Origin of the sequence: uncultured Sphingomonas sp. (assembly GCF_913774285.1) — a bacterium.
Taxonomy (GTDB): domain Bacteria; phylum Pseudomonadota; class Alphaproteobacteria; order Sphingomonadales; family Sphingomonadaceae; genus Sphingomonas.
Genome location: NZ_CAJYHX010000028.1, coordinates 55,230 through 111,237, shown reverse-complemented (window position 1 = coordinate 111,237; position 56,008 = coordinate 55,230). Strand labels below are relative to the sequence as shown.

At 65.6% G+C, this 56,008-nt stretch carries 54 protein-coding genes, 1 tRNA gene and 1 pseudogene (2 of these 56 only partly in view); 35 read left to right on the top strand and 21 right to left on the bottom strand.

Features of this window, described 5'->3' with window-relative positions:
* On the bottom strand, positions 1 to 136 hold the 5' portion of the coding sequence (locus QZ670_RS14710; protein ID WP_294256680.1) for a histidine kinase famiy protein. The gene continues 1,577 nt to the left of window position 1, outside the view; 136 of the gene's 1,713 nt are visible here — the first part of the coding sequence; it begins with the start codon at positions 134 to 136; the stop codon falls past the left edge of the window.
* 92 nt (positions 137 to 228) lie between these two features.
* On the bottom strand, positions 229 to 906 hold the full coding sequence (locus QZ670_RS14705; RefSeq protein ID WP_294256679.1) for an HAD-IB family hydrolase: 678 nt from the start codon (positions 904 to 906) through the stop codon (positions 229 to 231).
* Positions 907 to 967: 61 nt separating this feature from the next.
* Between QZ670_RS14705 and QZ670_RS14700 the strand changes: the two genes are divergently transcribed.
* From QZ670_RS14700 to QZ670_RS14685, 4 genes are read left to right on the top strand one after another with little or no spacing between them, the layout of a single operon-like run.
* Positions 968 to 2,077 (top strand): ABC transporter permease, encoded by a 1,110-nt coding sequence (locus QZ670_RS14700; protein WP_294256678.1) that lies wholly within the window; start codon positions 968 to 970, stop codon positions 2,075 to 2,077.
* Entirely contained in the window at positions 2,074 to 2,895 is an 822-nt protein-coding gene (locus QZ670_RS14695) for an ABC transporter ATP-binding protein (RefSeq protein ID WP_294256677.1), read from the top strand. The genes QZ670_RS14700 and QZ670_RS14695 overlap by 4 nt, the downstream gene beginning before the upstream one ends.
* Entirely contained in the window at positions 2,895 to 3,860 is a 966-nt protein-coding gene (locus QZ670_RS14690) for an MlaD family protein (RefSeq protein WP_294256676.1), read from the top strand. The genes QZ670_RS14695 and QZ670_RS14690 overlap by 1 nt, the downstream gene beginning before the upstream one ends.
* An 8-nt stretch (positions 3,861 to 3,868) precedes the next feature.
* Positions 3,869 to 4,462, top strand: a complete 594-nt coding sequence (locus QZ670_RS14685; RefSeq protein ID WP_294256675.1) for an ABC-type transport auxiliary lipoprotein family protein — start codon at positions 3,869 to 3,871, stop codon at positions 4,460 to 4,462.
* A 4-nt stretch (positions 4,463 to 4,466) separates the two neighbouring features.
* Here the strand turns inward: QZ670_RS14685 and QZ670_RS14680 are convergent, their stop codons facing one another.
* Positions 4,467 to 5,354 (bottom strand): peptidylprolyl isomerase, encoded by an 888-nt coding sequence (locus QZ670_RS14680; RefSeq protein WP_294256674.1) that lies wholly within the window; start codon positions 5,352 to 5,354, stop codon positions 4,467 to 4,469.
* Positions 5,355 to 5,432: 78 nt separating this feature from the next.
* Between QZ670_RS14680 and QZ670_RS14675 the strand changes: the two genes are divergently transcribed.
* The 3 genes from QZ670_RS14675 to QZ670_RS14665 all read left to right on the top strand — a co-directional run bounded on the left by QZ670_RS14675 (position 5,433) and on the right by QZ670_RS14665 (position 8,062).
* Positions 5,433 to 5,523: transfer RNA gene (locus QZ670_RS14675), tRNA-Ser, on the top strand.
* Positions 5,524 to 5,677: 154 nt separating this feature from the next.
* Positions 5,678 to 6,847, top strand: coding sequence for a site-specific integrase (locus QZ670_RS14670; RefSeq protein WP_294256673.1), 1,170 nt, complete (start codon positions 5,678 to 5,680; stop codon positions 6,845 to 6,847).
* Positions 6,848 to 6,997: 150 nt separating this feature from the next.
* Complete coding sequence (locus QZ670_RS14665; RefSeq protein ID WP_294256672.1) at positions 6,998 to 8,062, top strand: M23 family metallopeptidase; 1,065 nt, start codon at positions 6,998 to 7,000, stop codon at positions 8,060 to 8,062.
* Between the two features lie 51 nt (positions 8,063 to 8,113).
* Here QZ670_RS14665 and QZ670_RS14660 read toward each other — a convergent pair whose 3' ends face one another.
* The 7 genes from QZ670_RS14660 to QZ670_RS14630 form a co-directional block, all read right to left on the bottom strand.
* Positions 8,114 to 8,494, bottom strand: coding sequence for a glyoxalase superfamily protein (locus tag QZ670_RS14660; RefSeq protein ID WP_294256671.1), 381 nt, complete (start codon positions 8,492 to 8,494; stop codon positions 8,114 to 8,116).
* 186 nt (positions 8,495 to 8,680) lie between these two features.
* Positions 8,681 to 9,394, bottom strand: a complete 714-nt coding sequence (locus QZ670_RS14655) for a hypothetical protein (RefSeq protein WP_294256670.1) — start codon at positions 9,392 to 9,394, stop codon at positions 8,681 to 8,683.
* A gap of 347 nt (positions 9,395 to 9,741) precedes the next feature.
* The gene (locus QZ670_RS14650) at positions 9,742 to 10,101 is read right to left on the bottom strand and encodes a UrcA family protein (protein WP_294256669.1); all 360 of its coding nucleotides are present in this window, start codon (positions 10,099 to 10,101) and stop codon (positions 9,742 to 9,744) included.
* 95 nt (positions 10,102 to 10,196) lie between these two features.
* A complete protein-coding gene (locus QZ670_RS14645) occupies positions 10,197 to 10,712 on the bottom strand; it encodes a hypothetical protein (protein ID WP_294256668.1) in 516 nt (171 codons plus the stop codon).
* Positions 10,713 to 10,857: 145 nt separating this feature from the next.
* Complete coding sequence (locus tag QZ670_RS14640; protein WP_294256667.1) at positions 10,858 to 11,502, bottom strand: hypothetical protein; 645 nt, start codon at positions 11,500 to 11,502, stop codon at positions 10,858 to 10,860.
* Entirely contained in the window at positions 11,499 to 11,771 is a 273-nt protein-coding gene (locus QZ670_RS14635; protein ID WP_294256666.1) for a PadR family transcriptional regulator, read from the bottom strand. Before QZ670_RS14635 ends, QZ670_RS14640 begins: the two co-directional genes overlap by 4 nt.
* Before the next feature lie 85 nt (positions 11,772 to 11,856).
* Positions 11,857 to 13,269, bottom strand: coding sequence for a serine hydrolase domain-containing protein (locus QZ670_RS14630; protein WP_294256665.1), 1,413 nt, complete (start codon positions 13,267 to 13,269; stop codon positions 11,857 to 11,859).
* Positions 13,270 to 13,910: 641 nt separating this feature from the next.
* On the opposite strand from QZ670_RS14630, the gene QZ670_RS14625 reads away from it, so the two are divergent.
* Positions 13,911 to 15,341: a PAS domain-containing protein gene (locus QZ670_RS14625; protein ID WP_294257074.1), complete on the top strand. Its 1,431-nt coding sequence runs from the start codon at positions 13,911 to 13,913 to the stop codon at positions 15,339 to 15,341.
* On the opposite strand, the gene QZ670_RS14620 is transcribed toward QZ670_RS14625, so the two are convergent.
* Positions 15,331 to 15,717 (bottom strand): response regulator, encoded by a 387-nt coding sequence (locus QZ670_RS14620; protein WP_294257073.1) that lies wholly within the window; start codon positions 15,715 to 15,717, stop codon positions 15,331 to 15,333. The genes QZ670_RS14625 and QZ670_RS14620 overlap by 11 nt on opposite strands.
* A 275-nt stretch (positions 15,718 to 15,992) precedes the next feature.
* Between QZ670_RS14620 and QZ670_RS14615 the strand changes: the two genes are divergently transcribed.
* The gene (locus QZ670_RS14615; RefSeq protein ID WP_294256664.1) at positions 15,993 to 16,448 is read left to right on the top strand and encodes an excisionase family DNA-binding protein; all 456 of its coding nucleotides are present in this window, start codon (positions 15,993 to 15,995) and stop codon (positions 16,446 to 16,448) included.
* Between the two features lie 2 nt (positions 16,449 to 16,450).
* Entirely contained in the window at positions 16,451 to 17,041 is a 591-nt protein-coding gene (locus QZ670_RS14610; protein ID WP_294256663.1) for a PIN domain-containing protein, read from the top strand.
* A gap of 121 nt (positions 17,042 to 17,162) precedes the next feature.
* On the opposite strand, the gene QZ670_RS14605 is transcribed toward QZ670_RS14610, so the two are convergent.
* Positions 17,163 to 17,378, bottom strand: coding sequence for an AlpA family phage regulatory protein (locus tag QZ670_RS14605; RefSeq protein WP_294256662.1), 216 nt, complete (start codon positions 17,376 to 17,378; stop codon positions 17,163 to 17,165).
* Between the two features lie 766 nt (positions 17,379 to 18,144).
* Here QZ670_RS14605 and QZ670_RS14600 point away from each other — a divergent pair.
* From QZ670_RS14600 to QZ670_RS14580, 5 genes are all read left to right on the top strand, one after another.
* On the top strand, positions 18,145 to 19,053 hold the full coding sequence (locus QZ670_RS14600) for a zincin-like metallopeptidase domain-containing protein (protein ID WP_294256661.1): 909 nt from the start codon (positions 18,145 to 18,147) through the stop codon (positions 19,051 to 19,053).
* On the top strand, positions 19,050 to 19,259 hold the full coding sequence (locus tag QZ670_RS14595; protein ID WP_294256660.1) for a sigma factor-like helix-turn-helix DNA-binding protein: 210 nt from the start codon (positions 19,050 to 19,052) through the stop codon (positions 19,257 to 19,259). The genes QZ670_RS14600 and QZ670_RS14595 overlap by 4 nt, the downstream gene beginning before the upstream one ends.
* Before the next feature lie 71 nt (positions 19,260 to 19,330).
* Positions 19,331 to 20,254, top strand: a complete 924-nt coding sequence (locus tag QZ670_RS14590; protein WP_294256659.1) for a HEPN domain-containing protein — start codon at positions 19,331 to 19,333, stop codon at positions 20,252 to 20,254.
* 73 nt (positions 20,255 to 20,327) lie between these two features.
* Entirely contained in the window at positions 20,328 to 20,603 is a 276-nt protein-coding gene (locus tag QZ670_RS14585; protein WP_294256658.1) for an HU family DNA-binding protein, read from the top strand.
* Positions 20,603 to 21,070 (top strand): YbaK/EbsC family protein, encoded by a 468-nt coding sequence (locus QZ670_RS14580; protein ID WP_294256657.1) that lies wholly within the window; start codon positions 20,603 to 20,605, stop codon positions 21,068 to 21,070. The genes QZ670_RS14585 and QZ670_RS14580 overlap by 1 nt, the downstream gene beginning before the upstream one ends.
* Here the strand turns inward: QZ670_RS14580 and QZ670_RS14575 are convergent.
* Positions 21,065 to 21,283, bottom strand: a complete 219-nt coding sequence (locus QZ670_RS14575) for a conjugal transfer protein TraD (protein WP_365894663.1) — start codon at positions 21,281 to 21,283, stop codon at positions 21,065 to 21,067. The genes QZ670_RS14580 and QZ670_RS14575 overlap by 6 nt on opposite strands.
* A gap of 16 nt (positions 21,284 to 21,299) precedes the next feature.
* Positions 21,300 to 21,620: a conjugal transfer protein TraD gene (locus QZ670_RS14570; protein ID WP_294256655.1), complete on the bottom strand. Its 321-nt coding sequence runs from the start codon at positions 21,618 to 21,620 to the stop codon at positions 21,300 to 21,302.
* Between the two features lie 171 nt (positions 21,621 to 21,791).
* Between QZ670_RS14570 and traA the strand changes: the two genes are divergently transcribed.
* The 3 genes from traA (at position 21,792) to QZ670_RS14555 (ending at position 28,108) form a co-directional block, all read left to right on the top strand.
* Complete coding sequence (gene traA, locus QZ670_RS14565; protein WP_294256654.1) at positions 21,792 to 24,815, top strand: Ti-type conjugative transfer relaxase TraA; 3,024 nt, start codon at positions 21,792 to 21,794, stop codon at positions 24,813 to 24,815.
* A 2-nt stretch (positions 24,816 to 24,817) separates the two neighbouring features.
* The gene (locus tag QZ670_RS14560) at positions 24,818 to 25,267 is read left to right on the top strand and encodes a hypothetical protein (protein ID WP_294256653.1); all 450 of its coding nucleotides are present in this window, start codon (positions 24,818 to 24,820) and stop codon (positions 25,265 to 25,267) included.
* 609 nt (positions 25,268 to 25,876) lie between these two features.
* The gene (locus tag QZ670_RS14555; protein WP_294256652.1) at positions 25,877 to 28,108 is read left to right on the top strand and encodes an EAL domain-containing protein; all 2,232 of its coding nucleotides are present in this window, start codon (positions 25,877 to 25,879) and stop codon (positions 28,106 to 28,108) included.
* 352 nt (positions 28,109 to 28,460) lie between these two features.
* Here QZ670_RS14555 and QZ670_RS14550 read toward each other — a convergent pair whose 3' ends face one another.
* Positions 28,461 to 28,661 (bottom strand): hypothetical protein, encoded by a 201-nt coding sequence (locus QZ670_RS14550; protein WP_294256651.1) that lies wholly within the window; start codon positions 28,659 to 28,661, stop codon positions 28,461 to 28,463.
* Positions 28,662 to 29,155: 494 nt separating this feature from the next.
* Positions 29,156 to 29,782: an FxDxF family PEP-CTERM protein gene (locus QZ670_RS14545; RefSeq protein ID WP_294256650.1), complete on the bottom strand. Its 627-nt coding sequence runs from the start codon at positions 29,780 to 29,782 to the stop codon at positions 29,156 to 29,158.
* Positions 29,783 to 30,147: 365 nt separating this feature from the next.
* Here QZ670_RS14545 and QZ670_RS14540 point away from each other — a divergent pair, with 365 nt between their 5' ends.
* Entirely contained in the window at positions 30,148 to 30,825 is a 678-nt protein-coding gene (locus QZ670_RS14540) for an acetyltransferase (RefSeq protein WP_294256649.1), read from the top strand.
* A gap of 604 nt (positions 30,826 to 31,429) precedes the next feature.
* Here the strand turns inward: QZ670_RS14540 and QZ670_RS14535 are convergent.
* Entirely contained in the window at positions 31,430 to 32,395 is a 966-nt protein-coding gene (locus QZ670_RS14535) for a family 43 glycosylhydrolase (protein WP_294256648.1), read from the bottom strand.
* A 63-nt stretch (positions 32,396 to 32,458) separates the two neighbouring features.
* Positions 32,459 to 35,239, bottom strand: coding sequence for a TonB-dependent receptor (locus QZ670_RS14530; RefSeq protein WP_294256647.1), 2,781 nt, complete (start codon positions 35,237 to 35,239; stop codon positions 32,459 to 32,461).
* A gap of 157 nt (positions 35,240 to 35,396) precedes the next feature.
* On the opposite strand from QZ670_RS14530, the gene QZ670_RS14525 reads away from it, so the two are divergent.
* Together QZ670_RS14525 and QZ670_RS14520 are read left to right on the top strand one after the other, a co-directional pair.
* Complete coding sequence (locus tag QZ670_RS14525; protein ID WP_294256646.1) at positions 35,397 to 36,557, top strand: aldose epimerase family protein; 1,161 nt, start codon at positions 35,397 to 35,399, stop codon at positions 36,555 to 36,557.
* A gap of 26 nt (positions 36,558 to 36,583) precedes the next feature.
* A complete protein-coding gene (locus QZ670_RS14520; protein ID WP_294257072.1) occupies positions 36,584 to 37,726 on the top strand; it encodes a cellulase family glycosylhydrolase in 1,143 nt (380 codons plus the stop codon).
* A gap of 22 nt (positions 37,727 to 37,748) precedes the next feature.
* On the opposite strand, the gene QZ670_RS14515 is transcribed toward QZ670_RS14520, so the two are convergent.
* Positions 37,749 to 38,747, bottom strand: coding sequence for an arabinan endo-1,5-alpha-L-arabinosidase (locus tag QZ670_RS14515; RefSeq protein ID WP_294256645.1), 999 nt, complete (start codon positions 38,745 to 38,747; stop codon positions 37,749 to 37,751).
* A pseudogene (locus tag QZ670_RS14510) lies at positions 38,747 to 39,841 on the bottom strand (glycoside hydrolase family 43 protein); the annotation flags it as partial. The pseudogene QZ670_RS14510 and the gene QZ670_RS14515, both read right to left, overlap by 1 nt.
* Positions 39,842 to 40,098: 257 nt before the next feature.
* Here QZ670_RS14510 and QZ670_RS14505 point away from each other — a divergent pair.
* Positions 40,099 to 41,178 carry a DUF2235 domain-containing protein gene (locus QZ670_RS14505; protein WP_294256644.1) on the top strand — a complete coding sequence of 360 codons (1,080 nt, stop codon included), beginning with the start codon at positions 40,099 to 40,101 and terminating at the stop codon, positions 41,176 to 41,178.
* On the opposite strand, the gene QZ670_RS14500 is transcribed toward QZ670_RS14505, so the two are convergent.
* Positions 41,175 to 41,351, bottom strand: a complete 177-nt coding sequence (locus QZ670_RS14500; RefSeq protein ID WP_294256643.1) for a hypothetical protein — start codon at positions 41,349 to 41,351, stop codon at positions 41,175 to 41,177. The genes QZ670_RS14505 and QZ670_RS14500 overlap by 4 nt on opposite strands.
* 123 nt (positions 41,352 to 41,474) lie before the next feature.
* On the opposite strand from QZ670_RS14500, the gene rfbF reads away from it, so the two are divergent.
* The 13 genes from rfbF to QZ670_RS14435 form a co-directional block, all read left to right on the top strand.
* Positions 41,475 to 42,248, top strand: coding sequence for a glucose-1-phosphate cytidylyltransferase (gene rfbF, locus QZ670_RS14495; protein WP_294256641.1), 774 nt, complete (start codon positions 41,475 to 41,477; stop codon positions 42,246 to 42,248).
* Entirely contained in the window at positions 42,242 to 43,315 is a 1,074-nt protein-coding gene (gene rfbG / locus QZ670_RS14490; protein ID WP_294256639.1) for a CDP-glucose 4,6-dehydratase, read from the top strand. Before rfbF ends, rfbG begins: the two co-directional genes overlap by 7 nt.
* 4 nt (positions 43,316 to 43,319) lie before the next feature.
* Positions 43,320 to 44,681, top strand: coding sequence for a lipopolysaccharide biosynthesis protein RfbH (rfbH, locus tag QZ670_RS14485; protein ID WP_294256637.1), 1,362 nt, complete (start codon positions 43,320 to 43,322; stop codon positions 44,679 to 44,681).
* Between the two features lie 179 nt (positions 44,682 to 44,860).
* Positions 44,861 to 46,705 carry a thiamine pyrophosphate-binding protein gene (locus tag QZ670_RS14480; protein WP_294256633.1) on the top strand — a complete coding sequence of 615 codons (1,845 nt, stop codon included), beginning with the start codon at positions 44,861 to 44,863 and terminating at the stop codon, positions 46,703 to 46,705.
* Positions 46,702 to 47,364 carry an HAD-IA family hydrolase gene (locus QZ670_RS14475; RefSeq protein WP_294256632.1) on the top strand — a complete coding sequence of 221 codons (663 nt, stop codon included), beginning with the start codon at positions 46,702 to 46,704 and terminating at the stop codon, positions 47,362 to 47,364. Before QZ670_RS14480 ends, QZ670_RS14475 begins: the two co-directional genes overlap by 4 nt.
* Positions 47,357 to 48,301 carry an NAD(P)-dependent oxidoreductase gene (locus tag QZ670_RS14470; RefSeq protein ID WP_294256630.1) on the top strand — a complete coding sequence of 315 codons (945 nt, stop codon included), beginning with the start codon at positions 47,357 to 47,359 and terminating at the stop codon, positions 48,299 to 48,301. Before QZ670_RS14475 ends, QZ670_RS14470 begins: the two co-directional genes overlap by 8 nt.
* An 84-nt stretch (positions 48,302 to 48,385) precedes the next feature.
* Positions 48,386 to 50,353 (top strand): SLBB domain-containing protein, encoded by a 1,968-nt coding sequence (locus tag QZ670_RS14465; RefSeq protein WP_294256628.1) that lies wholly within the window; start codon positions 48,386 to 48,388, stop codon positions 50,351 to 50,353.
* Complete coding sequence (locus QZ670_RS14460) at positions 50,353 to 51,441, top strand: hypothetical protein (protein ID WP_294256627.1); 1,089 nt, start codon at positions 50,353 to 50,355, stop codon at positions 51,439 to 51,441. The genes QZ670_RS14465 and QZ670_RS14460 overlap by 1 nt, the downstream gene beginning before the upstream one ends.
* Positions 51,438 to 52,394, top strand: coding sequence for a glycosyltransferase family 2 protein (locus QZ670_RS14455; protein ID WP_294256625.1), 957 nt, complete (start codon positions 51,438 to 51,440; stop codon positions 52,392 to 52,394). The genes QZ670_RS14460 and QZ670_RS14455 overlap by 4 nt, the downstream gene beginning before the upstream one ends.
* 2 nt (positions 52,395 to 52,396) lie before the next feature.
* Complete coding sequence (locus QZ670_RS14450) at positions 52,397 to 52,780, top strand: GtrA family protein (protein ID WP_294256623.1); 384 nt, start codon at positions 52,397 to 52,399, stop codon at positions 52,778 to 52,780.
* Positions 52,777 to 54,159, top strand: coding sequence for a hypothetical protein (locus QZ670_RS14445; protein WP_294256621.1), 1,383 nt, complete (start codon positions 52,777 to 52,779; stop codon positions 54,157 to 54,159). The genes QZ670_RS14450 and QZ670_RS14445 overlap by 4 nt, the downstream gene beginning before the upstream one ends.
* Before the next feature lie 47 nt (positions 54,160 to 54,206).
* Positions 54,207 to 55,814, top strand: coding sequence for a hypothetical protein (locus QZ670_RS14440; RefSeq protein WP_294256619.1), 1,608 nt, complete (start codon positions 54,207 to 54,209; stop codon positions 55,812 to 55,814).
* Positions 55,811 to 56,008, top strand: the beginning of a protein-coding gene (locus QZ670_RS14435) for a glycosyltransferase family 39 protein (protein ID WP_294256617.1). The gene runs 1,440 nt beyond the window's last position; the window shows 198 of its 1,638 coding nt (coding positions 1–198); its start codon is at positions 55,811 to 55,813; its stop codon lies beyond the right edge, outside the window. Before QZ670_RS14440 ends, QZ670_RS14435 begins: the two co-directional genes overlap by 4 nt.

The following is a 56,008-nucleotide window of genomic DNA, read 5'->3' as shown; positions in this document are numbered from 1 at the left end:
GTCCCGGCGCGCCGATGATCGCGCGCTTCCAATGATGCGTCGGATGGTTGCCCGTCGGGCTGTAGGAGGTCGAATCCCTCAGATCGCCGGCGGGCTCTCCGGTCGCGCTCGGCTTGTGCTCGTCGTCGTTCTGCACGCGTCTAGCTTCCTCGTGATCACAGCAACCCGCCAGACAAATGCGCGAAACGCCGTTTCGGTTGCGAACCTTTTGGAAGCACTAGGAAAATCTCAAGCGCGACGCCAGTCCAATCGTGCCCAACCGCGTGCTGCCGCAAGCTTCGCCAAGGGGCCGTGGGCGTTGACCGCGAACGCCTCGTCCGCCCAGCCGAGCAGCGGCGCGTCGGAGACATGGTCCGAATAGGCGCGGACGTAACAGTTAGCGCGCAGCAGACCCTCTGCCGCCAACCAATTTTCGATCATGTGGAGCTTTACGGGCCCGTAACAGTTCTCGCCCTCGAGTTCGGAGAGAATATGCCCTTGCCCGTCCCGCTTCGCATTGGTGGCGATCACGTCGTCGAAGCCCAGCCTTTTGCCGATCGCCTCGGCGTAGTAGCGGTGCGAGGCGGTCGCCATCACCAGCCGGTAGCCGGCGGCGCGATCGGCTTCGATCTGCGCGCGGGCGCCCTGCAGCACGCCCTTTTGCAGCTCGAGGTCGGCGAAGGCCTCGGCCACCGCGGTCATCTCGGCGGGGGGCAGCGCGCGGCCGAGCAGCAGCCGCTGCGACAGGCGCTTCAGCCCCGCGCGATCGATCCGGCGCGCCAGATAGGCGAGGCCGCCCAGCCCCACCACCGGGAACAGCCCCAGCCGCCACGGCGCACGGGTGCGCGCGACGTGCAGCAGGAACCGCGTCCAGGTGGGTTTCGCGGTGATGGTCTTGTCCATGTCGTAGATGGCGAGGCGTTGCATTGCGCTCTCTAGCCACGGAGGAACTTGCCGTTCCAGCCAGAATCGCGGAAAGGGGGTTTCGATGAGGGCACCCGCCGACTTTGAACGGTCCGACGACAACGGCGAGGCGGTGCTCCGCTTCTCCGGCAATCTTTCGCTTGCCTGCCTGGGCGACCTGCCCGCGCGGCTGGAAACGGTGGAGGGCGACGTCGCCCGGCTCGACCTCCGCGAGGTCGGCCGGATGGACACGGTCGGCGCCTGGGTGGTCCACCGCTTCGCCCGCGATCGCGGCGCGACGATCGAGGGCCTCGGCGCGGACGAGCAGCATCTGCTGGAGCAGGTGATCGCCGCCGAGCATCCGATCCAGCTGCCGCCGCCGCCGCCCGGCTCCATCACCCGCGCGCTCGACGAGATCGGCGGCGCCGTGATCAATTCGGGCAAGACGCTCTACGGCCTGCTCGGCTTCATGGGGGCGACGGTGCTCGCGCTGTGGCACGTCATCACCCATCCGCGCCGTTTCCGTTTCAACGCGACGGTGCAGCGCTTCGAGGTTGTCGGCGTCGGCGCACTCGGCATCATCGCGCTGATGAGCTTCCTGATCGGCATCGTCATCGCCCAGCAGGGATCGGTGCAGCTCCGCCAGTTCGGCGCGGAGATCTACACGATCAACCTGCTCGGGCGGCTGACGCTGCGCGAGCTCGGCATCCTGATGACCGCGATCATGATCGCGGGCCGTTCGGGATCGGCCTTTGCCGCGCAGCTCGGCACGATGAAGCTGACCGAAGAGATCGACGCGATGCGCACCATCGGCGTCTCGCCGATGGAGGCGCTGGTGCTGCCGCGCGTCTTCGCGGTGGTGTTCATGCTGCCGCTGCTCGGTTTCTATTCCTCGATCATCTCGATTCTCGGCGGCGGCCTGCTCTGCTGGGTGGATCTCGGCATCACGCCGGTCACCTTCATCCAGCGCATCCGCGAAGTGGTGCCGCTCACCGATCTATGGGTCGGGCTGGTCAAGGCGCCCGTGTTCGGCGCGATCATCGCCATGGCCGGTTGCTTCCACGGCATGCAGGTGGAAGGCGATGCCGAGCAGGTCGGCCAGCGCACCACCACGGCGGTGGTGCAGGCGATATTCCTGGTGATCGTGCTCGACGCCTTTTTCGCGGTGTTCTTCACCAATGTGGGCTGGACATGACCGACGCTGCACGCGGCGACGACCGCGAAATCCTCATCCGCGTCCGCGGCCTGCGCAACGGCTTCGGCGAGCAGATCGTCCATGACAATCTCGACCTCGACGTGCGTCGGGGCGAAATCCTGGGCGTGGTCGGCGGCTCGGGCACCGGTAAGTCGGTGCTGATGCGTTCGATCATCGGGCTGCAGACCCCGCTCGACGGATCGGTGGAGGTGTTCGGCGAGAACACGATCGGCCGCGAGGAAACCGAAGCGGTCAACATCCGCAAGCGCTGGGGCATTCTGTTCCAGGGCGGTGCGCTGTTCTCGACGCTCACCGTGTCCGAAAACGTCCAGGTGCCGCTCAAGGAATTCTATCCGGGCATCGACCAGGCGCTGCTCGAGGAAATCGCCGCCTACAAGGTGGTGATGACCGGCCTGCCGCCCGAGGCCGGCCCCAAATATCCGGCCGAGTTGTCCGGCGGCATGAAGAAGCGCGCCGGCCTGGCGCGCGCGCTGGCGCTCGATCCCGAACTGCTGTTCCTCGACGAGCCGACCGCCGGGCTCGACCCGATCGGCGCGGCGGCGTTCGACGAGCTGACCGCATCGCTGTCGAAGACGCTGGGGCTCACCGTGTTCCTGATCACCCATGATCTGGATACGCTCTACGCGATCTGCGACCGTGTCGCGGTGCTGGCGGACAAGCGGGTGATCGCGGTGGGGACCATCCCCGAGCTGCTGGCGTTGGACCATCCGTGGATCCAGGAATATTTCAACGGACCGCGCGGGCGCGCCGCGGTCGCGGGCCCGAACCGGCCGGTGCATGAGGATAAGAGGGGCTGATGGAAACGCGTTCCAATCATGTGCTGGTCGGCGCGGTGGTGCTGATCCTGCTGGCAGTGCTTGCGCTGTTCATCGTCTGGCTGTCGCGGCTGGGTGGTGGCGACGAGCGCCAGTACGACATCTTCTTCAAGCAGTCGGTCGACGGTCTCAGCCGCGGCTCCTCGGTCAGCTTCTCGGGCGTCCCCGCCGGCACGGTGAAGGACATCCAGTTCTGGCGTCCGGACCCCAGCCTGGTGCGCGTGCGCATCAGCGTGCAGCCCGACGTGCCGATCCTCGAAGGCACCAACGCGACGATCCAGGGCAGCTTCACCGGCCCCAGCACCGTGCAGCTGGACGGTGCGGTGAAGGGCCAGCCGCCGATCGAATGCCCCAAGGACAATCCCCGCGCCGCCTGCCCCCTGGGCGTGCCGGTGATCCCGACCAAGGCCGGCGGACTCGGCGCGCTGCTCAGCTCGGCGCCGAAGCTGCTCGAGCGGCTGACCACGCTCACCGAGCGCGTGTCCGACCTGCTCGACGAGAAGAACCAGGCCTCGATCTCTGGCATCCTCGCCAACACCAACCGGCTGACCAAGTCGCTGGCCGATCGCGGGCCCGAAATCGCCGCGACGCTGGCCGAAACCCGCATCGCGATCCAGCAGGCCGGCGCCGCCGCGCAGCAGATCGGCGAACTGGCCGGCACGACCAACGGCCTGGTCAACAGCGACATCAAGCCGACCATCGCCAACCTGAACGCGACGATCACCTCGGCGCGCAAGAGCGTCGAGACGCTGGACGCGACGATCGGCGATGCCCGGCCGGGGATCCAGGCCTTCTCGAACAAGACCATGCCCGAGGTCGGCCAGCTCGTGCAGGATCTGCGCGAAATGTCGATCGCGCTCACCAATGTCGCGCACAAGCTCGATCAGGGCGGAGCCTCCAGCCTGATCGGCGCGCCTGCGCTGCCCACCTACAAGCCGAAGAAGTGAGGTTCCGGATGAACAAGTCCGCCATCGCCGCGCTGCTCGCCGCCGCGTCGCTTTCCGGCTGCATCTCGTTCGCGGCCAAGCCGCCCGCCTCGCTGCTGACGCTGCAGCCGGCGGCGGTGCTGCCGGCGGGCGAGGTCCAGCAGTCGGGCACGGTCAAGGCCGTGACGATCGGCCCGGTCAACGCGCCGCAGGAACTGGCGACCACCCGCGTGCCGGTCCATTCGGGCCCGGGCGGCACGACGATCGCCTATGTGAAGGATGCGCAATGGGTCGAAGGGCCCGCCAGCCTGTTCGGCCGGCTGCTCGCAGACACCATCGCCGCGCGCACCGGCCGCATCGTGCTGAGCCGCCGCCAGTCGCTGAGCACCCCCAGCGCCAGCCTGGGCGGCGACGTGCGCAGCTTCGGCGTCGATGCGACCAAGATGGAAGCCGTGGTGGTGTTCGACGCCTCGCTCGGCCGCGAGGGCACCCAGAGCTTCGAGCGCCGCCGCTTCGAGGCGCACGTGCCGATCACCGCGGTGACCACGGCCGCGATCGGCCCGGCACTCAACCAGGCCGCCAACCAGGTCGCCGCCGAAGTCGCCGACTGGGTCGGCAAGTAAGCGATCAGGGCCGGCGGCGGATTGCTGCCGGCAGGTCGCAGACGTTGAGCCCCGTCGCCACGGTCGGCGGGGCGGGGTTCTCGCGCAGCGCCAGCATCGCGCCATAGCGCGGATTGTCGGTCGCGCGGACCTGGAAGTGCGGCCGCTCGTCGGGCGGCAGCTGGCTGGCGAGCCGCACCCAGGCGATGCCGGTCCGCTCGGCTGCGGTCGCATAGACGCCCATCGCCGCGTCGCTGCGCGGCAGCGCCGAGAGATACTGCATCCCCTCGATGATCCGCCCGACCACCGTATAGTTGCGATCGAGCCGCCGCGCGGACTGGCCGATCGGGGTGAACAGCTCCGATCCGCTGCCGGTATCGGGCAGCGCATCGCGCGCCACGCCCACCATCCCGTAGCAATGGGTGAGCCATGCCGCCTTGCCGTCGCTGGCGATCGGCCAGCCATCGGCGGTGACGCCGGTGGCGGTCGCGTAGGAGTCAGGCTTGGAGAGGCGCTGGGCAGGGGTGAAGGCGGGAATCTCGAACTCGGCCGGCGGCCGGGTGAGAAGCTCGGGGGGCAGCGGCTTCTTCTCGGTCGGGTCGCCCCATTGCGCGACCCAGTTTTCCTGGACCCGGTAGACGCTTTCCCCATCCCACCAGCGCGCCGCGGCGAGCTTGCGGATGTTGGCGATGTGCGCGGGCGCGAACCGCGCGGCGAGGCGGATCGCGACCTGCTTGCCGCTCTGGAGCTGGATCAGCAGGATCTCGTCATCGGGAATGTCGCGCCAGTCCTCGGGCGCCGGCTCGGCCGCCGAGGGGGCAGGGCGCGGCGGCGCGGCGGTCTGCGGGGCAGTCTGGGCGGCGAGCGGCGCGGCGGCGAGGGCCGCGGCGAGGACGAGCAGGGTTTTTGCCATGGGGTGAGCTTGGCACGCCAACGGACGCTTGCCTAGCCGCCCAAGGAACGGTAGGGCCGCGCCTTCCAGGTATCCTGCGGAGCGGTGGCCGAGTGGTCGAAGGCGCTCGCCTGGAAAGTGAGTATACGGCAAAACCGTATCGAGGGTTCGAATCCCTCCCGCTCCGCCACCTGCGCCCTTTTTGGGGCTCCCCAAACCTCCTAAAAACTGCTAAAAAGCCGCAGAAATCAGCGGTTTTTTCGTTCCGCTGCGTTTCACTCAATCCGACACGATCTCACGCGAAGTGTGGGGAAAAGTGTGGGGAAGAATGAGGTGGAGGTGGCATGGGAAAGCTCACTGCGCTCAAGATCCGGTCGCTTACCGAACCCGGTCGCTATTCCGATGGGGATGGCCTGTTCCTCGAAATCAACGGCAAGGGAGCGGCCAGCTGGATCCTCCGGGTCCAGAATAATGGGAAGCGCCAGGATATCGGGCTGGGCTCCTCAAAAGCCGTTTCTCTCAAAGAGGCTCGGGAAGCTGCCTTTGCTACCCGCCAGAAGATCGCGCAGGGCATCGACCCTGTCGCTGAACGCAAGCAGGAACGGCAGGTCATCCCAACGTTCCGCAAGGCCGCCGAAATGGTCCACGAGGAACACGAAAAGGCTTGGAAGAACGGCAAGCATCAGAACCAATGGATCACGACGCTGAAGACCTACGCCTTCCCGAAGATGGGCGACCGCTTGGTCAGCGAGATCGAGGGGCCGCTAATCCGCGATGTGCTGGCACCGATCTGGCTGTCGAAGCCGGAGACTGCGCGCCGCGTCCGGCAACGCATCGGCACGGTCCTCGACTGGTCGTATGCGCGTGGGTTCCGCGCAACGGAAGCGCCTATGCGCTCGTTGTCCAAGGGGCTGCCTCGCCAGCCCAAGAAGGACAACCATTTCGCGGCTCTGCCTTATGCTTCGGTCCCGGATTTCATGGAGAAGCTGGCCGCGCGTGAATCGGTGGGGCGCGTAGCGTTGGAAGCGCTGATCCTGACAGCCGCGCGATCAGGCGAAATTCGGGGTGCGACCTGGTCAGAACTCGACCTGGAAGCAGCGTTGTGGACTATCCCGGCCGAACGGATGAAAATGGGGAGAGTGCACGTCGTGCCTCTCGCACCACAAGCGGTGGCCGTGTTCGAGCGCGCCAAGAAGTTCAAGGCTGGCGCTAGCGACTTGGTGTTCCCTGGTCAGAACGTGAAGAAGCCGCTCTCGGACATGACCCTCCTCAAGATCCTACGGGATATGGAGCTCGCGGTGACCGTGCACGGGTTCCGTTCGGCATTTCGCGACTGGGTTGCGGAGCAAACCGACTATTCCGGCGAGATTGCAGAGGCGGCGCTCGCCCACACGGTCTCGAACAAGGTCGAGGCAGCGTACCGTCGAACCGACTTCCTCGATAAGCGACGGCTCCTCATGCGCGATTGGAGTGCCTTCTGTACCAAGGCGCCCGTTCGAACGATCAGCGATTAGTTGGAAGTGGGCGAATCTGGAAGAAGTTGACTTCGAACCTCCCCCGTGTGTTATGTGGATAACACACGGGGGAGGTCTTGCTTGCACTCTTCAATCGGGTTTTGGCTCGCTTGCCTAACCGCCACCACGACGATTGGCGGCCCATCGGCAATGTCGCAGCGATCCGTTTCGGAAGGCGCTGCTCCATGGCCCATCCAAGTCAGCGCGATGGTACCATACGCTCCCAGCGCTTTTCCGTCCGAGGGCGCGCAGCACCTATTTTACGAGGTGCACCTGACGAATTTCTCGGGATCGCCGATCCAATTGCAAGGTCTCGACGTGATCGATGGCGACGCCCCGGCGGCAGCGCCGCTTGCCAGCTTTTCGTCGGAGGCTCTGGCGGCTCTTGTGCGCACGGTTGGTCAGGAAGACCGCGCGGCAATGGTGCCGATTCCCGCAGGGGGAACGCAGATCGTCTTCGTCGAGCTCAAGATCCCAGCAGGGCATGCGATTCCCCGGCATCTCGTTCACCGCGTCTCGATCGGCGACGGCACCATCGTCATGGCGGCGATACCTGTGCGTCGTGCCGTGAAGATGCTCGGGCGGCCGGTCACGGGGAGCGATTGGATCGCAGCGGACGGACCGGGCAGCGATCCTGACAACCATCATCGTCGCGGCCTTTTCATCAGCAACGGATCGCTGACCGACTCGCGACGCCTCGCGATCGACTGGAAGGTGATTAGGAACGGCCGATCCTACAGCGGCGATGCGCACGCCGCGACCTCCTACTATGCCTATGGTCGGCCGCTGCTTGCGGTGGGCGACGCCAAGGTGGTGCGCGTCGAGGACGGTCATCCCGATAACCCCGCCGGGCACGGCGCCGACTTCCACCCTGCCGAGCCGATTACGATCGACAATGTGGGCGGCAATCTGATCGTGCTCGACCTGGGAGATGGACAATATGTCCACTATTTTCATCTCAAGACCGGTAGCGTCCGGGTCCGGGTGGGCGATCATGTGCGAAAGGGACAAGTGATCGGCGCGATAGGTGCATCAGGGGATGCTCGCGAGCCACATGTCCATCTGGAAGTCACCGACGCGAGCGAGACCTTGGAGGGCGAAGGCCTGCCCTATGTCATCGATCACTACAGCGTGATGGACCCGAAGACCGGCGTGCGTAGCCCTCGCACCGGCCAGTTGCCGCTGAACGGCATGATCATCGACTTCGGCATGTAGCAGCGGACGTCTTAGCTAATTCCCGCCACGCGGCAGTCTCGCCTGGCGGGATCAGGCAAGGCGCTCCCCAACATCGATCCGGTTTCCATCAGGGTCGGCGAAGACGAAGGCGCGCTGGCCATACTCCTTGTCTGCCAACCGCTTGATGATCCGGACCCCAGCCTCTTCGCACAGCGCGTACAGAGCCGCAGCATCGCTGACGAACATATGCATCACGTTGACCGTCGAGGGTTTGTGGTCGGGCTTCCGGCTGAGATGGATCTCGGCATCATCCTTCTTCAGCACCATGAAGCCGACCGGATCTCCGTTCTCGAACACCTTCTCGAAGCCAAGTACGCGCACGTAGAAATCATGTGCGGCCGTGAGGTCCCGTACACGAATTCCGGGCGCGGTACGGCCGAAGGTGATGTGCGTTGCAGCGGACGGCGACATGCTTTTCTTCCAGGTCAGGCAGCGGCGGCGGTGCGCTTGCCGGTTCAGGAGCGGTGTCCGAACGATGCGCCTGCGGGCAATCGAAGGATCTGTCAATCGTGGCACGGCGGCCGCACGTCAGTGAGCAGCTCGGTCTGCTATCGCGCGCTTCCACATGCGGCGGCTACCGACGCCTCTGCATCCCGTTCAACTGCTCGCGAATCCGCGGACCTTCACCTCGCTGAAATGCGCTTCCGTCCCCGGACCGACCCAGAGTGCCACGGCGCCCTTCGCGCTGGCACCGTGCTTGAGGTCGTCGACGATCAGGGTCGGCTGTAGGGCGCCATCGACATAGAGCCGGGCATGGGTTCCTGCCACGACGATACGCACCTGCGTCCACCGACCCGGCTCGAGATCGACATAGGTCTCGTACTTGCCAGGGGTTTCGGCGCGCAGTCGCTCCCATGGATAGTCGGGATGCGAGACGTACTGGACGGCGTGGTTGCGGCGCAGCTGGTCGTCGGCCCTGCCGTTGGTCGGGCGCAGATAGATGGCTTCCAGCCTATCTCCGTCCTGCACACGGAAGGCCAGCCCGACGAACCCTCGCGCCGTGGCACTTGCCGTGGCCATGGAGGCGCCGCTGATCCAGGCTTCGAGGACGCCGTCGCCGAAAGCCGGCGTGTCCAGCATCACCAATCTGTCGGGACCCGAGACATCCTCCAAGGCGATGGCGCGCAGAGCGGCACGGCCTTTATAGGCCGTTTGCACCGCCTCGACGCCCATCGCGCGGATCGTGCCATGCTCCAGCCCTGTCCGCCCGGAGGCCCGTCGCGTGGCAAACGCAGGCACGGGCGCAGCGGAGGCCACCGTCATAGCGGCGGCCCCGAGCACGGCCCGACGGCTCAGCGGATCGTCGTACATCGCGGCCCTTTCCTCGTGACATCATGCAGCCTGCACCCCTAGCGCGTGGTGGCGAGAACCCCAACTTCCTTGAAGCGTATCCAGCTCTCGCTGCCAGCGTGATCGGGTCTTTGTGAGTCCCAGCCTTAAATTTTCCGGGGCGGGCGAGAACGGAAATCGGAGTGGGTCCTCGGGGGCTGCTCCCCAATCGAGTGGAGCGCACCTGTGCGGGCAATCGATTTCGTTTGATGCAGCAGGTTCTTCAGCGCGTCTCGTGCGGCAGATCTGGCACGATCAGCCTCCGCCAGCGGAGAGGCGGCATCGGCGTGGCAGCTTCCGGTTCCAACCAGCGTCAGCCCTGGGATTGCCTAATTCGCGTTGCGCATCGCGGGCGTTCGGCTTCCACCTTGTTCTCGACGCCCTGCACGATATGCCCGTCGGACGTTCGCAGGCATATGCTGCGCCAGCAGGATAGCGGCAGCACCGGGACAGTGCCGTGGGCTTGCCAGCCGCGCATCGAACCGCGTTTCCGGATCCATCGGGTCGTACGCCTTGCAGAAGGCGACAGCCGCACGGTCGACCCGGCGTACCAGCTTGGCGCGATCGGCCGCCGTATCAAGCCGCAGACCGCGATATGCGACTGTCATGCGAGGTGGAAATGCCAGCGCCGACGTGCCGCTGGCGCAAGCCGGCAGCAGCGCGGCGCCGAGGAGCACCAACAACTTCATGATCTTCTCCTGTCAGGTTGGGTCGATCTCTCCGCAGAGAAGCGGCCACGGTTCCGCCGGGCAGCTTTATCGCCCTCGTTGGCGACGCGGCCGGCTCACCTCAGGCGGCGGAAATGGAAGTTTCTGACGAAGGGCGCTCCACCGGCGTCCGCCGCCGCCGCAGATTCCGTCATTTCCTTGCCGTCCGATGAGATTGCATAGACCCGTACCGAGCCGAGCATCTTGTGCTTCGCAAGGCTCATGACCAGCACGTTGTATGCGGGCTGGTTGATCGCGGCGCTGTCCGCTTCCGATAGGTCGCCATCGCCTGCCGACGCCGATCCGTCGCGCGCATAACGCACCGCCATGTGCCGGACGCTGCCGTCCGGCGCGGTGATGTCGACGGTCGTCCGCCACTGACCAGCGCCGACATCCTCGAAGGTGTAGAGTACCCGGCGGGGCGGCGGACCATAGTTGCCGGGCATGCGGCTGAGGTCCAGTTCCCAGGTTCCCAGGAAAGGGGACCGGCTCACGGGGGAGCCCTCCGGTCCCGCAACGGCCGCCCCGACGGGCATCAGGAACAAGGCTGTCGCCGAACAGCACAGGATGGAACGCAGGGCTGCGGTTCGCATGCATCATCTCCTTGCCCCGAGGATGCGGCGGGGGCTCCGCAGCGACGAACGCGTCGCTTCATGGCACCGCTTGCGGCCATGCGGCCTCGTGCTCCGGGGCGGTGCACCCGAAGATCGTCTTGCATTCCGTCGCGGTGCGACGCGCTTAGCGGACCGGCGTGGGTGCCGGACCGGGCGAGAAATGCGCGTGCCAGCGCGCCACGCTGGCGATGATCGCCAGCTCGATCGCGAGCACCGCACCCTGGAGCAGCGCCTGCCGGCCATCGATGAACAACACGCTGAGGAACGTCACCAGTGTCGCCGATGCAGCCAAGCTCAGGCTGCCCCAGCGGAGCGCTGCCGCCCAATCGCGCTCCAGCACCACCCAGGCGATCCGCAGATGCCCCAGCCCGATCAACAGCTGCAGCAGCGCCAAGGACGGGATCGCGGCTTGGTAGACACCGCGCAGCAGGCTCTCCTGAAGGCCGCCGTCGATCAGCGCGCCGCCCAGCCCGTGCCGGCCGGGATAGAGATAGGGCAGCCCGAACAGCGCGCAGCCGATCTGCAGCGCCGCCATCGGCAGCAGCACCCCGATCGCCACAGCATAGCTGGTGAGGACAAACTGTCCTTCCTCAGCGGCGAACAGTCCACGCCCTGCTGCCAGAAGGCACCCGAACGCGAACTGCACCGGCGCACCTTCGGCGATTGCCGTGTCCAGCTCCGCTTCCATCGCCATGGCCCAGTCGCGCTTGCGCTCGCCCAAACAAGCGGCGGCCAGGCGGAGCAGCGCGCGTGCGAACGATGCCTTCATGCCAGCGCTCCCTTGAACGATTGGCCCGGCGCACTGCCCGCGAGGTCGCGCGCGAGCGCGGCACCTGCCGAGGTCAGGCGGTAGGCGTGGCGGGCGGGTCGTCCGGGCTGGGCGGGCTCGCGCCACTCGGCCTCGACGAGCCCCTGCTCTGTCATCCGCATCAGCAGCGGATACAGCGTGCCGGACAACAGGCCGGTGGCCTTCATCAGGTCGTACCCGTGCCGCCATTCGCCCTGCGTCTCCGAGAGCGCGTCCAGGAGGCGACACATCTGCTTCGAGGGCTTTCGATTCCGAACCATGCATCATACCAACATATGTAGATTTAAGAGTCAAGCTCACGCCATATTGCTCGGGTCAGCGGTCCTTGCCCGTTGCGGCCGGCGCCGCGGTCGTCCGGACAAGGCGCATCGGCGGCCCGCCTTCGACGATCGTGAAACTTGCATAGTCCGCATCGAAGGCAATCACCACGCCGAGCGCGTTGGAGAAGAACCGCGTCGGCGACAGCGCCGCAAGCCGCTCCGGACTGGGCGCGCCCGCGTCGGCGAACAATCCTTCAGGACGGGCTTCCAGGCGCACCGAAAGGCCGCCGCCCTCGAACCGCCCCGCCGCCTTCGCCAACACGGCAAGCGGGAGCTGCTGTTCCTGCACCGCGGGCGGCGCGATGTCCGTCCAGCCATAGTCGGTCGCCACCGCGCGGACGACTTCGTCGATCAGCCGACGTCCCTGACCGCCATTGGTGAGCGCGACAATGCCCTCGCCCTTGCCGGCATAGGCGATCATGTACGACTGGAAGCCTTCATTGACCCCGTCATGCCCGAAGCGTTCGGGCGCGGTGGTGTAGAGCTCGACGCCCAGCCCCCAATGGTCTTTGACCGGCCGCAGCATCGCCCGCGCCATTGCCGGGGACAGCCGATGGCCCCGGCGACCGGCGGCCGACGCCTGCAGGTCGATCAGCAGGCGCGCGAGATCGCCGGCGCTCGTCCACAGCCCGGCCGGCGCCAACTCGGGATAGACGTGATAGTTGCCGGGGACCGGCTGACCCGAGACATGGCCGAAGGCGATGTTTGCAAGGATGTCGGCGGACGGCGGCTGCGCGAACGCGCTCCGCGTCATGTGCAAGGGACCGAGGAGTTCGCGCTGCGCGAGCTCGGCAAAGGGCAGGCCGGTAACATCCTGCAGGGCGAGTTGCGTGACGACATAGCCACCGCCGGAATATTGGAATTGCGCGCCCACCGGCAGCACGCTGCGCACCGCCATGTTGTTGGCCGGCGCCGCGCCCTCCAGGATCTGCACCGTCGTCGGCAACGGCGCTCCGGGGAGATAGCCGTCGAAGCCATGCACGCCCAGCCCGGCCGTGTGGCTCAGCAGTTGTCGCAGTGTGACACCCCGCGGCGCGAGATGGGTGTCGCCGGGGAGGTGCCAACCGCGCAGGGACCGGTTGATGTCGCTGTCGAGCGCCAGTTTGTGCTGCTCCACCAAGCGGAGTGCGATAACGGCGGTGGCAACCTTGCTGATCGACGCGGCCTGGAACGCCGTATCCGGCGTGACGGGCGCGCAGCTGGCAGTATCCCGCACCCCCCAGCCGCGGGCCCAGTCGATCCGGCCCCGGTGGATGACCGCGATGCTGATCCCCGGTACGCCATAGAGGCGCATGCGTGCCGCCAGGCTGGACGGTGCTTCCCCCGGTGCACGCACCGGCGGCGTCAGGTTGGTCTCGACGACGCGGGTATGGATGTTGCTGCGGCCACCTGCGGCACGGTCCGGCATCGGGCAAGGCAATGGCGAGGCTTGTGCTATGGCTGGCTCCGCGGCGGCCGTGCCGGCCAGGAGGGCGAGCATCGCGGTCAGTGCGAAGGTCATTGTTGCATCTCCAGCGACGTCGATCGGCGGTACGGAGTGCCCGCCCAGAAACTCACGCCGAACACATCATATCAACATATGTAGACTTAGTGGTCAACGGCAGGGGCTTGAAAAATGGGACGCAGGGTCGACGGGGCCAAGGTACCCAGCCGCGCGATAGCTAGCGCCTCGGCCTTCTTCAGCCCCGACATCTGCAGAACCGCGGGCACGGGATCGAGAGGAACCTGATCTAGGTAAGTCCGTTAACGAATACGGTCTTCGAAACGGCCGAGGGAAGGATGATGAGAGGCGCAGGCACCTTATGGTGTCGTCTGCCGCCAGGGAGACGGTAGGTTGCTTCAACGCCGCTCGGACCACTTGCAATTCCCCGCGAACGGCGCCGTGGAGCCATTTCCGTCTGCTCGGGGCGCCCCCCTGTGCCACTTTCAACCCGGCGACCCTATTAGGAAGAGAATGCTCCGCGCATGACTGACGAAATCGACGGAGCGCTCTGCTTGGAAGAGGCTGAGCGGCACGAAGCACTGCAGGGCTTTGGGCTGGCAGACTTGATGGGTAGCGCCGAATTGACGCGCATCACCGATTTCGCATCGGCATTGTGTGCTTCTCCGATTGCGCTGGTGAGCGTCGTCGAAGGCGAGCGGCAGTGGTTTCCCGCGCGCACGGGGTTGGATGTGGGCGAGACACCGCGCGAGACCTCGTTCTGCGCGCACGCGATGTTGGGTGCGGACATCATGGTCGTGCCCGACGCGACGAAGGACCCGAGGTTCGTCGACAATCCGCTGGTGACCGGCGATCCGCATATCCGGTTCTACGCAGGGACGCCGCTTGTCTCGGAAGACCAGGTCCAGCTCGGCGCGCTGTGCGTCATTGATCGCGCGCCCCGCGCCGGGTTGACCGAGCTGCAGCGCGACGGCCTGACCGTGCTGGCCGCGAACATCATGGCGTTGCTGCATGCCCGGCGCGCGTCGCGCCGCACGGGCCGAGAGTTGGACGAGCAGGAAGCCAAGTTCCGGATTCTGGCGGATGCGATGCCGCAGATGGTCTGGTCGACCCGCCCGGATGGCTTTCACGACTATTACAATGCGCGCTGGTACGAATTCACCGGCGTGCCGGCAGGATCGACCGACGGGGAAGGATGGAACGGCATGTTCCACCCGGAGGATCAGCCAAGAGCCTGGGCTGCCTGGCGCCACTCGCTTGCAACCGGCGATCCCTATGAAATCGAATATCGCCTGAGAAACGCGGATGGCGCATATCGCTGGACGCTGGGCAGAGCGTTGCCGATCCGCGACCGGGATGGCGCGATCACGCGTTGGTTCGGCACCTGCACCGACATCCACGATCAGAAGATGATCCAGGCGCAGCGGGAGGTCGTCGCGCACGAACTCAGTCACCGCATCAAGAACATCTTCGCGGTGATCAGCGGTCTGATTAGCTTCTCCACGCGCCACCATCCCCAGATCAAGCAGGCTGCCGACGAGTTGCGCGAGCGCATTCTGGCGCTGGGCCGGGCACATGACTTCGTGCGTCCGCACAGCGAAGCATCGCGGCCCAGCGCCGTGCAGGACAGCCTTTCCGGAATGCTGGGCGAACTGCTGGACGCCTATGCGGGTCGTGTTGTCCTTGTCGGCGACGATGCGACGATCGACGATCGCTCTGCGACGCCGCTCGCGCTTCTGTTTCACGAGCTCGCGACCAACGCGGCGAAATATGGGTCGCTGTCGTCTCCCGAAGGCGATGTGCGGATAGCGATCGTCTCCGCCGACACGCATGTCCGGATCGAGTGGCGGGAGCGCGGCGGGCCGCTGGTCAGCGCGCCGATCACCGATGGGTTTGGCACCAAGCTGATCGAGCTCAGCGCGATCAAGCAGTTGGGCGGCCGGATTGAACGCGAATGGGCTGCGGACGGCTTGCGGTTGAATCTCGAGCTGCCCGCCGCGGCGCTGCACCGGCAGCAAGGACCATCCCCTAGAGGCTGATCACATCCTGGTGTGTGGCGTCCGGCGTCTCCAGCTGCGCTGCGATCGCAGCTGCCGCTACGATTGCCTCTTCGGAGAACGGCTTGCGGATATAGCCGACAGCGGTCGGTGCTGGTCGGTCGATCTGGTTCGGATTGGCCGTGACATAGACGATCCGCACCCCGAACTTTTCCGCCAATTCGAGCGCAAGGCCGGGGCCGGTCGGCCCGTCGCGCAGGTTAAGATCGACAAAGGCAACCTTCGCTGCTGCTGCAGCGGATAGCGCTTCGCTCTGATCCGCGGCGATCGCGACGACGGTGTAGCCGGCATCCTGAAGAATCCGCTCGATCTCCATGGCAATGAAGATTTCGTCTTCGACGATGAGTACGGATTTCATGACATGGCCTTCATCTGCAGCAAAATGCTGCAACACCGTGGCCGTTCCCTGACAATCGCAGGTCACGCATGCACCGATCCGCGCCCAGGCTGATCTACACGGCGAGCATGGCAGCATGTGCTGGCCCAATGTTGCTGCAGGACACTGCACCGCCACTTCCGCTTCGGCCACGGATGCGGGTCGCGTCCAAGGTCGGAACCTATCCCGGTTACGAATATTTCGTTCATTGCGTTTAATGCGAATATCGGATAGTGGATCGGCCCACGGAGAGCCCCATGACCATGCCAGCCTTTGCCGAGGAACTCGGCAGCCGTCTGCCTTCCGCGAGCGAGAAGGCAGCGGCCAATCAGCTCCGTCAGATCCTGGCGTCGCACGCCTCCGGCGATGCGACCCTCAGAGTTCTGGACGATGACAAGACGTCGACCGAGATTACGCTAACACCAGGCCTGTCGCGGCTGCTGATGGAGTTGCTGCGGCACGTCGGACGGGGCGATGCGGTAACGCTGGTGCCGGTCAGCCAGATGCTGACCACGCAGCAGGCGGCGGACATCCTGAACGTCTCCCGTCCCTTCTTCATTTCGTTGCTGGAGAAGGGCGAGATCGCGTTCGACACCGTGGGTCGGCATCGTCGAATCAAGGCCGAGGACCTGTTCGCCTACAAGCGCGCGCGCGACGGCAAGCGCGGCAGCGCGCTATCAGCACTCGCCGAGTTGGACGCGGAGCACCTGTAGAATTGTTCGCCAATCGGTACACCGCGTTCATTGACGCCTGTACATTGGCGGGCACGCTCAAGCGCAATCTGTTGCTGACGCTTGCCGAGGCCGAGTTTTTCCGCGTCCGCTGGTCCGAACGGGTGATGGACGAAACCGAGGCTGCGATCGCCAGGATCCTCGGCGGCAAGGGTGTGGCGGATGCCGAGGATCGTGCCGCGCGCGCTTGCTCGAGCATGGAAGCCGCGTTCGAAGATGCGGCTGTGGAGGAGTATGACGTCTTCCTGGGCGCGTGTGTCGGGTTGCCCGATCCGAACGATGCGCATGTCGTCGCTGCAGCGCTGAAGACGCAGGCGGCAACGATCGTCACCGAGAATCTGAAGGACTTCCCCGGGGCAATTCTTGCCGGCCTGAATATGGAGGCCCGGTCGGCGGATCAGTTCATCGCCGACACCATTGCACTTGACCCAGGCAGGGCCGTGGCGGCCATTCGACGGATGCGCGAGCGGTTCAAGCGTCCGGAGAAGACGGCCGAAGTGCTGCTGCTCGATATGGAAGCCGATGGGCTGACCGAGACCGTCGACGTGCTGCGGGCGCACGTGCTGTCGCTGTAATGGCGAGCATGTCCGGCGGATCGCGGCGGTGAGGTGAAACGGTGGGCTCGGAGATCTTTCGATGGGCCGAGGCCGTTTCACCGCATAGGATTGGTGCAGTCGGACGTGTGGGAGGGGATCGTCAGGCGCGCGGGCGGACGGCAGCCTCCTGTGCCTTGAGGTTGTCCAGCCATTGGGAGACCGCGGACTCGCGCCAGCCCATGCAGCGGGTGCTGATCCGGGTGTTCTTGGGGAAAGTGCCGGCTTCCATCTTGCGATAGAGAGTGGAGCGGGTGAGACCGGTCAGTGCCAGGACAGCCTTGATCCGGAGGATGCGGTCTTGGGGTGGGGGTTGCATTGCGATCACCTTGCATCGTGTGAGGGTTGGTGGAGCGCTCCGGGGCAAGGTTGCGCCGAGTGGTGGGTCGGGAAAAAGAGCCTGGTTGGGCTCAGATGGGGCAACCTGGGGACTCCCGACCCCCTTATCGTCGAGCAAGAAACATCTGAGGTTCAAGGCAGGCGTGCCAGGGCGTCTCACGCCTTCGGCGTGACTGCGCTCGCACGCCGCTGGCGCGGCACCGAGTCGGCGTGGCCGTCTCGGCCCTTCGGGCTTTGATCGCTGACGCTCGCCGATCCGGTGGATCGGCGGCCGGCAGGTGCCGGCAGCGGAACGCGGGTGCGGTGCACGCGCTGGCGCACGCCTGCGGCGACACCTGGGCGCGCATGTTGTTGGTGCCCGCGTGACACACTTGCCCGGACGGGGGCACGGGCGGCGGCTGGCGCACGTGCTGGCGCGCGCACGCCGCCCGCGCAGGCCCGCCCGGTTGCAAGGGTGCGGTTCTTGTCCGGCGCCGGTGGCGCCCGGCAGCGCGGTTGCGCTGACAGGATGGTCGCCGCGCGAAAGCGCGGCGGCGTTGGTGCGCCGGCACGCGGACGGGCGGGGGGAGCGTCGCTCGCCTCTAGTCCTGCCGCGGCATGCCGCAAGCCGGGCGGTGCCCGGCTCCTTCACTCCGTTGCGGCCCTGCGGGTGCAGCCTGCCTCTGACGGCAGGACTGTCGGTTCGCTCCTGCCGCTCCCCCCGCCCTTCCGGCGCCGGTTGCGGTGTTTTGGAAGGAGCAAGGACCATGGGTGTTGGACACGAGAACCGGGCGAGCCTCTATGCCGAGGTGACGGGACGGGTGATTGCCGAACTGGAGCAGGGACGGCTGCCCTGGGTGCAGCCTTGGGATGCTGCGGCATGTGGCTGCGCGATGCCGGCCAATGCCGTGACCGGGCGGCGCTATTCGGGGATCAATGTGCTGATCCTGTGGGCGGCAGTGATCGAGGGGCGGTACGCCTCGCAGCGCTGGCTGACCTTTAGGCAGGCGCAGGCAGCCGGCGGCAGCGTGCGGCGTGGCGAGCGGGGGACGACGATCTGCTATGCGGATCGCTTTACGCCGAAGGACGAGGCTGAGCGAGCGCGGGACGAGGAGCGCGAGGCGCGGCAGCTGGCGTTTCTGAAGCGGTTCACCGTGTTCAACGTCGAACAGTGCGAGGGGCTGCCCGAGCGGCTGGGGGCGGTGGAGCACGCCGAACCGGTGGCCGAGGCGGATCGCATTCCTGCTGCGCATGCGCTGATGGAAGCGTGTGGCGCTGATATCCGGATTGGTGGTGGCGAGGCCTATTACAGCCCGGGCGGCGACTATGTCGCGGTGCCGCCACAGCTGGCCTTTTACGACCGCATCAACTGGTATCGCACCGTGCTGCACGAGCTTGCGCACTGGACTGGGCATGACTGCCGGCTCGGCCGCGACCAATCCGGCGCATTTGGCAGCGCCGCCTATAGTAGGGAGGAGCTGGTTGCCGAGATGGCGAGCGCGTTCACCTGTGCGTCGCTGGCAATCCGGCCGACCGTGCGACACGCCGATTATATTGGCAGCTGGTTGGCCGTGCTGCGGCAGGACGAAAAGGCGATCTTTCGGGCGGCGAGTGCGGCCAGCAAGGCGGCCGATTACCTGCTTGGGTTCGTCTCGGATGAGGAGGCGGCACAATGATGCGCTGGCTTCGCCTGCGGCGGATGCGTCGCGCCTTCCGTGCACTGCCCGAACGCGATCGGGCAGTCTTCGGATCGGTGCGGTTCGATGATTGCGACTACATCGAAACGGCCGAGCGCCATGGCTGCACGGTGGAAGAGGTGGAGCAAACCGTCGCCCGCGTGCTGATCGCGCTGGGTCGAGCAGAGCGGGGCGAGCAGCCATGAGCGATGCGACACCTCGCCCCGGGGAACCGGGCGAGGTGTACGCCGCCGCATCAGCGCGTTAGGATCGATCCATGAGGACCAGCCTCGACCATCTGCCGCCAGCCAAGCAGCGCGAGCTGGAGCGTGTCGTCCAGATCCTGTTCGAGGAGTTTGGTGACGCGATCGCCATTGCCACGGCGGATTGGAAGAAGCAGGCGCGCATCCTCAAGGTGATCCTGTACGGGAGCTATGCGCGCGGCGGCTGGGTCGACGAACCACACACCGCCAAGGGATATCAGTCCGACTTTGACCTGTTGGTCATCGTCAACAGCGACAAGCTAACCGACCGCGTCGAGTTCTGGGCAACCGCCGAGGACCGGCTGAACCGCGAACTGGCGATCACCAAGACGCTGCGCACGCCCGTCAATTTCATCGTGCACACCCTTCAGGAGGTGAACGACGGGCTGGCACATGGTCGCTATTTCTTCATGGACGTCGCCCGCGACGGCATCGCGCTATACGAGAGCGATCCTACCGAACTGCACCAACCGAAGCCCAAGACGCCTCCCCAGGCGCTGGCGATGGCGCGGGAGTACTTCGAAGAGTGGTTCTCAGCAGCCATGCGCAGACATGACTTCGTGCGCTTCGGCTTAGAGAAGGGGCACTCTCGCGAGACCGCATTCGAACTGCACCAGACTGTCGAGAGCCTCTACCACTGCGTGCTGTTGGTCTGCACCTTCTATACGCCGCATATCCACAATCTTGGGTTTCTGCGTACGCAGGCCGAGAGGATCGATCCACGCCTTGTGGACGCGTGGCCGCGCGACCAGCGTGGCGACCGTTCGCGGTTCGAGAAGCTCAAAGAAGCCTATGTGAAGGCGCGCTATTCGAAGCATTATCGGATCAACGCCGAGGAACTGGCGTGGCTGGGCGAGCGCGTCGAAGTGTTAGGGCAGGCGGTGCAGGTTATCTGCGAAGAACGCATCGCCGCGCTGGAGCGTGCAGCCGCCGCATGATCGCGTCGGCTGCTGGACAGCATCGGGCACCGCACCTAGAGGGCACGCCCCTTTTCACACGGAGAAAACGTCCATGAACAATGCCGATCTCGCCGACCGCGTTTCCGAAGCGCACGGCCTCACCAAGGCCGACGCGCGCAAGCTGGTTGACGGCATTTTCACTGCCATCACCGAGGCAGCGGCGGCCGGCGAGGAAGTGTCGCTGAACGGCTTCGGCAAGTTCAAGGTCAAGGAAAGCGCCGCGCGCGAAGGCCGTAATCCTTCCACCGGCGCGGCGATCCAGATTGCGGCGTCGAAGAAGCTTGCCTTCACGCCCGCCAAGGCCGTGAAGGACAAGCTCAACGGCTGATGGGGATCGAGGCCGTCCGCGCCTTCCTGGAGGCGCGGGCACCCGACATTCCGATTATCGAACGGGCTTCGAGCACCGCAACGGTGCTCGAAGCTGCCGCCACGCTTGATGTGCTGCCGGGGCAGATCGCCAAAACGCTGTCACTGCGCGTCGGCGATGCGGTGGTGCTGGTTTTGGCGGCCGGCGATTACCGGCTCGACAATCGCAAGGTGAAGGACGCGCTCGGCAGTCGCCCACGCATGCTCGCGGCCGAAGACGTCGAGCAGCTGACAGGCCATCCGGTTGGCGGCGTGTGCCCATTCGGATTGCCGACGCCGCTGCCCATCTATTGCGACATTTCGCTGCGCCAATTCGCCACCGTCTATCCCGCCGCTGGATCGCGCACCGCGTCGGTGCGGATCACAACCGAACGGCTCGCAGAACTGGTGGGCGGGACCTGGGCCGATCTCTGTTCGCTGCCGTCATAGTTCTGCGGCGCTTTCGGCAAATGCACGCCGCCCGCGCCGTCGCCAGAGTGTCAGCGCCTGGTCGCGATGTTCGCCCTGCAAGGTAGCCGCGGCTTCGACCATCAGCCCTAACAATACGGCGCGATCGTCGTCGGTAAGGTCGACGAGCCCGGCCTTTGTGACCAGCCCGCCCAGCTCGATCAGCTGGCGCGTTCGTTCGCGGCGCTTCACCATCCATTCCCGCGTGTCATTACGCGCCCGCTTCGCTTCCAATCGGTGCCGTGCTGCTGTCAGCTGCCGCAGCCGATGCCGCACGCGAACGAGCGCCGCCGCGAGCTTTTCCCTGCAGCAGAAAGAAGGCCGCGCCACGCTGGCGCCAGTCCTCCCGTACGATCATGTCGGACGCGCTGACAGCGGTGAGCAGCGCACCCGCCAGTTGCTCGACCGGCAGCGCATCGGCACCGGTCGCGACTACCAGCTCGCCAAGCTGGTGGAGCTTGGCCTGTTTGAGCTGCCTCGCCTTGCTGTCGAGCGCCTTCAGTTCCGAATCGAAGTCCCTCGGTTTGCGCATCGAACTCTCCGAAGTTGATGACTGATGTTCGGTGATTTAGGAACTGCGTCGATCAGCGAAAATATCGTGAAACATCTTGGGATGATCAAGTCGAGAAAAAGATGAAATCTTTTGAGGGCGCGCTTATACGTCGTGCCGACGTCGCTTGTTTGGTGTAAATGGATTGCCGCTATGGCGATCTACCATTTCTCGGCCAAGATCATCAGCCGCGCCAGCGGATCGTCGGCACTTGCCGCTGCCTCTTATCGCTCCGCCTCGCGGCTGCACGATCAGCGACTCGATCGGCATCACGACTTCTCGAACAAGGCCGCCGTCGTGCATTCCGAAGTGCTGCTGCCGGACGGTGCGCCCGAGCATCTCGGCGATCGGGAGAAGCTGTGGAATGCGGTCGAAGCCGTCGAGCTGCGCAAGGACGCGCAGCTTGCACGCGAGATCGAATTCGCGATCCCACGCGAGCTGGACCAGGTCGAGGGCATTCGGCTGGCGAGCGAGTTCGTCCAGGCCGAATTTGTGGACCGCGGCATGGTCGCCGATCTCAATGTCCATTGGGATGTCGGCGCCGATGGCGAAGCGAAGCCGCACGCGCATGTCATGATAGCGTTGCGTGAGGTCGATGCTGATGGGTTCGGCAAGAAGAACCGCGACTGGAACCGCACCGACCTTCTGGAGAAATGGCGTGAGCGCTGGGCGGGGCACGTCAATGCGCGGCTGGCCGACTTGGACATCGATGCGCGCGTGGATCATCGCTCCTTGGAAGCGCAGGGCATCGAGCTAGAGCCGCAGCACAAGATCGGTTCAGCGGCGGCGCGAATGGCCGAGCAGGGGCTGTCGTCCGAACGGCTCGAAGAGCATCACGATATCGCGCGCGCCAATGGCGAAAAGCTGCTGGCCAATCCGGCGATTGCGCTCGACGCGATCACCCGCACCCAGGCGACCTTCACCACCCGAGATCTGGCGATGTTCGTGCATCGTCATAGCGAAGGCAAAGAGCAGTTCGACCAGGTGATGGCAGCGGTGCGCGCGTCGCCCGAGCTCGTGAAGCTGGGTAAGGACGGGTGCGGCGAAGATCGCTTCACCAGCCGCGATATGGTCGAGGCTGAAGCGCGGCTGGAGCGCGCGACGGTGAAGCTCGATGCCAGTCGCGGGCATGGCATGGACGAGCAGCATCGCAAGCTCGCCCTGGCCCGTGCCGAAATGCGCGGGCTGGTCCTGTCGAGCGAACAGCGCAGCGCCTTTGATCATGTCACCAGCGGCAAGGATCTGGGCGTTGTCGTCGGCTATGCCGGTACCGGCAAATCGGCGATGCTCGGCGTTGCACGAGAAGCGTGGGAGAGCGCCGGCTATCAGGTGCGGGGACTGGCGCTGTCCGGCATCGCCGCGGAGAATCTGGAAAGCGGATCGGGCATCACGTCGCGCACGATCGCCAGCATCGAACATCAATGGGGACAGGGTCGTGAACTACTGACCGACAGGTCGATCCTGGTGATCGACGAAGCCGGCATGATCGGCACGCGCCAGATGGAGCGGGTGATCGCCGAAGCTGAGAAGCGCCACGCCAAGGTGGTGTTGGTCGGCGACCCCGAGCAGTTGCAGGCGATCGAAGCCGGCGCGGCGTTCGGTTCAGTCGCCGAGCGGCATGGCGCCATCGAGATTACCGACATTCGCCGGCAGCGCGAGGACTGGCAGCGGATGGCGACGCGGCAGCTCGCAACTGGACGCGCAGTCGAGGCGCTGGAGGCGTATGCCCAGGCCGGCATGGTCGTCGACTCGGAGACGCGAGTCGAGGCTCGATCGGCGCTCATTGCGCGCTGGGATCGCGAGCGGATCGCCGATCCGGGTGCGTTGCGCATCATTCTGACCCACACCAACCAGGAATGCGATGAACTGAATGCGCTGGCCCGCGACGCGATGAAACGCAGTGGGGCATTAGATGCTGATATTGCTGTCGAAACCACGCGCGGAGAACGCTTGTTCGGGGCAGGCGACAGGGTCATGTTCCTGCGTAACGAACGCAGCCTTGGTGTGAAGAATGGCAGTCTCGGCACCATCGAACAGGTCGATCACGCCCGCATGGCCGTGCGGCTGGACGATGGTCGCCAGGTCGCCTTCGACCACAAGAACTACGCCGACGTCGCCCATGGCTATGCCGCCACGATTCACAAGGCGCAGGGTGTCACCGTCGACCGGGTGCACGTTCTGGCGACGCCAGGGCTCGACCGGCACGCTGCCTATGTCGCGCTGTCGCGGCATCGCGACGCCGTGCAGCTTCATTATGGCCGCGACGACTTCGCTGACCAGGGCAAGCTGGCCCGCACGCTGTCGCGGGACCGGCCGAAAGACAATGCCCTCGACTATGAGGCTGCTGCCGAGCGTTTCGCCGCCCGGCGCGGTGTCGAACGGTCGCGCATTCTCGATACGCTTGCCAAAGAGCCGCTGGTCGAACCCGAGCGTAGCGCGCCTGCACCGGGACCCCGTCGCGGCATGTTCGATGGGTTGCGGCTGTCCATCCCCGAGCCAGAGCGAGCGCCCACAAAGCTGCGCTTCGACGGGCTCAAACTCTCGGTGCCGGCGGCTACGCCCGAGGCATCCGCAACGCAGAAGCTGGAGCGGGCGGTCGAAGGCTATGCGCGTGCCGTACAGGATGCAGGCCGCATGACGGGCCAAGGCCGCGCGCCGCTCGAAGTTCAGAAGGCAGCGCTCGCGCGCACCGCCGAGGCGATCAACGCGCTGCATCCCCACGGGTCCCGCGATCTCGACATGGCGTTCGAGCGGACGCCGGGCTTGGTTAGCGAAGCCGCCAACGGCCGCACCGCCAAAGCCATTCGCCAGATGCAGCTGGAGGCCGAGGTGCGCACCAACCCTGAGCTGCGCGCTGATCGGTTTGTCCAGGCCTGGCAGCAGCTTCAGGCGCGTCGGGGCAAGTTGGGCGGGTGGGAGAATGAAGAGAAGCGCGCAGGTGTCGAGAACGCCATGCGCTCGATGGCGAAGGGGCTGGAGAAGGACCCGGCGCTCGGCGCCGCGCTCAGCCGCCGGGGTAGTCAGTTGTTCGGGCGGCAGTGGTCGCCGGAATGGACGCCCGGCAGCCGCGACGGCGGCGTCAGCCGGGCGCTTGGCGATGATGCTCGTACGCGCTCGGTCATCCGCCAGCTCACCTTCTCGATCGATCGGGATCGGGGCCTTGGGATTGGAATGTAGCCATGGGTAGCCAAGAACCTCCCGCCGAAGCGAACCAGACCGTCCAGGCGTTCAACGACATGTCGCGCAAGCTGGCGGGGCTCACCGCTGCGGTCGACGGCTTCGCCGCGCGGCAGCAGGAATTGCATGCGCGTGACTATGGCCCAGACCTGGAGAAGATCCGCGACGGCTACGACAAGGTGTGCGGTGCGATCAACATCCTGGCCAAGCGGCCGGCGATGACGCTGACGCCGCAGGATGCCGCCCCAGGTCATGAGCAGATCGGCAAGAAGACGGGTATTCGGCCAGCGGGCGCGCGCCTCCGCCAAGGTACGCCCGATCAGCGGTTCCGCCTCGGCATCGCGATCCAGCCGCGACAGTGCCTCGCCTTCGAGCCATCGAGCCTTGGCAGCGAGAGGACTCGGCTTGGGCCCCTTGTTAGCAGCGCCCTCGGCAGCACGGGCGGCGGCTAGCGCAGCCTGGGGGTCGGCGAACATGCGGTCGATGGCGCGGGCAACTTGCTGCTCGGCAAGTGGCGCCTGCGCGGAGACAGGCGCTGCGATCAGCATCGTCGTACAAATTATGATCGCGGCTGCTCGCATCGTCCTCCCAGCGCGGAAGGCGCGCTCCCAGCATTATAGGATCGTTGCAGCACAGCGGATCAGTCCGCCAAACCACAGAGGCGAAACGAAAATGGCGAGGCCTGCACCCCGGCGATCTGTGCCTTGGCAGGAAACACCCATCAAACGGATCGCTCGAAATGTTCGACATCGTGGAAGGCCGATGCCGGTAAAAGAGGCTGGGAATCGAGATGCAGAAGCCGACGCCCGTTCTTTCGGCGTTCAACGGGATGCATCGCCCCCAATCCTGCGTCAGAGCAGTTCACTGAAAAACAAGGTTTTGTTCCTAATCTGAGGAGCAAGCAATGGAGGCTGCAACGGTCCTGAACCAGGCAGTCTGAAGAACTTGCATCAAGTCTTTCTTGGTTGCGCAGTTGCATGTCCCACCGTCCTGGCCTTCCCCGTCTCAGCCCCCTTCTGCGGTTCACCACCTTCGTGGCGGCACCAGCGCTCTGCCTTGCAGTGGCGCTGGTTCTGTTCGGAACCTGGAGCTTGTGGGCAACGGCCAATCAGGTCGACGAGTCGATCCGCGCACGGCAGGCGAACGATGTTCATCTGGCTTTGGGCGCGGTGCTCGACGATCTCGCGCAAAGCCAAGCGGGTGTAGCCATCTGGGACCCGGCCTATGTGGAGGTGCAGAAGGCCAAGCCCAATGTCGAGTGGCTCGACAAGAATGTGGGTGTATGGCTGAACTATGTGTTCAATCACGAGCTGGACATTATCATCAACGGTCAGGATCGGCCGGTCTACGCCATGCGAGGCGGTGAGCGGATTTCCCCTGCCATCTTCGCGCGCGTCCGACCGGAGCTGCTCCCCCTGATCCGGGCGGCGAGAGGCGCGCTCCGCCGGGCACCCAACACCCATGAGCGCCTGCCTGGCCAAAAATTGGCGCAGAACAGCACGGTGCGCACTTCGCCGGCCGCATTCCACGCGACCGATCTCGTGCAGATCTCCGGGCGCGTGGCCGCGGTCAGCGTGATGCGGATGATCCCCGATTCCAAGCTCGTGGTCGGCTCTCCAGGGCGGCAGCCCATGCTGGTCAGCATTCGATTTCTGGACAGCAAGCTGATGGGCGATTTGGGCCGCATCCGCGGCATCCGCGATGCGCGGGTATTGTCGGCCCCGGCCTCGATAAGAGCCGGGATGTACAGCGCTCCCCTGCGCTCGTCGCAAGGCGTGCTGCTCGGTCATCTTGGCTGGCGGCCGGACATGCCCGGTCGCGACATTCTCCGGTCGATAGCCAGGCGCGGCGGCGCGGCGGCGGCTGCGCTGATTGCCTTGTTGGCGGCGCTCGTCTTCGTCGTCGGGCGATTGATGTTCAGGGATGCCCGCTCGATCGGCGCGCTTGAGGCCGCACGCGTCGAGCTTCAAGCGAAGGAAGCACGCGCCCAGTATCTCGCCAATCACGACGTGCTCACTTCGCTGCCGAACCGAGCCGCGTTCAATCGTTTCGTCGATGGCGCCGCGGGCAACATGGCCCAGCAGGCGCTCGGCGTGCTGCTCATCGATTTGGACAAGTTCAAGCACGTCAACGACACGCTCGGCCATCTTGCCGGGGACCAATTGGTCCAAAGCGTTGCCGGCCGCCTCTTGGCCCAGTTGCCCAAAGGCGGGCTGCTGGCGCGGCTGGGCGGCGATGAGTTCGCCATCTGCCTGGCCGAGGGCGTCGAGCCGGAAGCGCTCCACGCGCTTGCGGAGGCCTGCCTCGCGGAGCTGCGCAATCCGTTTCCGATCCTCGGATCGGAAGTGCAGATCGGCGGCAGCATCGGCATTGCCACGGGAACTCCCCGCAGCTCCGATCGCACCGAGCTGCTACGCAAGGCCGACATTGCGATGTACAGCGTCAAGGCCAGCGGCCGCGACGGCTATCGCTTCTTCACTGCGGAGATGGACGAGAGCCTCGCCAATCGGCGCGGGCTGGAAGAGGATTTACGAAAGGCGCTGGGCGCCCGACAGCAGCTGTTCGTCGCCTATCAGCCGAAAATGGATGCAAACGGCGCGACGGTGGTGGGACTGGAGGCGCTTGTTCGTTGGGATCACCCGAAAAAGGGTCTGTTAACGCCCGATCTTTTCATTCCGATCGCCGAGGAAGCGGGTCTGATTCACGCGCTGGGAAGCTGGGTGCTCGCGGAAGCGTGCCGCGTCTCGAAAAAGTGGCCCGATCTTACGATGGCCGTGAATGTATCTCCCGTTCAGTTCAAGGCGGCGGGCTTCGTCGCAGCCGCTCGATCCACCGTCCAGCGCTGCGGCGTGCATCCGCGACAAATCGAGCTGGAGGTGACCGAGGGGATCCTCCTCGATGACGGCGAAGAGGTGCGCGCCGCCCTGCATGAACTGCGCGACGCGGGCTTCCGGATCGCTCTGGACGATTTCGGCACCGGCTATTCCAGCCTGAGCTATCTCAAGCAGTTCAAGGTAGACCGGATCAAGATCGACAAGAGCTTCATCAAGCGTGTCGGCCGCGACCAGGAGGCGATCGCGATCGTGCAGGCTGTCATCGCGCTCGGTCATGCGATGAACCTGTCGGTCACCGCCGAAGGCGTTGAGACCAGCGAGCAAGGCTCGTTGCTTCGAACGGCCGGCTGCAATGAGCTACAGGGCTATCTCTTCTCAAGGGCTCTTCGAGAGGAGGAGCTATCCATCGGAATTAACGGCGCTCCGAACCTGCAAATCACCGGCCGACGGGCGAGCTGAGTTTCAAGATCCGAGCTTAGCGATTGCTCTCAGTCGTCAAACCATGGGTCTGCGAGAAACCTACCAGTTTCTGTTGCTGGCCGCTTTGACCAGATGCTATCGTTTGCATCCGCTTTCAGGAAGGGCGGTCGGCCTCCGGAAGGTCCGGCTTTGGGCGCTTAGCTCACCAATCACCATTCCCCCTGCGACCAAATACCCTCTGGGGCGATCTACAATGAGATACCCGAAAGCACGAGTTCTATTTTAGAAGGCAGGCTTCGCTCTTGCGAGTCGGTTCAAATTGCTTGGACGTCGCAGCAGGTGCGCTCCGGCGAGACCTGCCAGCGGGGAGCGTAACGTCGTTGCGAGACAATCAGTGCATGGGTCGAGAGTATGCCTCAAGCACCGTTAAGGCGGTTTCACGAATGACGAGCCACGCTTCCATCTGCTCGAGGTTTCCTTGGGACTGCGTCTCGAAGATCTTTGCGCCCAAGAACAGGTGAACGGCGTCACCGTATTGCTCAATGAGCTCTTCGGCAATCAGAAACGCCCTCGTCTCTTCCTCGGAAGTCACGGGCACCCCTCTCGCAACGGCCATACGCCCGGGTTTGATATTTCGTTTATCTCAGGACAGCTCGGTTGCAAGCGCCGTTTGTGCTAGCTTCTCTCGCTCACGAAAATTCGCTTCCAGGCATGCCTTGGTGAGCTTGAACGATCGAAATCTGGTGCATCAACGCCATCCGCTTGACCTCGGTAGCGCGACACGCCAATTCGACCACGTGGCCAGCGCATTAACCATCTTTTGGGAGCTTGGATGAGGCCTCCGCTCAAGAAACGCAAGGCTACCGGAGAGCCTACGACGTCTAAGGGATGCAGCCGGCGAAGCGAAAGAGATTTTGAGCCGATCTTGGCTGCCACCTAGGCTTCAGGTGGCCTGGCAAGCGAAGGGCCCAGGGGTGTCTACCTGGGCCCTTTTGCCTTTGTGCTCCGGGCGATGGAGCACTCTCAATCCACTTCCGGTGCTCCAATCCCAGATGAGACCATAGCACCGGAAAAGACAGCCTAGATTCAGGCCGCCTGGACCGACCGGCGACCATTGCTCGAGCGACGACGGCGCAGGCTGAAGCCGGCCGCACCGATGCCGGCGATCATGAGACCCCATGAGGCGGGCTCAGGAACGGCGGACGGATCGAAGGTCGCGTTGCTGCCATAGGAGCCCAGACCGCGAGAAACGCCGGTGATGGTGATGGTGTTCAGCACGCCGGCCTTAACCATCGCGTCCGTGAGGGCAAAGGACTCGCTGGCTCCGCAGCTGCCGACGCCGCGGGTGGAACAGACGTTGCCGCCGAGGTCGAACAGAGTGCTGGTAGCAGCGATGCCGTTGAAGACGACCGAGGTGATGTCGAGATCAGTGAACTTCAGGAAGCCCGTCTTGGTGACGCTGGTCGTCACGGACCCGCTTCCGGTGCCGTCCTGGCCAAGCGTGAACTGGAAGATGTCGGTGAAAGCGCCCTTGGCAATGCCGGTGTGACCGAACGTTGCAGCGACCGGACCGGAGAACGGATCGCCCGAAACAACAAAAGTCGTGCCCTTCGGCTGCGAGCTCGGGGTGATGATCGTGGTTGCAGCCTGGGCTGCGGTCGTGCCAAGAAGGCCCGCCGAAATGGCGGCAACGGCCGCGAGATAGCGCTTCATACAGTAGACTCCCTGAAAAGGTTACCAAGCCGTTAACGATTTTCGGCCGGAGGGCCGAACGCCTAGCCAAGTGATTGGTTCCATTCAGCAAAAATGCGATCAAACGAGGCACACTGCCTCAACCGCTCAGCGATAAACTAGGCCGTTCCACAAGTTTGAAATTTTGGCCGCGTTTTCAGAACGCTACGGCCGAAATGTGGGCAACCCTTAGCGCAAACGTTAGGCTGTCGCGGTACCCCGTAGCTCGGGTCGAGAGCAAAAATGACGGGATTATCATGACATTGGACGCAGTGAATGCGGCTGCCGGACGCACGTCAGCAGCCGTTGGATCCCTAGCGGCAGAGTGGTTGCATAAATCGCCGCCTGTGGCCGCTGCCGACTTCGGTATCCGGATCGCATCAAATCGGCAGCACCGGTCCGAAGCTGCAGACCTTCTGAACAGAATGTATGGATGGCGGGGTTATGGCTGCGATCATCAAATTCCTGAGGGAGAGCGTTGCACTACATTCCTCGCCGCATCCGACGAAGCTCTGGTAGGCACACTTACACTGACGGTCGACGGCGGTGCGGGCCTTGCTGCTGATCGTACCTTCGGGGATGTCCTAGACACGTTTCGTGCTGCCCCAGGCGCCAGCATTTGTGAGCTGACGAAATTCGCTTTCGACGCGTCCACCCCTGCTCGGCCCCGCTTGGCGCACCTGTTTCATGCCGTGCTGATCTATGGATCGGCCAAGCACCAATGCACGGACCTCTTCATCGAGGTGAACCCGCGGCATCGAAGCTTCTACGAAGCGATGCTCGGCTTTCGTCCTGTGGGAGACGCTCGAACAAATGAAAGTGTGCAGGCGCCTTCGCATCTACTTTGGCTCAGCGTAGAGACCATAAGGGCGAACATCGCCAGCCACAGGCAAGCGACCAAGGGCAGCTCGCGCTCGCTGTACCCGTATTTCCTCCGAGAAGTCGACGAAGCAGCGATGGCCACCGCGTTCCACGACGTCGAAGTTGCTCGTGCCGTTTCCCCTCAACCCACAGGGCAGGCATGAAGCCAGCCGACGCGGCGGCGGGTCGCGGAATGGATATTCACCGCCTGACCTGAAGCGTGGCATTTTCCTGAAGGCGTAAAAGAGCCCGCCGGCTGCGGAGCATGGCGGGCTCTTTCACAGTTGACGGATGGGGGGTGCGAGAGCCCGCCAACTGCGTAACCTAGTTACTGTTCAGGGACTATGAGAACGAATGCGGTTCCAAAAGGTTGCGGGGTTATAGGGACTTAGCTGGCGCCGTTCGAAGCATGGTGCGCGGACGAGCCGCGCTGTATAGTTCCTTATGCAGCTGGGGAGCCCGAACTAGCTGCCGTCTCCCTAGCCCACCTCGCTCGGACGGCTCGCTCCCTGGGCCCGGCCACCCGCCGAGCGGCGAAAGTCTACCGATTTGCGTCCGCTTTCAGGGCGGTTGATCGCTCCCCTGAATGTCCGGCTTTGGGCGCGTAGCGGTCGGCAGTCGTGCCAGATCGTTCCTGGCAATCTCACAGAAAGTGTGGGGAAAAATGTGGGGGCGCCTTTCGCGGCCTCATATATTAAGATGTAAATTGAATTACTTAAGATCAACCTCAGGCTTCCTCCCGCTCCGCCACGTACTCCTCCGCCGTGATCACCTCCCCGGCAGCGTCGGGGCTGCGGCGCCGTCGGTCATCGTTACCGGCACGATGCGGCCATCCTTGGCATAGCGCAGCCGGTCGATCGCGATCTGGCGCTCGCCGCGATAGGGCTCCGGGCCGCGCGCGCCCTCCCATCGGTGGTAGACGATCAGCCAGTTGCCCGCAGGCGTACGTACGATGCTATGGTGTCCGGGCCCTTGATGCCGTGCGTCCCCCGTCAGAATGGCGCCACGATAGGTCCAGGGGCCCGTCGGCGACGTGGCGGTCGCATAGTGGACCGAATAGTCGGGGCCGTTCCAGCGGCCATGGCTGTACGACAGGTAATAGGTGCCGCCCCGCATATGCAGGAAGGCGCCTTCGGTGAAGTTGGGCGGGGTGGCGACGGGGATCTCGCGCGCGATGCTGGTCATGTCGGCGTTCAGCACCCATACCCGCAGCCGGGCGCCGGCGCTGCCGCCCGCATAGAGATAGGCCTTGCCCGAGCGGGGATCGACGAACACCATCGGGTCGATCGCCTCGAAGCCATTGCCGCCATCGGCGATCAGCGGATGGCCGATATCGCGAAAGGGGCCTTGCGGACGATCGGCGACGGCGACGCCGATGCGGCTGGGCGTCGGGTTCTGCGGCCCCACCGAGAAATAGAGGTAGTAGCGTCCGCGGCGCTGCGCGAGCGCCGGGGCCCAGAGGAAATGCGCCGGGGCGCCGTCGTCCGCGATCCAGGAAATCTGATCGCGGCGGATCAGTTCGCCGCGCGTCCGCCAGTGCCGCAGGTCGCGCGACGAGAAGGCGCCGAAGCGGTCTGCCGCCCAGCTGCCGCCGGGCCCGCCGGTCGGGAAGATCCAGAGCGTCTTGCCGAGGAACACCGCATGCGGGTCCGCGCCGGTGAACTGCGGGTTGTCGGCGAGCGCGGTGCCCGCAAGGAGCGCGGCCAGTCCGCACCCCAGGATGAAGCGTCGCATGCAGGCTCCGTGCACAGGGGGAAGCAGGGCGCAGCATCATGGCCGCGCCCTGCGCGCTTCCGATCAGAAGCGGAAGCGTACGCCCAGCGAATAGGCACGCTCGAGGTAGAGCACCTGCCGCGTGTAGCTGTCGCCGGTATCGAACTGGCGATAGCGCTGCAGCGGATTGCCGAGCACGTTGACCACGTCGAAGGCGATGGTGATGTTCTCGACCGGGGTCACCGTTGCCGACAGGTCGAGCTGGCCGCGGCCCTTCTCGATCACCGGATGGGCGATCGGGTCGAGCGCCTCCAAGCTGTAGAAGGACACGAATTTCGAGCGATAATTGTACGCCACGCGTGCCGAGAATTGCGGCTTTTCATAGAGCGCGACCAGGTTGCCCGACCATTTTGACACGCCCGGGAAGGCCTGCTGGCGGTTGCCATAGGTCGCGGCGAAATTGGGAACGAGGTCGCCCTTGGCGTCGATATAGGTGCCGTTGGCCTGGATGCCGAAGCCCTTGGCCCAGTCCGGCAGCCCGTCGATGTCGAGGAAGCTGGTGAAGGTCAGCTCTGCGCCCTGCAGCTTGGTCTTGCCGAGATTGACCGGCGAGGCCAGCCGCAGCCCCGGCTGGGTGCGATCGTCGACGGTCGCGAGGAAGCCGTTGGCATCGTGACGGAAGATCGCGGCGGTGAACGATCCGGTCCGCGAGAAATACCACTCCAGGCTGGCGTCGTAATTGTCCGAGGTCAGCGGCTTGAGATACGGGTTGCCCGACGATCCGCCGCGGCGCAGGCGCTCGACGCATTCGGGGGTGGTGGCATTCGTGAGACAGGGATCGCCGGGGGCGAGAATCACCGGCTGGCCCAGCGAGGTATTGGGCCGCAGGTCGAAGAAATTGGGCCGGGTGCGGGTCTGGGTGAAGGCGAGGCGCAGCTGCAGCTTGTCGGTGAAGCCGATGCGCGCGCTCGCATTGGGCAGATAGTCGGTATACTCGTTCTTCGCGCTCACCGGCGGGTTGGTGACCACCCCACCCGCATCCTCGACGCGCGAGAAGCCGTTGATACTGGTCTTGGTCTTCACCGCGCGCAGACCGACGACGCCGTCGATATTGGTGCCGCCCAGATCGAAGCCGTACTTCACCTGCGCATAGGCGGCGTAGGACTTCTCGTTGGCGCGGAAGGTCTCGGCCGGGTTGAACGGCGGGATGCCTGCGGGCGCGCCGAAGAAGCTGCGCAGCGCCGGCAGGTTGTTGCGGATGCTGTCGCGCGTGCTCGCCGCATAGAAGACGTTGGGGTACCCGTCGTGATAGGCGAAGCCCGGCAGCGTCGGGCGTACATCGGCACCTGGCAGCGAGGCCAGCGGGATGCGCGACGCCTCGTTGTTGATGTAGAGATTGCCGAGATCGCGCGCCGCCTTGCGGTCGGAATAGCGCAGGCCGACGTCGATCCGCTTGAGGAAGCCTCCGTCGAAATCATAGGATAGGTCGGTGCGCGCCTGCCAGTCGGTGCCGCTCACCACCAGAAGCTCCTGCCACAGCCCGCGGCTGATATAGTTGGCGGGGTCGGTCAGGCTGAAGTTGACGAACTGCTGGCTCGGGCCGCCGTCGACCGGCGCCTCGAACTGTACGTTGCGCACCGGCGAGCTGGCCGCCGCATAGTCGATATTGACGTTGTTCGCGGTGTAGGTGCTGTCGGTATAGGCGACGTCGGCCGAAATGCGCAGCCGGTCACGCGTCCAGATCGCGCCGCCGCCGCCCTGATAGGTGTCGGTATGGCCGTTGAACGAGCCGCTATAGCCGTCCGGGCGCGAGGCGCCGGTCACCGTCATGCTGGCGATGTTCCTGCCATTCGCCTGCGTCGTGATGTTCGACAGCTGCAGATTGTCGCCGAAGATCGGCATGAACATGTAGCGATTGTAATCGCGCGAGCGGAACCCCTGGAACAGCCCGTCGGCATAGATCTCGAGCTCGGGCGTCGGCTTCCACTGGAAGGCGGCATTGGCCGAGGGGCGCCAGCGATCGCCATAGCCGAGGAACAGGCCCTGTGCGTCGGGATAGCGCAGCCCCGCCTGGCCGGCAGGCGCGTTGGCGGCGTTGGTCGTCGCGATCACCAGCGACTGTTCGCGGGTCGAATCGAGGAAGTTGATGCCGACATAGGAAGCGTTGACCAGCAGGCCCATCTCGCCGATGCCGGTGTTCCAGCGATCGCTGACCAGCAGGTTGCCGTTCCAGGTCGTGCCCTTGGACTGCTGCGAGAGCACGCCGTTGACCGAGCCGGACAGCTCGAAGCCCTTGAAGTCGAAGGGGCGGCGGCCGCGGACGTTGATCTCGCCGGCGATGCCGCCCTCGATCTGATTGGCGAGGCCGGACTTGAACACCTCCAGCGCGGCGACGGTGCCGGCGGGGAAATCCTGGATCGCGACATAGCGGCCCTCGGCGGTGAAGATCTGCCGGCCGTTATAGGTGGTGGTAAGGTCGGGCAGACCACGGACGGTGACGCCCGCCGACTCGCCGCCGCCACGGGTGACGTTGACGCCGGCGACACGCTGCAGCGCCGAGGAGGCGAAGGTGTCCGGCAGCTTGCCGATATCCTCGGCGACGATGGCGTCGACGATGCCGTCCGAGTTGCGCTTGATCGACTGGGCGGACTGGAGGCTGCGGCGCAGGCCGGTGACGACGATCGTGTCTTCGGCGCTCGCACCCGTTTCCTGCACGGCAGCGGTGGGCGACGCGGGGTTGATGCTGTCGGCGCTGGACGTCTGCGGTTTCGGCGACTCCAGGGCGGTCTGGGCAGTTGCGGCGGGCGCCAGCGCCAGGCCGATGACGGCCGAGACGGACGCGCACAAGAACGGCTTCATCTTCATGCTATTCCTCCCCTTTTTCACGCCGCTCGTATGGCGGGCTTGTTCGTGCCGCGGAGATTATATAAGCCTGACATCGCAAGCAACATATTTATCATATTTTTACATGTGCGTGTCCCGCACGGTGAGAATCACGAGAACAGCGCTTGGGAGGAGAAGGATGATGAAGGGTGCAATGGCGATCTGCGGCATCGCCGCGCTGGTCGCGCTGTCGAGCCATGCCGAGGCGGCGACCGCCCGGCGCGGCACCTTCGGCAAGATGGCGGACGGGCGCGCCGTCGCCTCGGTAACGCTCAGCAACGGGCGCGGCGTATCGGCGACGGTGGTCGCGTACGGCGCGATGCTGCAGTCGCTGGTCATGCCCGATCGCGCCGGCCGCAAGGCGGACGTGATCCTCGGCTATGACAACATGGCCGACTATCTCGCCAAGGGGCAGTATTTCGGCGCCACCGTCGGTCGCTTCGCCAACCGCCTCGCCGAGGGCCGCTTCCGGATCGACGGCCGCAGCTTCCAGACGCCGGTCAACGACGGCAAGAACGCGCTGCACGGCGGCACGGTCGGCTTCGACAAGGTGTTGTGGGAGGTCGTCTCGGTGAAGGACGGGCCCACCGCCTCGGTGACGCTGCGCTATGTCAGCCGCGATGGCGACCAGGGCTATCCCGGCACGATGACCGTCGACGCCACCTATGCGCTCGACGAGCAGAACAACCTGACGATCACCTACACCGCGACCACCGACGCGCCGACGATCGCCAACATCACCAACCACAGCTACTGGAACCTCTCCGGCGAGGGCGCGACGGGCGGTGCGATGGGCCACCGCGTCACCATTCCGGCGCAGACCTATCTGCCCACCGATGCCGGCGCGATACCCACGGGCGCGTTCAAGAGCGTCGCCGGCACGGTGTTCGACTTCCGCACGCCGCAGGCGGTGGGCGACCGCGTCCGCGATGCGCGCGACCAGCAGATCGTCTTTGGCCGCGGCTATGATCACAACTGGGTGATCGGCCGCGAGGTGACGCCCGACCAGCATCTGATGGCGAAGGTCACTGACCCCGCCTCGGGGCGCGGCTTCGAGCTCTGGTCGAACCAGCCGGGGCTGCAATTCTATTCGGGCAATTTTCTCGACGGCACCACGCATGGCAAGTCCAAGCGGATCTACCGCGAGGGCGACGCAATCGTGATGGAGCCCCAGATCTTCCCGGATGCGCCCAACCAGAAGGGCTTTCCGAACGCCCGGCTCGATCCCGGCCAGACCTATCGCAACGTGATGACCTACCGCCTGACCACCGGCCAGGCCGCGGCGCCGAAGAAGCGCTGAACGACAACAGGGGAGCAGACCAGATGATGATCCGCCGCACATTTCTTCTCGCCGGCGCAGCGCTGGCGATCGCCGCCACCGTGCCTGGGGCACAGGCGCGCGACCAATGGACCAAGGCGCAGGCCAACGCCTGGTATGCCCAGCAGCCCTGGATGGTAGGGGCCAACTTCACGCCCGCCACGGCGATCAACCAGCTCGAGATGTTCCAGGCCGAGACCTGGGATCCCAAGCGCATCGATCTCGAACTCGGCTGGGCCGAGAAGATCGGCATGAACGTGATGCGGGTGAACCTGCACCACCTGCTCTGGGAAACCGATGCGGCCGGGCTCAAGCGGCGCATGGACGAATTCATGACGATCGCGGCCCGGCACCACATCAAGACGCTGTGGATCTTCTTCGACAGCTGCTGGGATCCCGATCCCCATGCCGGCCCGCAGCACCCACCGATTCCCGGCGTCCACAATTCCGGCTCGGCCCAGTCCCCCGGCGCCGCGCGGCTCAAGGATGCGGCGCAGTACGGCAAGCTCGAAGCCTATGTGAAGGACATCGTCACCACCTTCGCCAAGGACGAGCGCGTGCTCGGCTGGGACGTCTGGAACGAGCCCAACAATCCCGGCGGCGGCAATTACGCGCCGACGCCGGACAAGAACAAATATGTGGCCCTGCTGCTGCCGCGCGTATTCGCCGCAGCGCGGTCGGCCGATCCGATCCAGCCGCTCACCTCGGGCGTGTGGATCGGCGACCATTGGGACGACCAGAGCACGCTCGACGCCGTCGAGAAAATCCAGATCGCCCAGTCCGACGTGCTGAGCTTCCACGATTACAGCTGGCCCGAGACGTTCGAACGCCGCGCCAAGCAGATGCTCGGCTATGGACGGCCGGTGCTGTGCACCGAATATATGGCGCGCGGCAACGGATCCACCTTCGACGGCACGCTGCCGATCGGCAAGCGGCTGAACATCGCCATGTTCAACTGGGGTTTCGTCGACGGCAAGTCGCAGACCCGGCTGCCCTGGGACAGCTGGAAAAAGCCCTATACCTATGAGGAGCCGACCGTCTGGTTCCACGAGGTGTTCCACGGCGACGGCAAGCCCTATCGCCAGGCCGAGGTCGACCTAATCCGGCGCCTGTCCGCTGCGCCCAAGGGCGTGGTGCCCGCCGCACGCTGAGCGATGCTCACCAGGCCGGTCGTCAGCGGGCGACCGGCCACCCGTCGCGCGTCCAGCCCAGCCGCTGGATCCGCAGCGTCGGCGTCCCGCCATGCTGCGTGTCATAGGCGTGGTAGACGATGACATCGCCGTCGCGCCGCTGCAGGATCGAGGCGCCGCCGCGCCCGACGAAGCGGGTTCCCCGCCCGTTGCCGAGCACGACCGTGCCGCCGCCCGCGAGCATCGGCCGCCCGTCGCGATCGACATACGGGCCGTCGGGCGCCGAGGACCGGCCGACCACGGTGTGGTAGCTGCTCGCGGCGCCGCGGCAGCAGAAGTCGAACGACACGAACAGATAATAGCGCCCGGCGTGGCGGATCACATACGGCGCCTCCACCGCGCCCGGGTCCGGCCGGGCGGCGAGGGCGCGGGGCGGCTGGTCGCCGGCCAGCCGCAGCCCGGTCGCGGGATCGATCCGGATCAGCTTGATCCCCGACCAGAAGCTGCCGAACACCAGCCAGGCGCGGCCCTCCGCATCGCCGAACGGCATCGGATCGATCGCATTGAAATCGTCGCCCGGCCCCGATGTCACGACGGGACCGCGGTCGGTCCAATGCGCCGCGGGCGCCGCGGGATCGACTCGCGGCGCGGTGGCAAGGCCGATGGCGGAACGGTTTTTCCCGAAGGTCGAGACCGCATAATAGAGCCGGTATTCGCGGCCGGCCTTCGAAATATCCGGCGCCCAAATCCCGGTTGCCCCCGGCACGGCGGTGCGCACCCAGGCCGGCAGCTGCGCATAGCTCGGTCCACGCAGCGTCCAGTGGCGCAGATCGGTCGAGGTGCGCAGCGGCAGCAGGCCCTGCTTGCTGCCCAGATGGCCGGTAGCGAACAGATAATAGGTGTCGCCGTCCTGCAGGATCGCCGGATCATGCACACCGGCAATCGCGCCCTCCAGCACCAGCGGCGCTGGGCGCGGCGCGCTGGCGGTCGCCCCGCCCGCCGCCGCGAGCAGGGCCAGCGCAAGCGATGCCGGGCGCCTCAACGCCGCGGCAGCGGGCCGTTGGCGACCGGCTCGCCGAAGTCCGGCGTGCCGTCGGCGCGGTAGCGGAAATACTGCATGCGGGTGTGGCGATTGGGATCGAACAGCGGGTCGCCCTGGATTTCGGCATAATCGCGCGCATGATAGACCAGCACATCGCGTCCGCGCTCGTCGACCGTGAAGCTGTTGTGCCCCGGCCCGAAGATCTTGTGCGCGGTGGAGGTCTGGAACACCGGCACCGGCGATTTGGACCAGCTGGCCGCATCCATCAGGTCCGCATCGGCGCGGGCGGTGAGCATGCCCAGGCAGTAGCGCGCATCGGTAGCACTCGCCGAATAGGTCATGAACAGCTTGCCGTTGCGGATCAGCACGGCGGGTGCCTCGTTGACCTTGAAGCCCTGCACCTCCCAGTCGAGCGTCGGCACCGACAGCCGCACCGGTTTGGCGGCGAGCGTGAGCGGCGAGGCGAGCGGGGCCAGATAGAGGTTCGAGTTGGTCTCGATGCCGGGCTCGCGCTGCGCCCAGGCGAGATAGCGCCGCCCCTTGTGGACGAAGCTGGTGGAATCGAGGTTGAAGCTGTCCCACGGCGTCTGGAGCTGGCCGAGCACGGACCAGGTGCCCGTCATCGGATCGGGGCCGTCGCACGCTACGGCGTAGGTGCGGATGCGGAACACGTCCTCGCCGCCGCCGCTGGGCCCGGCGGCGAAGTACATCACCCATTTGCCGTCGACCAGGTGCAGCTCGGGCGCCCAGAGAAAGCCCGACATCGGCCCGCGTGCCTCGTGCCGCCACAGCACGCGCTCGGGCGCGGTGGCGAGCCCCGCCAGCGTGTGCGACCGGCGCAATACCAGCCGGTCATATTCGGGCACCGAACCGGTCAGATAATACCAGCCGTCGGTGTGCCGGAAGACCTGCGCATCGGCCCGCTGCCGCACCACCGGGTTGACGATGCTTGCGGTTGCCCGCCCCCATGCCGCGGCAGGGGCAAACGACAGCGCCGCGAGGCCTCCGACCAGGCTTCGCCGGCCGAGCTGCAACGCGGCCGCGCCGTCCGTCTCCGCGTCGCCGCGCCTGTTCGCATCCCGGCCTTCGATCATGACATCCGCCTCATACCCCCAGCGCCCCTACCATCGGCACGCCGTCCAAGGCTTTAGTCAGACAAATTGAAGCGACCGTCAACCCGATGCGGCAGCAGCCCAGGCGCGGGTCTCCGGTCGCCATCCTTGTTTGGACAGCGCAGCGCAGAGTTGTCGCCCGCACGGATCCCGCCACCGTCTCTGCTTCGGATCGTGACAGCGTTGTGCAAAACGGGCAAAATAGTCCGCGGGCGGAACCATCGGCGGGGGCGGGGGAAATGGCGCGGAACATTGTGCTGTGCTGCGACGGTACTTCGAACGAGTTCGCCAAGGACCGCACCAGCGTGATCAAGCTCTTTCACGCACTAGAAAAGGATCCGGCCCGGCAGGCGGTCTATTATCACCCGGGCATTGGCACGCGCGCACCGACCGGCATCGGCACCAGGGTGGGCGGCACCGTCGGCAAGTGGCTGGGGCTCGCCTTCGGCTACCGGCTGCAGGACGACATTGTCGATGCCTATCGCTTCCTGATGAACGCCTACCAGCCCGGCGACCGGGTGTTCCTGTTCGGCTTCAGCCGCGGCGCCTATACCGCGCGGGTGGTAGCGGCGATGCTGTCGATGTACGGCCTTGCGGCGCCGGGCAACGATGCGCTGGTGCCGTTCGCGGTCGAGATGCTGTGGGCGATCCGGCGCGCCAGGCGCGAGTCCGACCGCGCGGATTATTTCCAGCTCGCCGCCGACTTCAAGGCGACGATCTCCGGTCGCGAATGCCCGGTCCATTTCCTCGGCGTGTGGGATACGGTCAATTCGGTCGGCTGGATCGGCAACCCGCTGGCGCTGCCCTATACCCGCAAGGTGCCGGGTGCGGCGATCATCCGCCACGCCATGGCGCTCGACGAGCGCCGCGGCTTCTTCCGGGTCAACTGGTTCGAGGCGATTCCGGGGCGGGACCTCAAAGAAGTGTGGTTTCCCGGCTGGCACGGCGACGTCGGCGGCGGCTGGCCCGAGGCGGACAGCGGCCTGTCGAAATATGCCCTGGAGTGGATGGCGGACGAGGCGCGCGCGGCGGGGCTGCTGCTCGACCAGGCACGGCTCGACGAAGTCCTCGGCAAGACCAATCCGCGCTACGCCCCGGCATCCCCCACCGCGACGCTGCACGACCGGACGATGACCCTGTTCTGGTCGCTCGCCGAATTCGTGCCGAAGAAGCGCTACAGCTTCGACCGGCAGCGCTGGGAATGGCGGGCGAACCTGTTCCGCCGCCGCACCCTGCCCGATGCGCCGCTGGTCCACCGCGTGGCTTGGGAGATCCCGGGCTACGACAAGCGGCTGCCGCCCGGGGCGGTACGGGTCTAGCGGCGACCGGGCAGTTCGCCGCCCGGCATGCCGGAAAACGGCTGCAGACGGCTGTCAACGCGAATAACGGCGCTGGATTGTTGCAAAATGAAGTCGTGTTGCAACTGGCGCTGCGGCAGCCGCTGCTGTCGAAGAAGCCAGGGCAGGGGGCCTTGGCCTATTTTCTTCTTCATGTGCGCGCGCCGCTGGCTGACGCCGTTTTGCGCATGCGGCCAGCTGTCTGAGAGAGAACTTGACACGCAAACCGGAAGCTTCCACGGAGGCCCGGGCAAAGTCATCTCAGTTACTGGAATATCATGTCGGTCAAAGCAGTTATCCTAGCCGGGGGGCTGGGAACCCGCCTAGGCGAAGAGACGTCCGTGCGTCCCAAGCCGATGGTGGAAGTGGGCGGGATGCCGATTCTGTGGCATATCATGAAGATCTATTCCAGTCATGGAATCAACGACTTCGTGATCTGCCTCGGGTATAAGGGCTATATGATCAAGGAGTATTTTGCCAATTACTTCTTGCATACTGCCGACGTGACCCTGGACCTTTCCAAGAACAGCATGGAGGTTCATCAGAACTGGAGCGAGCCGTGGCGCATCACGCTCGTCGAGACCGGTAAGGATGCGATGACCGGCGGTCGTCTGCGCGCCGTTCGCCAGTATCTGGAGCCGGGCACCCCCTTCTGCTTCACCTACGGGGACGGCGTTGCCGACATCGACGTGACGGCGCAGCTCGCGTTCCACCGTGCGCATGGCCGCAAGGCGACGATCACTGCCGTCGCACCGCCGGGGCGCTTCGGCGCGCTCGAGTTCGAGGGTGACAGCGTGCGCAGCTTCGTCGAGAAGCCGGCCGGCGACGGTGGGCTGATCAACGGCGGCTTCTTCGTGCTGGATCCCTCAGTGGTCGATCTGATCGACGCGCCCGATACGATTTGGGAGCGCGAGCCGCTGGAGCGCCTGGCGTCTTCGGGCGAGCTGATGGGTTATCGCCACGACGGCTTCTGGCAGCCGATGGACACGCTGCGCGACAAGCAGCATCTCGAGGCCCTGTGGGCGCAGGGAGCTCCCTGGAAGTCATGGTGAACGAAGATTTCTGGCGTGGCCGCAGGGTATTCCTGACCGGCCACACCGGGTTCAAGGGCAGCTGGCTGGCCTTGTGGCTCACCCGCATGGGTGCCGAGGTTACCGGCTTCTCGCTCGCGGCGGAGCCGGTCAGCCTGTTCCGCCAGGCCGGGATCGCCGACATGGTCACCCATGTCGAAGGCGACATCCGCGACATGGCGGCGGTGGAGGCGGCGATGGCCGCGGCGCAGCCGGAGGTGGTGTTCCACCTCGCCGCGCAGCCGCTGGTGCGCCTGTCCTACGAGACGCCGGTCGAGACCTTCGCGACCAATGTTCAGGGCACCGCGCACGTGCTCGATGCCTGCCGTCGCGTCGACGGGCTGAAGGCCATCGTCTGCGTCACCAGCGACAAATGCTACGAGAACCGCGAATGGGTCTGGCCCTATCGCGAGAGCGATCCGATGGGCGGCTATGATCCGTACAGCGCCAGCAAGGGCGCGGCGGAGCTGATCATCGCGGCCTATCGTCGCAGCTTCTTTGCCAACGGGCCGCAGCTCGCCTCGGTGCGCGCCGGCAACGTCATCGGCGGCGGTGACTGGGCGGCCGATCGGCTGATCCCGGACATCATCCGCGCACTGATCGCAGGCGAGGCGCCGTTCATCCGCTCGCCGGGTTCGATCCGGCCGTGGCAGCACGTGCTCGAGGCGCTGGGCGGCTATCTGATGATCGCGCAGCATCTTGCCGCGGGCGACGCCTGGGCGGCGACCGGCTGGAATTTCGGCCCGGCCGACGACGACACCCAGCCGGTGCGCTGGATCGCCGATCGCATGTGCGCGGCCTGGGGCGGCCCCGGCTGGCGCACCGAGGAGCAGGCGCAGCTGCACGAGGCGAAGATCCTCAAGCTCGACTGCTCGAAGGCGCGCACCGAACTCGGCTGGCGCCCGGCACTGCGGCTTGAAGAAGCGCTGCGCTACATCGTCGACTGGCACCGCGCCGTCGCCGATGGCGGCAATGCGCTTGCAACATCGATCGACCAATTGGACGCATATCGCCAGCAGCTGGACCGCGTGCTGGCGGGGAGAAAGTAGGATCATGACTGTTCAGGAACTGGCTGCCAACCCGGCGGCGCTGGCGCAAGATTGCGACGAGGGCCAGCTGCGCTCGCTGATCCTCAACCTGACCGAGGAATATGCCCGGCGCTTCCACGCGCCCAAGACCTTCATCCCCGGCGAGAGCGTGGTGCCCGTCTCGGGCAAGGTCTATGATTCGAGCGACATGCGGAATCTCGTCGATTCCTCGCTCGACTTCTGGCTGACCACCGGTCGCTTCAACGAAGAATTCGAGGCCAAGCTGGCCAAGCGCCTCGGCGTCGCGCACGCGCTGACGACCAACAGCGGCTCGTCGGCGAACCTGCTGGCGCTGTCGACGCTGACCTCGCATTATTTCCGCGGCGACGCGCTGAAGGCGGGCGACGAGGTGATCACCGTCGCAACCGGCTTCCCGACCACGGTCAACCCGTCGCTGCAGTACGGCCTGACCCCGGTATTCGTCGACGTCGACATCCCGACCTACAACATCAAGCCCGAGATGATCGAGGCGGCGGTCAGCGACAAGACCCGCGCCATCATGATCGCGCACACGCTGGGCAATCCGTTCGACCTCGCCGAGGTGATGCGCGTCGCCGAGAAGTACAATCTCTGGGTCGTCGAGGATTGCTGCGACGCGCTGGGCGCCACCTATAACGGCCAGGGCGTCGGCACCTTCGGCCATATCGGCACGCTCAGCTTCTACCCGGCGCACCACATCACGATGGGCGAGGGCGGTGCGGTGTTCACCGACAAGCCGCGTCTCAAGCGCGTGATCGAATCGATGCGCGACTGGGGCCGCGACTGCTGGTGCCAGCCGGGCCAGGACAATACCTGCGGCAAGCGCTTCGCCCGCAAGCTCGGCACGCTGCCGATGGGCTACGACCACAAGTACACTTATGGTCACGCCGGCTACAATCTGAAGATCACCGACATGCAGGCCGCTGTCGGCCTCTCCCAGCTCGGTCATCTCGACGGCTTCATCGCGGCCCGCGCCCGTAACTTCGCCGGGCTCACCGAGCGCCTGCGCGCCCATGAGGACGTGTTCATCCTGCCGGAGGCGACTCCGAACAGCGAGCCGTCCTGGTTCGGCTTCCCGATCACGATCCGTCCGGAAGCGGGCATCGATCGTGAGGCGCTGGTCCAGTTCCTCAACGATAAGAAGATCGGCACGCGCCTGCTGTTCGGCGGCAACCTGCTGCGCCAGCCCTACATGAAGGGCCGCAACTATCGCGTGGTCGGCGACCTCACCAATGCGGATCTGGTGACCACCAACACCTTCTGGATCGGCGTCTATCCGGGGCTGACCGCCGATCATCTCGACTATATCGTCGAGCAGATCGCGCTCTTCCTGCGTCAGGGCGCCTGAAGCGGAGCCTGGGTGCCGGGCGGCGCAGGCGCGCGCGCCCGGCAGCCACTGGTGGGAACAAGGGCGGCAACTATCCGTCGAATCCCGTAGACAATCGTCAACGATATCGAGCCGGTTAAGGAAGTCGCATCTACAATGATGGAGATTTTCACGGCGAAAAGTGAGCTGGTTCGAATAGCATGGCAAAAACGCGCGTAGCCGATCTCATTGCCCGCATGCTGGTGGAGCACGGGATCACCGACTGCTTCATGCTCACCGGCGGCGGTGCCATGCATCTGAACGATGCATTTGGTCGAGAGAAGGGCCTGAACAAGGTCTTCACCCATCACGAACAGGCCGCGGCTATTGCAGCCGAGGCCTATTGCCGTCTTTCCGGCACGCCGGCGGTAGTTAACGTCACCACCGGGCCGGGCGGCGTCAATGCGCTCAATGGCGTATATGGTGCCTATGTCGATTCGATCGGCATGGTCGTGGTGTCGGGCCAGGTGAAGCGCGAGACCTATGCAGGCAATTATCCGGCCATCCCGCTGCGCCAGCTGGGCGACCAGGAAGTCGATATCGTCTCGATGGTGCGCGGCATCACCAAATACGCCGTGGTGCTCAACGATCCGCTCGACACCCGCAAGGTGGTCGAGAAGGCGCTGTACCTTTGTCGCCGCGGCCGTCCCGGCCCGGTGTGGATCGATGTGCCGATCGACGTGCAGGCCGCGCCGGTCGATTTCGATGCGCTCGAGCCGTTCGACCCAGCAACCGCGGACGAGGCGGGCGAGGTGGCGAACAATCAGGCCGAACTCGGCCTGCTGGAAGGTGCGGCGCTCGAGGCGGAAGTCGCCGCGATGCTGGGCGAGCTCTGCGCTGCCGAGCGTCCGGTCGTGCTGGTCGGCGCCGGTGTGCGCATTTCCGGCCAGCATGCCGAGTTCCTGCGCTTCGTCGAACGGCTGGGCGTGCCGGTGGTGACCGGCTGGAACGCGCACGATGCGATGCCCAACGCGCACCCGCTCTATGTCGGCCGGCCCGGCACGGTCGGCGATCGCGGCGGCAATTTCGCGGTGCAGACCGCGGATTACCTGCTCGTGCTCGGCTCGCGCCTCAACATTCGCCAGATCAGCTACAACTGGCAGAGCTTCGCCCGCAACGCGCGCGTCGCGATGGTCGAGATCGACGGCGCCGAGCTCGCCAAGCCGACGCTCAACCTGCACCGCCCGATCCACGCCGATCTGCGTGCCTTCTTCGCGGCCGCGGCGGCGCTGCCGCTGCCCGAAGGCGACAAGGCCGAGGCGCGCGCCGCCTTCCTGGCGCGCAGCCGCGCGCGTGCCGCGCAATATCCGGTGGTCCTGCCCGACTATTGGGAGACCGACGGGCTGATCAATCCGTACGTGTTCGGCGAGCTGCTGTTCCGCGAGCTGGAGGAAGGCGACATCATCGTCTCCGGCGACGGCACCGCCTGCGTCACGATGTTCCAGGCGGCGGACCTGAAGGAAGGGCAGCGCCTGTTCACCAATTCCGGCTGCGCCTCGATGGGCTATGACCTGCCGGCGGCGATTGGCGCCTATCAGGCCGGCGGCGGACGGCGGATCATCTGCCTGGCCGGTGACGGCAGCATCATGATGAACCTGCAGGAGCTGCAGACCATCGTCGGTCAGCAGCTGCCGGTGAAGATCTTCGTGCTGAACAACGACGGCTATCACTCGATCCGCCAGTCGCAGCAGAACCACTTCCCCGACAACATCGTCGGCTGCGGCCCGGACAGCGGTCTGTCCTTCCCCAATTTCGCCAAGCTGGCAGCGGGCTTCGGCCTGCCCTCGTCGAACGTCGCGACGCATGCCGATCTCTCGGCGGCGATCCGCGCGACGCTCGACGGCGAGGGGCCGCAGTTGTGCGAAGTGATGATCGACAAGCGCCAGGAATTCGCGCCCAAGCTCAGCTCGCGGCGCCTGGAGGACGGCACGATGGTGTCGCCGACGCTCGAGGATCTGTCGCCCTTCCTTCCGCGTGAGGAACTGGCCGAGGCGATGCGCCCGTGATCCGGCACGTCATCTTCGACCTCGACGGCACGCTGGTCGACAGCTGCGAGGTGTGCGTTTCGATCCTCACTGGCATGATCGGCGATCGCGGCGTCAAGCACGCGATCGATCCGGTCGAGGCGCGGCTGCACATGAGCAGCGGCGGTGCTGAGATGGTCTCGGCACTGCTGGGGCCTGCGCGGCGCCACTTCGCGGACGATCTCACCGATTTCCGTACCCGCTATGCGCGCCACGTCACCCGGCGGGAGAGTCTCTTCCCGGGGGTGGCCGCCGGGCTGGAGCGGCTGCACCGCGCCGGCCTTCGCCTCTCGATCTGCTCGAACAAGCCGCAGAATCTCTGTGACAAGGTGCTCGAGGACACCGGGCTGGCACAGTATTTCGAAGTCGTGGTCGGCGGCCAGCCGGGGCTGCGGCCGAAGCCCGAGCCCGATCTGCTGCGTGCGGTCACCGATCGTCTGGGCTGCGCTCCGCACGAAGCGGTGTTCGTCGGTGACAGCGAACTCGATCATGCGGTCGCGCGCGACGCAGGAATGGCCTTCTACCTGATGACCTATGGCTATGCCGATCCCGAATGGGATCCCGGCGAGTCCGACTGTTTCGACTGCTTCACCACCTTCACCGACGCCTTGTCGGAGCGGATCGGGTCGGTCCATGCTTGAACCGGCCGTCGCCCGGCTTCTGGCGGAGGGCGACCAGCATATCGTTCTCGCCGGTGCGGGCGGGTGGCTCGGGCTGGCGACCCTCGACCTGCTGGAGAAGGTGCTTGGCGATGCGCTTGAGGAGCGCGTCTCCTGCTACGGCAGCGCTGCCCGCACGCTGCTGCTGCAGAGCGGCCGCGAGGTGCAGCAGCAGCCGCTGGCCGACTTGCCGCGCCTGCAGGCAGAGCGCATCTGGCTGTTCCACTTCGCCTTCCTCACCAAGGATCGTGCGGAGACGCTGAGCGAGGAAGACTATCGCGCAGCCAATGACGCGATCAGCGCAACGGTGCTGGCGGCGGCGCGGAGCCTGCCGGTCGAGGCGCTGTTCGTCGCTTCCTCGGGAGCGGTGACCAAGCTGGACGATCCGCAGGCGAGCGCGGCAATGCGCCTGTACGGCGAGATGAAGCTGGAGGACGAGCGCCGCTTCGCAGCCTGGGCCGAGGAGTCGGGGCGTCGCGCCGTGATCGGCCGGATCTTCAACATCACCGGGCCCTACATCAACAAGCATGCGGCCTATGCGATCGCCAATTTCATCCTGGATGCGCTGGCCCATCGGCCGATCGCGGTGCGTGCACCGCGCGAGGTGTTCCGGGCCTATGTCGCGATCCGTGAGCTCATTTCGCTGATCGTTGCGATGATGGCAGCCGAGCGCTCGGGCGTGGCTCGGTTCGATTCGGGCGGCAGCGTTCTGGAACTGGGCGCGGTCGCGACCGCCGTGGCCGAGACGCTGGGTGGGGCGGGCGTCGAGCGTGCCGCGGTGATGGAAGCCACGGCCGACCGCTATGCCGGCGACGGCCCGACCTACGCTGCCCTGCTGGCGCGCCACGGCATCACGCCGGTGCCGCTAGACGTTCAAATCCGCGAGACGGCGGCGTTTCTGAGCGCCCGCCATTCCTGATCCGCTCGATGCTGGCCTCCCATTCTGGTGCGTGATAGGGGCTGCCCCGGCGAGCAAGACGACAATCGAAGGACACGAGACTACATGACGGCAATGACCAAGACGGGCAGGCACGCGGCGATGCGCCTTCTTGCCCGCTCCGTATCGGCGAGCGCCTTGCTTCTCGCTCCTCTTCCGGTCTTCGCACAGCTCATCGACCCGAATACGATTCCGCGGACCTCGACGGGCGATCAGAACGCTTCCGACCAGCAGCAGAGCGGTCGCAGGGACCAGAACGATCGGTCGGACAACAGCCAGACGACGACCACCAGCAGCCCCTATGAGCCGGTTGCCGTCCGCGATCCGTCGTCGTCCGAGGGCGATTATGGCGATAGCCGCCGCCTCGGGCCGCGCCGCGGCGCCAACGGCTTGCTCGAACTGGACAGCCTCGATCTGAAGAAGCCCGCCGCGCCCGGCGAGTTCGAAAAATGGGCGCGCGACGTTACCGGTCGCGACCTCAAGCGCTATGGCTCCGACCTCTTGGTGCCGGCGGCACGCGATTTCGCGGTACCGTCGACGACGACCATTCCGCCGGACTATGCGCTGAACGTCGGCGACACCGTGTCGATCTCGCTCACCGGTTCGGTGGAAGGCAGCATCGATCGCGAAATCGATCGCGACGGCCGCATCTTCCTGCCCAATGTGGGTGCGGTCAGCCTGATCGGCGTCCGCTATCGCGATCTCAAGGACCGCATCGCCACCGCCATCGGCCGCCAGTATCGCGGCTATGGCGTTGCGGTCAGCATCAAGAAGCTGGCCGGCGTTCGCGTCTACGTAACCGGCTTCGCTAACAATCCGGGGGCCTATTCGGTCACCAGCCTGTCGACGTTGGTGAACGCGCTTCTCGCGGCCGGCGGCCCGTCCGCGGGTGGCAGCTTCCGCTCGGTCAAGCTGTATCGCAACGGCCGCGAAGTCGCCGACTTTGACCTGTATCAGTTGCTCCGCAAGGGCGATCGCGCCCACGACCCGCTGCTGCAGAACGAAGACGTGCTGTTCATTCCGGCGGTCGGCAGGCAGATCGCGGTCATCGGCAGCGTGAACGAGGAAGCGATCTACGAGACGCGCCCGGGCGAGAGCCTGTCGGACGTGCTGGCGCTTGCCGGCGGCCCCACCACGCTGGCGGATCCGTCGCGCCTCGTGCTGTATCGCCAGAGCGACCAGGATACGGTGGGCAGCCGGCTCATCGATATCGCGCTTGCGGGCAGCGAGCGCGCCGAAGGCGGGGACATCATCCAGCTGCTGCCGCAGGGCTCGCTGACCCGTCCGCTGGAGCGGCAGCAGGCCGTGGTGCGCATCGAAGGCGAAGTGAACCGGCCGGGCAACTATTATGTCCCGCCCAACACGCCGTTCGAGAAGGTGCTGGAAATGGCAGGTGGCATGACCGCGCGCGCCTATGTGTACGGCACCCGCTTCTATCGGGAGTCCGTCCGTGCCCAGCAGCGTCGCAGCTTCCTGGAGGCCGTCGATCAGATGGAGGTGACGCTCGCGGCGGCGCCACTCAATGCCGATCGCATCGTCGATGCCGGCGAGCGCCAGTCGCAGGTCGCCGCAGCGCGCGCCTTTCTGGAGCAGTTGCGGACCAAGGAACCGGACGGCCGACTGGTGATGGACATCGCACCGACGGCAGCCGCGCTTCCCGCCAATCTGGCGCTGGAGAACAACGACCACATCGTCGTGCCGCCGCGGGTTGATACCGTGGGCGTGTTCGGCGCGGTCTACCGTCCCGCTTCGTTCCTCCTCAGCTATGGCAAGCCGCTGCAGGTGAAGGATTATGTCTATCAGGCCGGCGGCGCGATCCGCGGCGCGGACAAGGGCAACATCTTCGTCGTGCGCGCGAATGGTTCGGTGCTGACGCGGTCGCGCGGCGCGATGTCGGCGAAGGTCTTGCCCGGCGACGTGGTGTTCGTGCCGATCAAGAGCCAGTCGTCGTCGATTCTGGCGAAGATCCGCGACATCTCAACGATCCTGTTCCAGTTCGGCATCACCGCCGCGGCGCTTGCGGCGATCAACTGATGACGCCGCCCCGGACCATCATCGGCACCTTCGCCACTGCGCCGGTGCTGCGCAAACCCGCTCTGCGACGCACATTGTTGCTCGTGCTGATCGTGCTGTTCGCGCTGCTTGCCCTGTTCCCGCAGCGCTATCGGGCAGCCACCAGCCTCACGCCGGCCGATCCCTCCAGTCTCGGTCTCAGCGGGACGCTGGGGCAGCTCGGCGCGGTCGGCAACGTGTTCGGCAATCAGGCTGCGGTCGAAATCAGCCTCAAGGTCGCGCGAAGCGAATATGTCCGCTCGATCGTGTCGAAGCAGCTCAAGCTCGAGCAGCGGCTGCAGCGCAATTCGGTGGAAACGCATCGCTGGCTGGATCGGCATGTCGACATCCGCTCGCTGCGCGGCGGCATCGTCCAGTTCGAGGTGATGGATCGCGATCCGGAATTCGCGCGTCAGCTCGTCGGCGCCTATGGCGACGCGGTGCGCCAGCAGCTTTCGATCATCGCGCGCGATCAGACCGCGTTCAAGCGCAAGATCCTCATCGAGCTGGTTGAAAGCGCAAGCGAGCGGTTGGGCAGGGCGCGTGCCGCCTATGACAGTTTCCGTCTGCGCACGCGCTATTCCAGCCCGCAGGCCGCGATCTACGCGGCCGGCGACCGGATCCCGGAACTGGAAGGCATCATCCGCTCGAAGCAGGTGCAGCTCGCCCAGATGCGGCAGTTCGCGACCGACGACAACATGCGCGTCCGCCAGGTGCTGGCTGAAATCGAAGCGCTGCAAGCGCAACTCGCAGCGGCGCGTTCGCTCTCGCCGCAGCAGCAGAGCTCGGTCGGCGAAGTGGTCCGCCAGTCGACCCAGGTGGACAATCTGCGGCGCGAGCTCGACCTGTCACAGAATCTCTACGACAACTACAAGCGCTTCCTGCAGGGTACCTCCGTCGAGGATCTGACCTCGAGCGCGAACGTGCGGGTGCTGGAGCCGGCCTATGTCGACAGCGCGCGCCAGGTGAACATCCTGCCGCTGTCGATCGCGATCGTGCTGCTGCTGCTTGGCGCAGCGATCGAGTTCTACACGATTCGCCCGCCGCTCGGCGAAAGGAGCCTCGCGTGAACGCACCGACAGGGGCGGTGAACCGGCCGGACATTTCGGTCGTGATCCCGTGCTACAACGAGGAAGAGAATGCCGCCGCGATCTGCGCGGCGACGACGGCGGAGCTTGCGCGGCTGGACGTAAGCTACGAGATCATCTTCATCGACAATGACTCGACCGACCGCACGGTCGAGATCCTGCGCGGCATCTGCGCCGAAGACCCCCATGTCCGGCTGATCGTGAACAGCCGGAACTATGGGCAGATGCGGTCGCCGACCTATGGCATCTATCAGGCTCGCGGGCGGGCCGTGATCGGCATGTGTGCCGATTTCCAGGATCCGCCGGCGCTGATACCCTATTTCGTCGAACGCTGGCGCGCCGGCGCGGACATCGTGCTGGGCGTACGCGAAACCGAAAAGACCGGGCCGGTGCTCACCGTGATGCGCCGGCTGTCCTATTGGCTGGCGCGGAACTTCGGCGACTATCCGGTAGTGCCCAACGCCACCGGCTTCGGTCTCTATACCGCGCGGGTGGTAGAAGCGACCCGACGCCTGGCCGAGCCGGAGCCGTTCTTCCGGGCGATGCTGGTCGAAACCGGGTATCGCCTGGAGACGATCAGCTATCCGCGCGCGCCGCGCGCCGCCGGCAAATCGAAGAACAACTTCTTCGCGCTGTTCGATTTCGCCATGTCGGCGCTGGCCGGCTCGTCCAAGAAGCTGCTTCGCATGCCGCTCTATATCGGTGCGCTCGGTGCGGTGCTGACGCTGGTGATGCTGGTCGGCGGAATCGTCGCCTTTTTCCTGGGCAAGCCCATCGCCGGCTGGTTCATCGCATCCGTCGTGCAGGCGGAATTCGCGATGCTGTTCGGCTTCATCGGCCTGCTGGGGGACAATGTCCGAATCATCTCGGAACGTACCCGTCGGACCCCGCTGGTGCTCGAACGCGAACGCGTGAACTTCCCGCCGGATTATTGACCATGGCCGTTTCGCGCGCACGCCTGCTGGAGCTCTGGCGCTATTATCAGATGGGCGTGCTCAATACCGCCTTTGGTCTGGGCACCTATGCGCTGCTGGTTTGGCTGGGCATGAATATGTTCGCCGCCCAGCTGAGCGCGCACCTGCTGGGAATGGCGTTCAACTATTTCTCCTATAGCCGGCACGTGTTCCGCGATGCTGCGCCTGCCAAGCTGCGGTTCGTGCTGTCGTACGGCGCGAATTATCTGCTCGGTCTGGCGACGCTGGCAGCGGTGTCCCGGGTCGTCGCTTCGCCCTATCTGGCGGGGTTCATCTCGGCGTTCCTCGTCTCGATCGTCAACTATTTCGCCCTGAAGCGCCTCGTGTTCCGAGCCAAGGCGGCATGAGTGCCGCGCCCAAGCAAGGCCGCCGGTGGCTGTGGCTCGAATATGCCATGGGCATCGGGGTGTTGCTGCTGATCGGCCGGGCAATGGCGACCCTCTATTTCGAGGGTTATCTGCCCCAGCCGTTCTTCTACGAACCATCCGACACCTTCATGGATTGGTTCAACACCGCCTATTGGGCGCGGGACACCGGCACCTACGACAGCTGGATGACCATCTATCCCCCACTGTCCTTCGTGGTGCTCCGGTTCCTTGGCAAGGCGAGCTGCTATGCCGGCGCGGAAGGGCAGATGGTCCGGGACTGCGACTGGATAGGGCTGGTCGCCATCCACGCCATCTTCGTGATGAACATCGTGCTGGTCGCGCTGACCTACAAGAAGATCAATCGGCGGACCGCCATTCCGCGCGCCATCGCGCTGTCGTCCGGCATGCCGATGATGTTTGCGCTGGAACGCGGCAACATCCTGCTGCTCTGCTTCACGGCCATGCTGCTCGGCTTCGGACCGCTGATCCGCTCGGCTCGGATCCGCTGGATCTTCGCGGGGATCGCGGTCAACTTCAAGATCTACCTGATTGCCGCGATCGTTGCCCAGTTGCTGCGGCGCCGCTGGCTTTGGTGCGAAGGCGCACTGATCGCGACCGTGGTCGTCTATCTGCTAAGCTTCGGCATCCTGGGCGTGGGAACGCCGACAGAGATCGTCCGCAACATCACCGAGTTTTCATCGGGCTTCATCGCGGCCCAGGTGCTCGACGTCTGGTATTCGGTCACCTATGGACCGCTGATCTCGCTGCTGCAGGGCGTGTCCTTCCCGGTCACGAGCATCATCGGCTCGCGCACCGCGGAAATCGGGCTCATCGTTCTCCCCGCCTGGGTGCATCTGGGCCAGGCATCGATCTTGATCGCCGCGGCGGCCACCTGGCTGCGGCCCGAGGTGGTGCCGGCCTATCGCACCGCCTTTTTCGGTACCGCGCTGGCGCTGATCACGTCCGAGGCTGGTGGCTATACCCAGACGATGATCATGCTCTTCGTCTTCATGGAACCCTGGCGAGGGGTGGGGCGTCCGCTGGCCATCATGATCTGCTATATCCTCTGCCTGCCCGGCGACATCGTCGTCGGTTACATCCCGCCGCTGGTCCGGGACAGCTATCTGGCCGGACGCCAGGTGGAAGTGCATCTCGGCGTAGCATTGGGCATGTTCCTGCGTCCGGGGTTGCTGGTGCTGGTCAGCATCAGTCTCTCGGCCGTGACCATCCATGACGTCTGGCGCGATATTCGCCTCCAGGGCTGGCGCAACCGCTGGCGCTATCGTCGCGATCTGCCGCTGCTCCCTGGGGTGGCACGGCCGCAACGCCCTTATCCCGAGCCGCCGGTACAAGCGTGACCGAAGGCCTTTCCCGCCGAGGCGTGCTCCCTCTACCTGCCCTCGCGATGGGCGGCCTCGTCGCCGCGCAGGCGACACCCGCGGCGGTAGCCGCGGCTCAGGCGCCGCGTATCCTTCCCGCCGGCATCCATCGCATTGCCGCCGACCAAACCATCGATGGCGACCTCCAGCTGCAGCCCGGTGCGGTCCTCGACATCGCGGCAGGGGCGACGCTGCGCATCCTCGGCGAATTCGCGGCGCCGGTCGCGCGGGTGTTCACCGGCGCGGGGCGTGTCGACCTCAACCACGGCCGAACGCCACATGCGCATCCAGAATGGTGGGGCGCCGCGCCCGGTAACGGCGCCGTCGACAGTCTGCCCGCGCTGACCGCCTGCCTTGCAGCGCACCCGATATTGCATCTGCTGCCCGCCGACTATTTCCTGTCCGACACCTGGGTCATCGAGCGGCCGTTTGTGCGCGTTTCGGGCATGGGCTTTCGCGGCACAACGGCGGGGACCGGCACCCGGCTAGTGGTGACCAACGGCACGGCCGACGTGCTGCGCGTCGGACCCGCTACGCGACCTGGAACGGTCAACGACTATCCGCAGAACATCGTGGTGACGGGCATCGCGCTCTGCCGGTCCGCGCCCGTGGCTGGCGACTCCGCGTACCCGCCCGCCGGGATGCGGGCGCAGTTCCTGCTGTACGCCCGCTTCGAGGAGCTCAGCGCCGCCGAACACGGTATCGGCTTCGTCGCGCGGGGGCTGGTGCGGTCGCAGATGATCAACTGCGTCGCGTTCCGCTCGATCCCGGGTACGAGGCGCGGTGCGCCGTGGCGCGGCTTCTTCCTCGACGGCACGCAGGCGATCGGACTGGCGGGTGGCAATGCCTCGCTGTTCCTCACCGATTGCAACGCTACCATTGGCGGCGATCCTGCGCTGGGCGACAATGTCGGCCTGCTCCTCGAAGGTGCCTTCGCCGACAGCTTCATCACCAATTTTGAGACGGCGGGACCTGCAACGGGTATCCGCGTCGACGGCAGAACCGCCGCGATCGGCGGGCGCGCGCGCGACGGTCACGTCAATTTGCACCTGCACATGCCGGTGATCGACCAGTGCGGCGCGATCGGCATCGATATTCGCGATACCAGCCCGCAGGCGCTCATCGACATCCTCGATCCCTATATCGCCGCGGCACCGTCCGCCAAGGCCGCGATCCAGTGCGTTGCGCAGCGCGGTGCGCTGAGCATCCATGGCGGGCAGATGGTCGGCGGCACCAACAGCCGCAGCGGTGGCAGCGCAGCGGGCCTTCTCGCCCGCGACAGCGCCGGCGTGCAGGTGACCGGCCTCAAGGTCCTAGAGCATGTCGCGCCGGTCCAGCTCGAGCGCTGCCGGGGCTTCGCAGTGCAAGTCTGGGTCGGCGCATCGCGCGACATGGGCGGGCCGGCAGCGTCGCTGCGCCAGTGTAGCCGCGGATCGGTATCGCTGCTGCTCTGCTGTAACGCCCCCGCCTACGCGACCGGGGTGCAGCTCGATACCGACAGCCGCCGCCTTCGCATCGACACGACCGGCATCGACGATGCCGCGATCGGCGGCGGCGCGGACGGGCGGGTGCGGATCGGCAACCGATCGGCGGCGCAGGCGCGGAGTGCCGACATCCTGATTGAGGGCGCGTGAGCATAGCCTGGCGGTGGAAGCCGAGCTGGGTGCTGGCCATCCTGCTGATCGTCGGGCTGTGGCTGCGGCTTTCGTCGATCGGATTCGGCCTGCCCGCGCTCAACGATCCCGACGAGCTGATGTTCGAATTGGGCGCGATCCGCATGCTGCGCGGGCACACGCTCAATCCCGGTTGGTTCGGCCATCCGGCGACC

Excerpts from the sequence above, each read along its gene's own strand:
- QZ670_RS14530 (WP_294256647.1), bottom strand. The coding sequence starts at position 35,239 with ATGAAGATGAAGCCGTTCTTGTGCGCGTCCGTCTCGGCCGTCATCGGC.
- QZ670_RS14450 (WP_294256623.1), top strand. The coding sequence starts at position 52,397 with ATGGCCGTTTCGCGCGCACGCCTGCTGGAGCTCTGGCGCTATTATCAG.
- QZ670_RS14580 (WP_294256657.1), top strand. The coding sequence starts at position 20,603 with ATGGGGATCGAGGCCGTCCGCGCCTTCCTGGAGGCGCGGGCACCCGAC.
- QZ670_RS14600 (WP_294256661.1), top strand. The coding sequence starts at position 18,145 with ATGGGTGTTGGACACGAGAACCGGGCGAGCCTCTATGCCGAGGTGACG.
- QZ670_RS14665 (WP_294256672.1), top strand. The coding sequence starts at position 6,998 with ATGTCGCAGCGATCCGTTTCGGAAGGCGCTGCTCCATGGCCCATCCAA.
- QZ670_RS14440 (WP_294256619.1), top strand. The coding sequence starts at position 54,207 with ATGGGCGGCCTCGTCGCCGCGCAGGCGACACCCGCGGCGGTAGCCGCG.
- QZ670_RS14655 (WP_294256670.1), bottom strand. The coding sequence starts at position 9,394 with ATGTACGACGATCCGCTGAGCCGTCGGGCCGTGCTCGGGGCCGCCGCT.
- QZ670_RS14700 (WP_294256678.1), top strand. The coding sequence starts at position 968 with ATGAGGGCACCCGCCGACTTTGAACGGTCCGACGACAACGGCGAGGCG.
- QZ670_RS14480 (WP_294256633.1), top strand. The coding sequence starts at position 44,861 with ATGGCAAAAACGCGCGTAGCCGATCTCATTGCCCGCATGCTGGTGGAG.
- QZ670_RS14585 (WP_294256658.1), top strand. The coding sequence starts at position 20,328 with ATGAACAATGCCGATCTCGCCGACCGCGTTTCCGAAGCGCACGGCCTC.
- QZ670_RS14645 (WP_294256668.1), bottom strand. The coding sequence starts at position 10,712 with ATGCGAACCGCAGCCCTGCGTTCCATCCTGTGCTGTTCGGCGACAGCC.
- QZ670_RS14595 (WP_294256660.1), top strand. The coding sequence starts at position 19,050 with ATGATGCGCTGGCTTCGCCTGCGGCGGATGCGTCGCGCCTTCCGTGCA.
- QZ670_RS14560 (WP_294256653.1), top strand. The coding sequence starts at position 24,818 with ATGGGTAGCCAAGAACCTCCCGCCGAAGCGAACCAGACCGTCCAGGCG.
- QZ670_RS14650 (WP_294256669.1), bottom strand. The coding sequence starts at position 10,101 with ATGAAGTTGTTGGTGCTCCTCGGCGCCGCGCTGCTGCCGGCTTGCGCC.
- QZ670_RS14525 (WP_294256646.1), top strand. The coding sequence starts at position 35,397 with ATGATGAAGGGTGCAATGGCGATCTGCGGCATCGCCGCGCTGGTCGCG.
- QZ670_RS14605 (WP_294256662.1), bottom strand. The coding sequence starts at position 17,378 with ATGCAACCCCCACCCCAAGACCGCATCCTCCGGATCAAGGCTGTCCTG.
- QZ670_RS14570 (WP_294256655.1), bottom strand. The coding sequence starts at position 21,620 with ATGCGCAAACCGAGGGACTTCGATTCGGAACTGAAGGCGCTCGACAGC.
- QZ670_RS14620 (WP_294257073.1), bottom strand. The coding sequence starts at position 15,717 with ATGAAATCCGTACTCATCGTCGAAGACGAAATCTTCATTGCCATGGAG.
- QZ670_RS14545 (WP_294256650.1), bottom strand. The coding sequence starts at position 29,782 with ATGAAGCGCTATCTCGCGGCCGTTGCCGCCATTTCGGCGGGCCTTCTT.
- traA (WP_294256654.1), top strand. The coding sequence starts at position 21,792 with ATGGCGATCTACCATTTCTCGGCCAAGATCATCAGCCGCGCCAGCGGA.
- QZ670_RS14705 (WP_294256679.1), bottom strand. The coding sequence starts at position 906 with ATGCAACGCCTCGCCATCTACGACATGGACAAGACCATCACCGCGAAA.
- QZ670_RS14680 (WP_294256674.1), bottom strand. The coding sequence starts at position 5,354 with ATGGCAAAAACCCTGCTCGTCCTCGCCGCGGCCCTCGCCGCCGCGCCG.
- QZ670_RS14640 (WP_294256667.1), bottom strand. The coding sequence starts at position 11,502 with ATGAAGGCATCGTTCGCACGCGCGCTGCTCCGCCTGGCCGCCGCTTGT.
- QZ670_RS14630 (WP_294256665.1), bottom strand. The coding sequence starts at position 13,269 with ATGCCGGACCGTGCCGCAGGTGGCCGCAGCAACATCCATACCCGCGTC.
- QZ670_RS14670 (WP_294256673.1), top strand. The coding sequence starts at position 5,678 with ATGGGAAAGCTCACTGCGCTCAAGATCCGGTCGCTTACCGAACCCGGT.
- QZ670_RS14590 (WP_294256659.1), top strand. The coding sequence starts at position 19,331 with ATGAGGACCAGCCTCGACCATCTGCCGCCAGCCAAGCAGCGCGAGCTG.
- QZ670_RS14695 (WP_294256677.1), top strand. The coding sequence starts at position 2,074 with ATGACCGACGCTGCACGCGGCGACGACCGCGAAATCCTCATCCGCGTC.
- QZ670_RS14575 (WP_365894663.1), bottom strand. The coding sequence starts at position 21,283 with ATGGTGAAGCGCCGCGAACGAACGCGCCAGCTGATCGAGCTGGGCGGG.
- QZ670_RS14660 (WP_294256671.1), bottom strand. The coding sequence starts at position 8,494 with ATGTCGCCGTCCGCTGCAACGCACATCACCTTCGGCCGTACCGCGCCC.
- QZ670_RS14470 (WP_294256630.1), top strand. The coding sequence starts at position 47,357 with ATGCTTGAACCGGCCGTCGCCCGGCTTCTGGCGGAGGGCGACCAGCAT.
- QZ670_RS14500 (WP_294256643.1), bottom strand. The coding sequence starts at position 41,351 with ATGAAGAAGAAAATAGGCCAAGGCCCCCTGCCCTGGCTTCTTCGACAG.
- QZ670_RS14690 (WP_294256676.1), top strand. The coding sequence starts at position 2,895 with ATGGAAACGCGTTCCAATCATGTGCTGGTCGGCGCGGTGGTGCTGATC.
- QZ670_RS14505 (WP_294256644.1), top strand. The coding sequence starts at position 40,099 with ATGGCGCGGAACATTGTGCTGTGCTGCGACGGTACTTCGAACGAGTTC.
- QZ670_RS14445 (WP_294256621.1), top strand. The coding sequence starts at position 52,777 with ATGAGTGCCGCGCCCAAGCAAGGCCGCCGGTGGCTGTGGCTCGAATAT.
- QZ670_RS14520 (WP_294257072.1), top strand. The coding sequence starts at position 36,584 with ATGATCCGCCGCACATTTCTTCTCGCCGGCGCAGCGCTGGCGATCGCC.
- rfbF (WP_294256641.1), top strand. The coding sequence starts at position 41,475 with ATGTCGGTCAAAGCAGTTATCCTAGCCGGGGGGCTGGGAACCCGCCTA.
- QZ670_RS14685 (WP_294256675.1), top strand. The coding sequence starts at position 3,869 with ATGAACAAGTCCGCCATCGCCGCGCTGCTCGCCGCCGCGTCGCTTTCC.
- QZ670_RS14465 (WP_294256628.1), top strand. The coding sequence starts at position 48,386 with ATGACGGCAATGACCAAGACGGGCAGGCACGCGGCGATGCGCCTTCTT.
- QZ670_RS14635 (WP_294256666.1), bottom strand. The coding sequence starts at position 11,771 with ATGTGTCGCCTCCTGGACGCGCTCTCGGAGACGCAGGGCGAATGGCGG.
- QZ670_RS14535 (WP_294256648.1), bottom strand. The coding sequence starts at position 32,395 with ATGCGACGCTTCATCCTGGGGTGCGGACTGGCCGCGCTCCTTGCGGGC.
- QZ670_RS14460 (WP_294256627.1), top strand. The coding sequence starts at position 50,353 with ATGACGCCGCCCCGGACCATCATCGGCACCTTCGCCACTGCGCCGGTG.
- QZ670_RS14615 (WP_294256664.1), top strand. The coding sequence starts at position 15,993 with ATGACCATGCCAGCCTTTGCCGAGGAACTCGGCAGCCGTCTGCCTTCC.
- rfbH (WP_294256637.1), top strand. The coding sequence starts at position 43,320 with ATGACTGTTCAGGAACTGGCTGCCAACCCGGCGGCGCTGGCGCAAGAT.
- QZ670_RS14625 (WP_294257074.1), top strand. The coding sequence starts at position 13,911 with ATGGGTAGCGCCGAATTGACGCGCATCACCGATTTCGCATCGGCATTG.
- rfbG (WP_294256639.1), top strand. The coding sequence starts at position 42,242 with ATGGTGAACGAAGATTTCTGGCGTGGCCGCAGGGTATTCCTGACCGGC.